The organism is Achromobacter sp. KK8 (assembly GCF_054188005.1).
Genome location: NZ_CM135178.1, coordinates 5,726,330 through 5,782,569, shown reverse-complemented (window position 1 = coordinate 5,782,569; position 56,240 = coordinate 5,726,330). Strand labels below are relative to the sequence as shown.

Below are 56,240 nucleotides of genomic sequence, written 5' to 3'. Positions count from 1 at the left end.
GCCGTCCACGGGCGCCGGCATCGCCACGCTGGCGCCGATCGCCGAGGTGCCGGCGGGCGACGTCGACCTGATCGCGCCGCTGGGCACCATCGACGCGGGCGAGGCCGGCATCCGCGTGTCGGGCAACGTCAACGTGGCGGCGCTGCATGTGGTCAATGCCGCCAACATCCAGGTGCAGGGCGACAGCAAGGGCATCCCGGTGACGGCGGTGGTCAACACCGGCGCGCTGTCGTCGGCCAGCGCGGCGTCCTCGGCCGCGTCCGGCGCGGCGCAGGAATCGGTGCAGCGCGCCCGCCAGCAGGCGCGCCAGAACCAGCCGTCCATCATCAGCGTGCAGGTCCTGGGCAACGGCAACGAACCGCTGACCGGCGTCGGCGCGGCGCCGCAACCGCGCGCGGCCGCGCCGTCCTATCGTCCCGACGGCGTGGTGCAGGTGCAGGGCGTGGACAACGGCGGTTGATGCCGGGGTTGCAACCGGTCGGAAAAAATCCGGCCGGTTGTCATGCCCGCGTCATGAAAGCACGGCGCAAAACGCGTGGCAGGGCCCGGTGAAAACCGGGCCCTGATTCTTTTCTGCGCACTTTTCCGCGGGCCGGCGCTGTTTCATGAAATTTTTCTTACAACGCGCAGTCCGCGCCGTCCGGGAACGTCTAGTAACAAGCAGAAGCTGTAGACGCGGGTATGCGGGCAGAAAGCCGTAACAGGATTGTCGCAAGCGCGCTGCACGGTAGCGGCCGGTGCCAGACCGGCTATCACACAAGGAACTGAGTGCATCGCTATGCATGATTTCGAGAGCAGGGGCGGCGCGCTGCGCGCCATGATGCGCGGCGCGCCGGGAGCGGTGGCGCTGGCGTTGGCCGTGAACGTGGCCTGGGCGCAGCCGGCGCCGGCCGCGCAGGAGGCGCGCCGCGTCAACATCAACGAGTACATCGTGCGCGGCAATACCGTGCTGGAAGCCCGCGACATCGAGAAGGCCGTCTATCCCTACCTGGGGCCCGACCGCACGCTGGCCGACATCGAGGCCGCGCGCGAAGCCTTGCAGGCCGTCTACCAGGAACGGGGCTACCAATCCGTGTACGTCGATCTGCCCGAGCAGCAGGTGGCCGACGGCATCGTGTTCCTGCAGGTGGCCGAAACCAAGGTCGGCCGCGTGCGCGTGGTGGGGGCCAAGCACTATTCGCCGCTGGCCATCCGCGACGAGGTGCCGGCGCTGCGGGAAGGCGAGGTGCCCAACTTCAACCAGGCGCAGGCCGAGCTGACAGACCTGAACAAGGGCGCCAGCCGCCAGGTGGTGCCGCTGGTCAAGGAAGGCCGCATCCCCGGCACCATGGATGTGGACCTCAAGGTCGAGGACAAGAATCCGTGGCACGCCAGCGTGGGCCTGAACAATGACTACAGCGCCGACACCTCGCGCCTGCGCAGCACCGCGTCGCTGGGCTATGACAACCTGTGGCAGCTGGGCCATTCGGTCAGCCTGACCTTCTTCACGGCGCCGCAGGAAACCGACAACGCCAAGGTCTGGTCCGGCTCGTACTCGATGCCGCTGGACAAGCAATGGAGCCTGCAGTTCACCGGCTACAAGAGCGACAGCAACGTTGCCACCATCGGCGGCACCAACGTGCTGGGCAAGGGCTATTCGTTCGGCATGAGCGCCATCTACACCCTGGCGCCGCAGGGCGATTGGTACAACTCGCTGTCGGTCGGCCTGGACTACAAGAAGTTCGACGAGACCACGCGCTTCGGCGGCAACGAAGACCTGATCCCGCTGAAGTACGTGCCGTTCACTTTCTCGTACAACGGCTACCGCTATTCCGAAGCGTCGCAGAGCAGCATCGGCCTGTCGCTCGTGGGCGCCAGCCGCTCGTTCTTCGGCCTGGGCAGCGACTGGAAGGAATTCGACGACAAGCGCTACCGCGCCAGCCCCAGCTTCGCGCTGCTGCGCGGCGACGGCACCCATACCCAGAACCTGTTCGGCGACTGGCAGCTGGGCCTGCGCGCCGGCTTCCAGCTGGCTTCGGGCGCGCTGGTGTCGAACGAGCAGTTCTCCGCCGGCGGCAGCACCAGCGTGCGCGGCTACCTGGCGGCCGAGCGCACCGGCGACGACGGCTTCCTGGGTTCGGTCGAGTGGCGCACGCCGTCGCTGGCGCGCTGGCTCGGCAGCAATGTCAACGAATGGCGCTTCTACGCCTTTGCCGATGCCGCCACGCTGCGCCTGCGCGATCCGCTGCCCGAGCAGGATTCGAGCTACTCGCTGGCCAGCGTGGGCCTGGGCACTCGCCTGCAGGTGCTGGACTGGCTGTCCGGCTCGCTGGACTGGGGTTATCCGCTCAAGGACGGCCCCAACACCAAGAAACACGATCCCCGATTGAACTTCAGCGTCCGCGCCAGCTTCTGAGCGCGCGCGAAACCGTATTTATCCCGGAGTCCTGACCATGCAACGCTTATTGATGCTCCTACTGACCGTGCTGGCCGGCGTGCTGCCGTCCGCCGCCAACGCCTGGTGGCAACCCGACTGGCAGTACCGCAAGCAGATCACCGTCGACAGCACGCCGCAGGGCGCGCCCTTGGGCGGGCCCGCTGGCCGCACGCCGCTGCTGGTGCGCCTGCACACCGGCAATTTCACCTTCGACGGCATCAACGAGAAGGGCGCCGACATCCGTTTCGTGGCCGGCGACGACCAGACCGTGCTGAACCACCAGCTGGAAGCCTTCGATCCGCTGCTGGGCATGGCGCTGGTGTGGGTCGACCTGCCGGACCTGGCCGATGGCCAGCGCCAGGACATCTGGATGTACTACGGCAACCAGAAGGCGCCGGCATCGGCCAACGGCCAGCTGACGTTCGATCCGAACTACACGCTGGTCTACCACTTCGACAATGCCGCCGGCGCCCCGCCGCGCGACACCACCGGCAACAGCAACAATGCCCAGACGCCCATGGCCGCCGCGGTCGACGGCGTGATCGGCCGCGCCGCGCAATTCGCCGGCGGCGCGCCGCTGATGCTGCCCGCCAGCCCCTCGCTGGCCGTGCCCGCCGCGGGCGCCTTCAGCTTCAGCGCCTGGGTGCGCGCCGACCAGCCGGCCGGTGAGCAGCTGGTGTATGCGCGCCGCGACGCCGGCAACGCGCTGCTGATCGGCATCAACCAGGGCGTGCCCTTCGTCGAAGTGAACGGCCAGCGCAGCCAGCCCGGCCAGTCGCTCACGCCGACCGCCTGGCAGCACCTGGCCGTGACGGCCGACGGCAGCCGCGTCACGCTGTACGTGAACGGCCGCGCCACGTCCTCGCTGGCCGCCAGCCTGCCGCCGCTGAACACGCCCGCCGCCTTGGGCGGCGACGTGCCGGCCCCGGCCGTGGCCGCCGCGCCGGCCGCGCCCGCCAGTGGCGAAGCCGGCGCCGCGCCGGCCGAAGCGGCCGCCGCCCCGGCGCCGCATGTGTACGCGCCGTTCGTCGGCGCCATCGACGAAGTGCGCCTGTCGCGCGTGGCCCGTCCGGCCGCGCTGCTGCTGGCCGACGCGACCTCGCAGGGCGCCGAGTCGCGCCTGGTGGCCTACGGCAACGACGAAGAACAGTCGGGCTTCGGTTTCGGCGGCCTGGGCTTCCTGCTCAAGGCCGTGCCGGTCGACGCCTGGGTCATCATCGCCATCCTGGTGCTGATGATGGTGCAGTCGTGGGTCATCATGATCAAGAAGAGCCGCAACGTGGCGCGCGTGGCCAGCGCCAACGAGACCTTCCGCGAGTCCTTCGCCAAGGTCGGCCAGCGCCTGGAACTGCTGGCCGACGACGCCGCCCTGGCCAAGCGCCTGGAGCACGCCTCGCTGTGGCGCCTGTACCGCGTGGCGGTCAATGAAATCCGCACCCGCCGCGAACAGGGCGCCGACACGAGTTCGATCTCGGCCGCCACCATCGAAGCGATCCGCGCCTCGATGGACGCCGTGCGCACCAAGGAAAACCAGGTGCTGGGCGCCAAGCTCGGCTCGCTCTCGAACGCCATTGCCGGCGGCCCGTACATCGGCCTGCTGGGCACGGTGCTGGGGATCATGGTGGTGTTCCTGGGCACCGCCATGGCCGGCGACGTCAACATCAACGCCATCGCCCCGGGCATGGCCGCCGCGCTGCTGGCCACCGCCATGGGCCTGTTCGTCGCCATCCCGGCGCTGTTTGGCTACAACCGCCTGGTCTCGCGCAACAAGGAAGTCAGCGCCGACATGCGCGTGTTCGTTGACGAGTTCGTGACGCGACTGGCCGAAGTGCATGGCGAAAGCCAGGCCCAGGAAGCCGCCCACCAAGGCGGCGCGCGCGCCGCGGCCGCCGCCCGCCCGACCGCGCGCGAGCCGCAGCCGGCCGCCGCCGAAGCATAAGGAGACGACCCCCATGGCTTCCGTATCCGCATCCCAGGACGACGATGACGACGCGCCCGTCGACGGCATCAACATCACGCCGCTGGTCGACGTGCTCATGGTCGTGCTGGTCATGTTCATCCTGACCGCCACGGCGCAGATCGCCGGCATCAAGGTCAACCTGCCCAAGGCCAGTTCGTCCATCGCCCTGTCGCAGCCCAAGACGAAGGCGATTTCCGTCAACGACGCGGGCCAGGTGTTCCTGGACGCCTATCCGGTGACCCTGCCCGAGCTGGAAGACCGGCTGCGCACGGAAAAAGCGTTGAACCCGGACTTTCCGGTGATCGTGCGCGGCGACTCCGCCGTGCAGTACCAGAAAGTGGTGGAAGTGCTGGACCTGCTGCGCCGGCTGGAACTGGCCCAGGTCGGGCTGGTCACCGGCAAGCCGCGATAGGAGCCGAGGCGACCGTCATGCCGCAACACGCATCCGAATCCCCGCGCACGCCGCACCCCGCGCGCCGCTGGCTCAAGCTGGCCGCGGTCGCGGTGGCGCTGATCGCGGCGGCCTACGCGCTATGGCGCTGGGCCAACGACATGGCCGGGGTGCGCCGCGAGGCGCCCAAGGCCACCGCGATCATCCCGCTGCCGCCGCCGCCTCCGCCGCCGCCCGAGCCGGAAAAGCCGCCCGAGCCCGAGCCGCCCAAGGAAGAGCCGGTGGCGCCGCCCGAGCCCGAGCCGCAGCCCACGCCCGAACCGCCCAAGCCGCAGGACGAGGCGCCGCCGCGCCCGGCCGACGACCTGGCCAACCCGATGCAGATCGATGGCGATGCCCAGGCCGGCACCGACGCGTTCAACATCGGCGCCGGCCAGGGCAAGGGCATGGCCGGCGGCGGAGGAGGGCGCGGTGGCAACGGCACCTACAACCAGTACGTCGCCTACGCGCTGCAGAAGATCCTGAGCCAGGACGACCGCACCCGCAATCTGAGTTTCCGCACGTACGTGGACATCTGGTTCGACGCCGACGGAAAGATCACGCGCGTGTCGCTGGGTCGCGCCGGCGCCGACGCCGAGATCGATGCCCGCGTGGTGGAGACGTTGCGCGCCGTGCCCCGTATCGACGAGCGGCCGCCCGCCTCCATGGGCATGCCGATGCGAATCCTGGTGACGGGTCGCCGTCCCTCTCCCTGAAGTGCTGAATTGAACCGATCCTGGAGTGCCAAGAGAATGAAGTTCCAATTGAACCGGTTGGCGGCATCGCTGGCCCTGGCCGCGGCGGGCGCCGCCGCCGCGTTGCCGGTCACGGCCAACGCCGCGCCCGCCCCGTCCGAAAACGCCACCATCAACCTGATCCGCCTGCTGGTGCAGCAGGGCGTGCTCAAGCCGGAGCAGGCCGACGCCCTGGTGGCCCAGGCCGAAGCCGAAGCCAAGGCCGCCCGCGCCGCGCCGCAGGATCGCGGCGCCGCCGTGGCCCAGGCGGGCGACGTGCGCGTGCCGTACATCCCGCAGACCGTGCGCGACCAGATCCGCGACGAGGTCAAGGCCGAAGTGATGGTGCAGGCCAAGGAAGAAAACTGGGCCCAGCCGAATACCTTCCCCGACTGGGTGTCGCGCATCACCATCGACGGCGACGTGCGCGTGCGCGACGAGTCGCGCCTGTACTCGGGCGGCAACAGCAACGAAATCGTCGATTTCGCCAAGCTCAACGCCAAGGGGCCGTACGACCTGAACCGCAACACCAACGGCAACTATCCGCCGATGCTGAACACGCGCGAGGACCGCCGCAACCAGCTGCGCGTGCGCGCCCGCCTGGGCGTGCGCGCCGACATCTCGGAAGCCTGGACGGCCGGCATCCGCCTGGCCACCGGCAGCGACGACAGCCCGGTCTCGACCACCCAGACGCTGGGCGGCGGCATGGGCAAGAAGGACATCTGGCTGGACCAGGCCTACCTGACCTACCGTCCCGCCAAGTGGGCCACGGTGACGGGTGGCCGCATCGCCAATCCGTTCGAGTCCACCGACATGCTGTTCTCGAACGACCTGAACTTCGACGGCGTCGCCGCGATCTTCAAGCACCCGCTGGAAGGCCGCGACGTGACCCTGTTCGGCACCCTGGGCGCGTTTTCGACCGAGTACGGCTCGAACGGCTGGAACTCGTCGTCGTTCTCGGAAGGCAAGAGCGAAGACAAGTGGCTGCTGGCCGCCCAGGCCGGCGCCGACTGGAAGATCGACAGCCGCAACAGCCTGCGCGGCGCGCTGGCCTACTACCACTTCGACAACATCGCCGGCAAGCGCTCCAGCCCCTGCTCGCCGTGGGCCGGCCAGGAAAACTGCGACACCGACTGGTCGCGCCCGGCCTTCATGCAGAAGGGCAACACCCTGTTCCTGCTGCGCGACATCACCTCCAACCCGCAGGATCCGGCCAACACGCCGCAGCCGCAGTACGTCGGCCTGGCGTCCAAGTTCGACCTGCTCGACGTGAACCTGCGCTGGGACACGCGCGTGTTCAACGGCCTGGGCCTGCGCGTGAACGCCAACTACATCCGCAACCTGGCCTACAGCAAGAACAAGATGATGAACCGCTCGCAAGGCAACATCGTCAACAACTTCGGCGAAAACGGCGATGTCGAGAGCGGTCCCAACGCCTGGATGCTGCAGGCCACGCTGGGCCGGTCGTACGACCTGAAGGAGAAGGGCGACTGGCTGGCCTTCGTCGGCTACAAGTACATCCAGCCGGATGCGCTGCCCGACGCCTTCAACGATTCGTCGTTCCACCAGGGCGGCACCAACGCCCGCGGCTACTACATCGGCGGCGGCTACGCCTTCGACAAGAACGTGTACGGCGTCCTGCGCTGGATGAGCACGCGCGAGATCTACGGCGCGCCGCTGTCCATCGACACCATGCAGTTCGAGATCAACGCCAGGTTCTGAGGCCATGGACATGCATACCTTGTGGGATGAATCGCGCCAGCCGCGGGCGCGGGAACGCGGCCGGCGGCTGGCCGCCGCCGCGGCCCTGTGCGCCGCGGGCCTGAGCGTGGCGCTGCCGGCGCAGGCCGAGAGCATGGAAGAGCGCCTGCGCGCCCAGTTGCGCAGCACCACCCAGCAACTGCAGCAGCTGCAAAGCGAGCAGGCCCAGGTCAACGCCGCCAAGGCCGCGGCCGAAGCGCAGCGCGACGCCGCCCAGAAAGAACTGGCCGCCTTGCGCAGCCAGCTGGCGAGCGCCAAGGGCCAGGCCGAGAAGCTGGCCGGGCAGCAGGAGGCCGTGATGGAAAGCGCCCAGGCGCAGGTGGCCGCCAGCCACGCCCAGCTGGGCAAGTTCAAGGGCGCCTACGACGAGCTGTTGACGCTGTCGCGCGCCAAGGAGGCGGAACGGCAGACGCTGGCCCGCACCCTAGCGCAGCGCGACACCGAGGCCAAGGCCTGCATCGCCAAGAACCGCGAGATGTACGAGGCCGGCAAGGAAATCCTGAACGCCTACGAACGCATTGGCACCGGCGGCATCCTGGCCATGAAACAGCCGTTCGCCGGCAGCGCGCGCGTCAAGTTCGAGGAGCAGGCGCAGGCGTATGGCGACAAGCTGTACGACGCGCAGGTCGGCGCGACAGCGCCGGCGGCGCCGGCGGCCCAACCCTGAGCGTCCAGGCGCTGTCTTATCTCTTTCATGCAGGGAGACTGTAATGAACGGCTTTGCTTGCGAACCGATCTCTCTGAATTGATCTCTCTGAATTGATCTCTTTTACCTAGGAATGACTGTAATGACCGACTCCAGCCTGATTCTCGACGTGAACGCCGAACGCCTGCAGGAACTGCTGCAATCCGCGGGCTATCGCGTCACCGTGTCCGAGCAGAACGGCATGGTGCAACTGCTGAGCGCCAGCCAGGGCGTGGGCTTTGCCGCGCGCATGGGCAACCCCGCCGTCGAACCCGGCAGCTACCTGGACTACACGCTGAGCTGCGCGCTGCGCGTGCAGGGCGAACTGCCGCCCGGACTGGCCGAGCGCTGGAACGTCGAAAAGCGCTTCGCCCGCCTGACGGTGCAGGGCGTGTTCCTGGTGCTGGAACTGGACGTGATCCTGGCCGGCGGCGTGTCCGAGAACTACCTGCGCGCCACCGCCGAACTGTGGGATCGCCTGCTGCAGGAATTCCTGTTGTTCCTGCGCGCCAACGCCAGCGCCGAAGCCGGCGCCGATACCGACGCCGTTGAACCGCGGCAGGACGCCGCCACCGAGGCGCTGAACTGATCCTTCCGCCAGGCCCGGCGCCTGGCGTTCGGGACGGCAACGTCCCCAACCCCCCAGGCCGCCGTGGCGGCGAATGGCGCATCCAAGCAAGCGAGGTTCCGACCATGAACATTCTTTCCAATCAGCCCGCGCGGCTGCGCGTGACCGCCGCGGTGCTGCTGATCGCGGTGCTGGCCGGCGCGGTGGCGCTGATGCGCGGCAGCCCGGCGCAGAGCAGCGAATCCAGTCCCGTGCCCGCCAAGGCGGCGGCCGCGCCGGAAAAGGGCGCGGCTCCGGCCGCCGCCGCCACCGCCCAGCCGGCCCCGGCCAAGGCGCCGGCCGTGGCCACCCTGGGCGCGGTGCAGGTGGACCGCGACGAACTGGTGCGCCAGCTGGAGGCGCTGCCGCCCGAGGCCCGCGCCCAGCTCAAGGGCAACCGCGCCGGGCTGGACCAGTGGCTGCGCGCCCGCCTGGCCGAGAAGGCGCTGGTCGAGCAGGCCCGCGCCCAGGGTTGGCAGGAGCGCCCCGAGCTCAAGCGCGCCTTCCAGGCGGCGCAGGAGCGCATCGTGCTGCAGACCTACCTGGATTCGGTCAGCCGCGCGCCCGACGACTACCCGGCCGAAGCCGACCTGCGGGCCGCCTACGAGCGCGCCAAGCCGCAGCTGGCGCAGCCGGCGTTGTACCGCGTCAGCCAGATCTTCCTGCCGGCCGCGCCGGGCGACGGCGACGCGGTGGCGGCCGCGCGCAAGCAGGCGCTGGACCTGGTCAAGCGCGCCCAGGCGCCCAAGGCCGATTTCGCCGCGCTGGCCAAGAGCCATTCGCAGGACGCCTCGACCCGCGCGCAGGGCGGCGACATCGGCTACGTGCCGCTGGCGCAGCTGACGCCGGAAATGCGGCCCGTGATCGAGCAGCTCAAGGCGGGCGAGGTCGCGGCGCCGGTGCAGTCGGCGGCGGGCTTCCATATTCTGAAACTGGTGGATCTGCGCGCGGCCAGTGTGGCGCCGTACGAGCAGGTCAAGGATGAGTTGCGTGCCGCGTTGCGGACCCAACGCCAGGAACTGGCGGCGAGGGCTTACCTGGAGGGGTTGCTGAATGCAGGAACCGTCAGCATTGATGGCGCGGCCCTCAATGCCGCCTTCGACCAAACCGCGGCTGCCACGGCGGCCCAGCCCGCCGTCGCCGCCCGCGCTCCCTGAGCCGGGCGGCATCGCGGCGGCGCTGGAGGCGCGGCTCAGCCAGGCCCTGGGCCAGTCCGGGCCGCCCGCCAGCCTGCAGTGCGCGGCCGCGCTGTTGCAGTCGTTGCGCGTTGCGTTCGCCGGCGAGCTGCTGCACTGGCTGGCGCTGGTGCCGCGGGTCGAACCCGGCCGGCCGCGCGATCCGCTGCGCGACCACAGCCTGGACCTGGCCGACCTGCGCGTGCTGTACCGGGCGTTGCGGGTGGCGTGGCTGGCCGAGCTGGTGTTCGGCGGCGTGGAAGATGCGCGGCGCTGGCTCTGCAGCCCCAAGCGCCGGCTGCATGGCCGGGTGCCATTGCTGCTGTGCCAGCACGGCCGCTACGCCGTGCTGATCGAACAGTGGCTGATCAACATCGATGAAGGAAACGGCCCATGACCGCGCTCTGGCGCTTGAGCAACAGCCAGGACCTGATGCCGCGCGCCCGCCCCGCGGGCCGCTGGCACGCCGCCGGCGCGGCGGTGGTGGTGCTGGACGCCACCCCCGCCGCCGCCGTGTTCGCGCGCCTGGCGCAGGCCGAGGTGGCGCATCCGCGCGCCCTGCCGCGCAACTACTTCCTGCTGGAAGTGCGGGTGCCGGCGGCCGCCGTGGCCGAACCGCGCCCGCCGGCCGGCTGGCAGACCGACCTGCAGGCCTCGCGCGCCTTCGGCAACGCCTGGCTGGCGCGCGGCGATACCTTGCTGCTGAAGGTGCCGTCGGCGGCCGGCAGTTGCCAGTACCTGCTGAACGCCGATCATCCACAGCTGGCGCAGTGCCAGATCGTCTCGTCGCTGGGCTACCCGTTCGCCCCGCACCTGGCCGGCATCGACGGCGCGGTGCTGGACGGGGCCGGCTGGCTGGCCGCCGCGCCGGACTGACGGGAAGGGCGGCGGCCCTGGCGGCGGTGGCGGGGCCTGCCGCCGGCAAGAGGGGGGCGGCTGGGCATAGAATAGGGCGCATCCCGTCTCTGTCCGCAGGAGCCTTCCGTATGACCGCCATTCCCGCTGCCCCGACGCCCGGCGCAGCGCTGCCCGCCGTGACCGCGCGGGTCGACGTCGTTTCCATCCAATCCCAGGTCGTCTATGGCTGCGTCGGCAACAACGCCGCCATGCCGATATTCCGCCAGGCCGGGCTGCGGGCCGTCGCGCTGCCCACGGTCATCCTGAGCAATACCCCGCACTATCCCACGCTGCACGGCGGCGCGGTGCCGCTGGACTGGTTCCAGGGCCTGCTGCGCGGGCTGGACGAGCGCGGCGTGACCGCGGTGGCGCGCGTCGTGGTCTGCGGCTACCTGGGCCAGCCCGGCCAGGCCGACCTGCTGGCGGACTGGCTGCGCGGGCTGCGGGCCACGCGGCCCGAGCTGCGGGTGCATATCGATCCGGTCATGGGCGACCGCAACGATGGCCTGTACGTGGACGCCGGGCTGGTGGCGCAGTATCGCCGCAAGCTGGTGCCGCACGCCCATGGCATGACCCCCAACCATTTCGAGCTGGAGCAGATGGTGGGACGGCCGCTGGCCTCGATCGACGAGGTGGCGGCGGCCGCGCGCGAACTGATCGCCGAAGGGCCGGAGTGGATCGTGGTGACCAGCGCCGCGCCGCAGACGGCCGCGCCCGGCACGCTGCGGCTGGCGGTGGTCACGCGCGACGACTGCGTGGTGCTGAGCCATCCCGAGATCGCCATCCCGCCGTCGGTGCACGGCACCGGCGACGTGTTCATGGCGGCCATCACCACCCGGCTGCTGGCCGGCGATGCGCTGGAAGACGCGGCGCGGGACGCGGCGGCGGCGGTGACCGGCGCCCTGGCCCGTACCCGCGACCTGGGCTGGGAAGAACTGGCGGTGGAAGGCTGACGCGGGCGGGCCGTTGCGCCCGCCCGGCCGCCTCAATACGTCTTGTAAGGCAGGAACTTGCCGCTCATCACGATCTGCACGCGGTCGCCCTTGGGGTCGGCCTCGCGCGTCAGGTCCATCTTGAAGTCGATGGCGCTCATGATGCCGTCGCCGAACTCCTCGTTGATGAGCGCCTTGAACGTGGTGCCGTAGACGTTGATCAGTTCATAGAAGCGGTAGATCAGCGGGTCGGTGGGCACCGTGGTGGGCAGCGAGCCCTTGTAGGGCACCACCTGTAGCTGCACCACCGCGTCGGCGGGCAGGTCCAGCAGGCGGGCGGCGGCCTGGGCCTGTTGTTCGGTCAGGGTCATCTGGCCCAGCAGCGCGGCGGTGGTCCATTCCTTGCTCTGGCCGACGGCCTCGGCGATGGCGGCCCAGGACAGCTTCTTTTCGAGGCGGCGGGTGACGATCAGTTCGGTGACTTCGGCGCGGGACATCATGGGGGTTCACTCCTTGTGGGAAGCCTTGTCGACCAGGAAGTCGACGAGATGGTTGCGGATTTCGTAGTAGCGCGGCTCGTGGTGCAGGCTGGCGCGAGTGCGGCCGCGCGGCAGGTCCACCTCGACCGACTCGGCGATGCGGGCATGGGGGCCCGCGCTCATCAGCAGGATGCGGTCCGACAGCAGGATGGCCTCGTCCACGTCGTGCGTGATCATGAAGACGGTCTGGCGCGTCTGCTGCACGATGGCGCGCAGTTCGTCCTGGATGGTGCCGCGCGTCAGTGCGTCGAGCGCGCCGAAGGGTTCGTCCAGCAGCAGCATGCGCGGCTGGATGGCGAAGGCGCGGGCGATGCCCACGCGCTGCTTCATGCCGCCCGACAGCTCGCACGGCTTCTTGTCGGCGGCGCGGGCCAGGCCGACCATGTCCAGGTAGCGCAGACTGTGCTCGCGCACCTGGGCGCGGGAATAGGCCGGCCAGCGCGAACGCACGCCGAATTCGACGTTCTGCAGCGCGCTCAGCCAGGGCAGCAGGGCGTGCGCCTGGAACACCACGCCGCGCGCCAGCGACGGGCCGGCGATCTCGCGGCCGTCCATGATGACGACGCCTTCGCTGGCCTCGTCGATGCCGGCCAGGATGTTCAGGATGGTGGTCTTGCCGCAGCCCGAATGGCCGATCACGCAGACGAACTGGCCTTGTTCGATGCCGAAGTCGATGTTCTCGAATACCGGCGCCGCCGGCCGGCCGTCGCGGCCCGGGTAGCGCTTGGCCAGCGCCTGCACTTGCAGAAAGGGTGGGCTCATGGCGTTCACTCCCGGTAGCTGACCAGCCGCGCGGCGCGCGCCAGCACGGTGTCCAGCAGCATGCCGATCAACCCGATGAAGAGGATGGCGCAGATGATGTTGGCGATGGACAGGTTGTTCCATTCGTTCCAGACGAAGTAGCCGATGCCGGTGCCGCCGATCAGCATTTCGGCCGCCACGATCACCAGCCAGGCGATGCCGACCGAGATGCGCATGCCGGTCATGATGGTGGGCGCGGCCGCCGGCAGGATCACCAGCAGGGCGGTGCGCAGCCGCGACACTTCCAGCGTGCGCGCTACGTTCAGCCAGTCTTGCCGCACGGCGCCCACGCCGAACGCCGTGTTCACCAGCATCGGCCAGAGCGAGCAGATGAAGATCACGAAGATGGCGGAGGTGTCGGCGTCCTTGATGGTGTACAGCGCCAACGGCATCCAGGCCAGCGGCGAGATCGGCTTGAGCACCTGGATGAATGGGTCGAAGGCGCGGTAGACGGTCCTGGACATGCCGATCAGGAATCCCAGCGGAATCGCCACCAGCGCCGCCAGCAGGAAGCCGGTCAGCACCCGCGCCACCGAATACGCCAGCTGGATGCCGATGCCCTTGTCGTTGGGGCCGCGGTCGTAGAACGGATCGCGCAGGTGCTGCCACAATCGGACGCCGACCTCGGCCGGGCCGGGGAAGGGCGTCTGCGAACCGCTGGCGGCGGCGTTGCCAACCAGCGCCGCATAGGCCGGATCGACGGTCGCCGCGCCGGCGGCGGGGCGGGTGGCGACGTGCCACAACAGCAGGAACAGCAGAAACAGGATGACGGACAGGAAGGTCGCCCGCCAGGGTTGCACGGCCCGCATCAGCTCCTCCGGATCTTGAAGCCGGCCAGGTAGGCCTCGGGCTGGGCCGGATCGAAGGGCTTGCCCATCACGCTGAAGGTCTTGGCTGCGTCGGCGGGCGGGGTCAGGCCGGCCTCGCGCATCAGGCGCAGCGCGTCGGTCGCCAGGAACACCTCGTTGGCGACTTTCTGATAGTCGACATCGCCTTTTATCTGGCCCCAACGCTTCATCTGCGTCAGGATCCACACCGCGAACGAGCCCCACGGCATGGGATCGAAGTCGATGCGCTGCGGGTCCTTGAGCACGTTGCCCAGGCCGTCGGCGTAGGTGCCGGTCAGCACCTGTTCCACCACCGTGACCGGCTGGTTCAGGTAGTTGGGCGCGGCGATGGCTGCGGCAATCTCCTTGCGGTGGGCCGGGTCGCGGGCGTAGGCGGTGGCCTCGATGATGGCCTTGAGCAGGGCCTGGTAGGTATTGGGCTGGGCGGTCACGAATTCGCGGCTGGCCGAGAACGCGCAGCACGGATGGCCGTCCCAGATGGCCTTGGACAGGGTGTGGATGAAGCCCACGCCGTCATAGACCGCGCGCTGGTTGACCGGGTCCGGCGCCAGGAAGCCGTCGATGTTGTCGGCGCGCAGGTTGGCCACCATTTCGGGCGGCGGCACGGAACGGATCTGCACGTCGGTGTCCGGATCCAGGCCATGTTCGGCCAGGTAGTAGCGCAACAGGTAGTTGTGCATGGAATAGTCGAACGGCACCGCGAACTTGAAGCCCTTCCAGTCCTTCGGATCGCGCCGGTCCTTGTGCTTCATGGACAGGGTGATGGCCTGGCCGTTGATGTTCTCCACGGCGGGCATGGTCCATGGCACGGCGCGGCTGGCGCCCACGCCCAGCGAGATGGCCAGCGGCATGGGCGACAGCATGTGCGCGGCGTCGTACTCGCCGGACATGGCCTTGTCGCGGATCAGCGCCCAGCCGGCGGTCTTGACCACTTCCACGTCCAGCCCCTGCTTGCCATAGAACCCCATCGGGTGCGCCATGATGATGGGCGTGGCGCAGGTGATGGGGATGAAGCCCACCTTCAGCTTCTGCTTCTCCAGCGGGCCGGCGGATTGGGCAAAGGCCTCCTTGGCGGCCGCCAGCGGGAACAGCGCGGCGACGGCGGCCATGGCCGTGCCCCCGCCGACCGCGCGCAGGAAGCGGCGGCGCAGCGCGTCCTGCGGGAACAGGGCGCGCATGACGGCGCCTTCAACGGCGCGGTCAAAGGCGGCGTCGCCGGACGCCGCGCCTGCGCGGGCCTCCTGGCCGCCCGCCGCCGCGCGCGCGTGCTCGGCCTGAGAGGCATGGCGGCCGCAGGCGCAGGCCAGGCGGCTGGCGGGATCGAACGGATTGCTGAACAGGGACATGGAGGCCTCCAGGGTTCGGAATGCCTCCATCTTGGGGCGCGCCGCCGGCGCCCGGTATCGCCGGTTCGACGATATCCGTGTAGGGGGCGCACTACACGGTGCGCGGCCGCGCCGGGCCGGTGCGCGTGGCGCTCAGCGCGCACCCAGGTGGTGCGCGCGGGCATAGTCCACCAGCTCGACCAGCGTGCGCACGCCCAGCTTCTCGAAGATGCGGGCGCGGTAGGTGGAAATGGTGTTCACCGACAGCGCCAGTTGCTCGCCGATGGCCGACACCGATTTGCCAGCCGCCAGCAACTGCAGCACCTGGAATTCGCGGTTGGACAGCAGCTCGTGCGGCGGCCGGGTGCTGTCCTGGCGCACGGTGTGCGCCAGCAGTTCGGCAACGGTCGGCGTCACGTACATCCGGCCGGCGGCGGCATTGATGAGCGCCGCCAGCAGCTCGTCCGGATCGCAGCCTTTGTTCAGATAGGCATGGGCGCCCGCGCGCAGGGCCCGCACCGCGAACTGCGATTCCGGATAGACCGACAGCATCACCACGCCCAGCGCCGGATGGTCGGCGCGCACCGTCTTGAGCACGTCCAGGCCGTCGCGCTCGCCCAGCGCCACGTCCAGCACCATCGCGTCGAAGGGCTCCTGGCGCAGCGCGCGCAGGGCGGCGGGGGCGTCGGCGGCCTCCCGCACCAGGCCCACGCGCGGGTCTTCCTGCAGGATGCGGGCCAGGCCGCGGCGGATGATGAGGTGGTCGTCGACGATCAGCAGGTTCAGAGGCATGGCGTCGTCTCCTCAGGCCGCTTGCGGGTTCAGGCGCAGGCGGGCGCACAGGCCGGCGCCGGGCGCGCTGTCCAGCTCCAGGTCGCCGCCGATGGCGCGGGCCCGTTCGCGCATGCCCAGGATGCCGAAGGTCTGGCGCGTCTCGGGCAACCGCATGCCCACGCCGTCGTCTTCTACTTCCAGCAGCAGGCCATCCTCGCCCCAGACCGCGCTGACGCTGACGCTGCGGGCCCGCGCGTGGCGCTGCACATTGGTCAGCAGTTCCTGCACGATGCGGTAGACGGCGATTTCCGCCGCCGGCTCCAGGCGGCGGCTTTCGGTGTCGGGCGGGCACAGGTATCGGCAGCGCAGCCCGCTGCGCGCCTGCAGGTCCTGCAGCAGCGTTTCCAGCGCCGCCCACAGGCCCAGGTGGTCCAGCACCACCGGTCGCAGGTCGTTGAGGATGCGGCGGGTGGCGTCCATGGCCGTCTGCGTCACCTCCAGCATGCGGTCCAGGTGGGCCTGCAGGGGCGGCTCGCCCGCCAGTTGCCGGCGCAGCCAGTTCAGGTCCAGCTGCAGCGCGGTGAACGAGGCGCCCAGGTCGTCGTGGATATTGCGGGCGATGTGGGCGCGTTCCTGCTCGCGCAGCGTGCTCAGGTGCGAGGCCAGCCGCCGCAGCGATTCATGGGCGGCGCTGAGTTCGGCGGTGCGCACCTGCACCCGCGCTTCCAGCTGCGCCCGGGTGGCTTGCAGCTCGCGCTCGATGCGCTTGCGCGCGCTGATGTCCGAAAACGTCACCACCGCGCCCACCACTTCCTGGTCGTTGCGGATCGGGTACGAGGCATACTGCGCGTCGAAGCAGGAGCCGTCGCGGCGCCACAGCACCTCGTCGTCGACCCGTTCGCCGCGGCCGTCGCGAAAGGCCTTGAAGATGCGGCAGTCGTGCACCGGCATCAGGCTGCGGTCGGCGTGGGAATGATGGATCAGGTAATGCATGTTGCGGCCCACCACCTCGTCGGGGGTGTAGCCCAGCATGGCGGCGCCGGCGCCGTTGATGAAGATGCAGCGGCCGCGCAGGTCGATGCCGTAGATACCCTCGCCGGCCGATTCCAGCAACATTTCCAGCTGGCGGCGCCAGGCCGCGTGGTGCGACAGATGTTTCAGATCCGCGAACATAGCCTTTCGACGGGCCTGGCCGGCCCGATTCCCCTGGTTCGGGCGATTTCCGCCCTGTTTTTCCTTTCCGGGCAGTGTACGGCAGGCCGGCGCGGTTATCGTATTTATCAAACACACCGTTCCACCAGGCCGAACAAGCCGCCTGCGGCAGGCAGGTAAAATCACTGGTTGTCCACCACGCTGGGAGCCAGAGTGCAGCCGGTCATTTCAGTTCAAGGCCTATCCAAGCGATACGCCTCGGGATTCCAGGCGCTCAAGAGCGTCGACCTGGAAATCCAACGCGGCGAGATCTTCGCCTTGCTCGGCCCCAACGGCGCCGGCAAGACCACGCTCATCAGCATCATCTGCGGCATCGTCAACCCGACCGAGGGCCGGGTGCTGGCCGACGGCCACGACATCCTCACCGACTACCGCGCCGCCCGCAGCGCCATCGGCCTGGTGCCGCAGGAGATCTCCACCGACGCCTTCGAAAGCGTGTGGAACACGGTCACCTTCAGCCGCGGCCTGTTCGGCAAGCCGGCCAATCCCGAGTACATCGAGAAGGTGCTGCGCGACCTGTCGCTGTGGGACAAGAAAGACAGCCGCATCATGGCCCTGTCCGGCGGCATGAAGCGGCGCGTGATGATCGCCAAGGCGCTGTCGCACGAACCCAAGATCTTGTTCCTGGACGAGCCCACCGCCGGCGTCGACGTCGAATTGCGGCGCGGCATGTGGGACATGGTGCGGCGCCTGCGCGAAAACGGCGTCACCATCATCCTCACCACCCATTACATCGAGGAAGCCCAGGAAATGGCCGACCGCGTGGGCGTGATCCGCAAGGGCGAGATCATCCTGGTCGAGGAAAAGAACGCGCTCATGACCAAGCTGGGCAAGCGCCGCCTGACGCTGACGCTGAAGGCGCCGCTGCCGGGCATCCCGACCGCGCTGGAGCCGTTCCACCTGGAAATGTCGGCCGACGGCCGCCAGCTGGTCTACACCTACGACAACCAGGGCGGCGGCGAGATCTCCGGCCTGCTGCGGCGCCTGACCGAGCTGGACATCGAATTCACCGACCTCAACTCCTCGGAAAGCTCGCTCGAAGAGATTTTCGTCAGCCTGGTGCACGGACAATCATGAATTTCTACGCAATCCGCGCCATCTACCGCTTCGAAATGGCCCGCGCCTGGCGCACGCTGATGCAGAGCGTGCTGTCGCCGGTGATTTCCACCTCGCTGTACTTCGTGGTGTTCGGCTCGGCCATCGGGTCGCACATGGTGCAGATCGACGGCGTCAGCTACGGCGCCTTCATCGTGCCGGGCCTGATCATGCTGTCGCTGCTGACCCAGAGCGTGGCCAACGCTTCGTTCGGCATCTACATGCCGCGCTTCTCGGGCACCATCTACGAAATCCATTCGGCGCCCATCTCGTACCTGGAGATCGTCGCCGGCTACGTCGGGGCGGCCGCCAGCAAGTCCATCATCCTGGGGCTGATCATGCTGGCCACGGCGCGCCTGTTCGTGCCGTTCGAGATCGCGCATCCGTTCTGGATGCTGGGGTTCCTGCTGCTCACCGCCGTCACCTTCAGCCTGTTCGGCTTCATCATCGGCGTGTGGGCCGACGGCTTCGAGAAGCTGCAGATCATTCCGCTGATGATCATCACGCCGCTGACCTTCCTGGGCGGCACCTTCTATTCCATCAAGATGCTGCCGCCGTTCTGGCAGGGCGTGACGCTGTTCAACCCGGTGGTGTACCTGGTCAGCGGCTTTCGCTGGGCCTTCTATGGCGTGGCCGACGTCAACGTCACGGTCAGCGTCGCCATGACGCTGGTGTTCCTGGCCGTCTGCCTGGTGGTGGTGCGCTGGATCTTCAAGACCGGCTATCGCCTGAAGACCTGAGCCTGTCCGTCGGCCGCCCGCCGGAGCAGGGGGGGCGGCCCGCGCCAGGCGCCCGCGTGTGCGCCTGGCGCCAGCGCCGGACCGGGCTACGCCGCCGCCACGGGCGCCTGGCGCGCCAGGCCGCCATGCGCATCGAGCAGCCGCTCGCGCCATGCCGCCACGGGGTCGTCGGCCGCCAGCAGTTCCAGCGCGCTGGTGCAGCGCGCCCACATGAAGAACCCGAACACCGCGTAATCCGCATAGGCCGGCTGCTGGCCGGCCAGGTACGGCTGGCGCGCCAGCATCTGGCGCAGCGGCAGCAGCGAGGCGCGCAGCGCCGCCAGTTGTTCCTCGCGCAGGGCGGGCAGGTCTTCCAGGGGGCCGAAGCGCTTTTCGCGCGTGTGGCGGAAATAATCCTGGTCCTTGGCGTCGATCAGGGCGTGGATTTCCGGCAGCAGCAGGCGCGCCAGCGTCGGCACCAGGGTGGTGTCGGCCCAGGTGTTGGCGAACAGGCTCAGCGCGCGGCCGGTGTCGCCGCCGAACAGCGACGGGCGGTCGGGAAAGGTGTCTTCCAGGTAGCAGGCGATCTGCCACGAATCGCTGATCACGTGGTCGCCGTGCACCAGCACCGGCACCAGCTTCTGGCCCGAGAACTCGATCACATCCTTGTCGGTGAAGCGCCACGGCACGGTGTTGGCGGACAGGCCCTTGTGGGCCAGCGCCATGTGCGTTTTCCAGCAATGGGGGCTGAAGCGCAGCGTCGGATCGGCGCCGGCCAGGTCATACAGGGTGAGATCGATGGTCAAGATGCCGCACTCCTTGGAAGTATCCCGGTAGGATACCGCCAAGGCGCGGCCAGCAGGGCAGGCGGGGAAAGACGGACGGACCTACTGCACCGTCGCGCCAGCCTTGCCCATCTTCATCAGGCGCTCCTTGAGCTGGGGATTTTGCTGCACGGCCTGGCCGATGCCATTGAATTCCTCCACGGACAGGCCATCGGCCTGCACCAGCTTGACCATCTTGGCGTCGGCTTCCTGGATCACTTTCTGTTTGTCCGCGTCGGTCTTGGCGGCGTCGACCTTGGGACGGTATTCGTCCACCACGCCCGACACCTTCTGCGACGCCGAGGCGAAGCGCTGCAGTTGCTGGTCGGTGGGTTGCACCGCTGCCGGCGCCATGGGCGTCTGGCTGGCGGGGGCGTTCTGCGCCAGGACGGGGGCACCGGACAGCGCGGCCGTCAACATGATGGCCGACAGGATTGCGGTTTTGGAATACGGCATGAAACCTCCTTGTTCCGGATGAATGTCCGACCATGATGGCAAGGCACCCCGGGAGGCTTCAAGTTTCGCAATGTGTTTTCCTGTGTCGGCAGGCCACGAGGGGCCGGCCGCGCGCAGCAGGGCGGCGCCCGGAGGCGCCGCGGAAACGTTTACGCGCAGTTCTGTGACGTCTTAAAACGAGGGCGTGACCCTTTTTTAGACCATTTCCAGCGCGATCGCGGTGGCCTCGCCGCCGCCGATGCACAACGTGGCGACGCCGCGCTTGCCCTGCGTGGCCTTCAATGCGCCCAGCAGCGACACCATGATGCGCGCGCCCGAGGCGCCGATGGGATGGCCGACCGCGCAGGCGCCGCCGTGGATGTTGACCTTGTCGCGCGGGATGTCGTGCTCCTTCATGGCCGCCATGGTCACCGCGGCGAAGGCCTCGTTGATCTCGAACAGGTCCACGTCGGCGGTCTTCCAGCCGGTCTTGTCGTAGAGCTTCTTGATCGCGCCCACGGGCGCGGTGGTGAACCACTCGGGTTCCTGCGCGAAGCTGGCGTGGCCGACGATGCGGGCGATCGGCTTGCAGCCGAGCTTGCTGGCGGTGGATTCGCGCATCAGCACCAGCGCGGCGGCGCCGTCGGCGTTGCCCGACGAGGACGCGGCGGTGATGGTGCCGTTGGCGGCGAAGGCGGGCTTGAGGGTCGGGATCTTCTCGACGTTGAGCTTCTGCGGACGCTCGTCCAGCTCGATCACCGTGTCGCCCTTCTTGGACTTGATGGTGACGGGCACGGTTTCCCATTTCAGCACGCCGTCGCGCGCGGCCTTCTGCGCCCGCGAGACCGATTCCACCGCGAAGGTGTCCTGTTCTTCGCGGGTGAAGCCGTATTTGGCGGCGCAGTCCTCGCCGAACGTGCCCATGGCGCGGCCCACCTGGTAGGCGTCTTCCAGGCCGTCGAGCATCATGTGGTCGTACATGGTGGCGTGGCCGGCGCGATAGCCGCCGCGCGCCTTGGTCAGCAGGTAGGGCGCGTTGGTCATGGATTCCATGCCGCCGGCCACCACCACGCCATAGGTGTCGGCGATGATGCCGTCGTGCGCCAGCATCGCGGCCTGCATGCCCGAACCGCACACCTTGGACACCGTGATGGCGCCCACCGACGACGGGATGCCCGCCTTGATCGAGGCCTGCCGCGCCGGCGCCTGGCCCTGGCCGGCCTGCAGCACATTGCCCATCAGCACCGCGTCGACCTGGTCGGGCTTGAGTCCGGCGCGCTCGAGCGCGGCGCCGATGGCGACGGCGCCCAGCTCGTTGGCGGAGAGGGTGGAAAATTCGCCCTGGAAGGCGGCCAGCGGGGTGCGCGCGGCACTCACGATAACGATGGGATCAGACATTTGAACGCTCCTTGTCGATGGGAACAACGTAAGGGGGGAGATGCTTCAATGGCCAATTTCCAAGGCAGTATAGACGTGGCCTTGTGCACTGCGATAGCCGCATTCAAACAGGCGACCCGGCCCGAATTCCGGCGTCGCGGCGCGCAGCAGGCGCAGTTCCAGGCACTGCCGCGCCGGATCGATCCGGGTGACGGAAACGTCGGCGAAATCGAACGCCACCCGCGTGAGCGGCTGCATGCATTTGTAGAACGCCTCCTTGGCCGAGAACAGCAGCGTGGCGAACTCGGCGCGGGTCAGCGCGCCGGCATCGAACGCGCGTTCCTCGGGCCGCATGCAGAGCGATTCGATCGCCTCCACGGAGGAGGGGTCGGCAATCGCTTCGATGTCGATGCCGACCGCGCGCACGTCGCTGTGACGCGCCACCGCCACGCCCACCAGCCGCCGGCTGTGGCTGATGGAGCCGACGTAGCCCGCGGGCCAGATGGGTGAGCGGTCCGCGGCCACGCCGACATCGGTGGCGGGCGCGCGCAGCGCCGCCAGCAGCGCCGCCGCCAGCCGCCGGCCGGCCTGGAACTCCGCCTGGCGGCGCTGTGTCGGCGGCAGGCCGCCGGCGGCGCTGGCGCCGGGCGTGATCCATTCCAGCCGCTGCGCCAGGCGGGCGCTCAGCGGCAGCGAGGGCAGGGCCTCGGTCGAGTCGCCGGTCATGGCCGGCCGCCGCGGACAAGCGGCGCGAAAAAAGAGGTGGCGCGCAGGTGCATGAAAAGGAATGAAACGGGGTGGAAAAACCCGCCTGAAACCGCTGGAAAAAGCCCATTCCAGGTGCCGGAAGCTTCTTATACACTGGCGCCTCGAAGCCCGCACGGACAAGATGCGGGCCGCCAGAAAAGCGCGGTGGATTCCGCCGCGCAACGGCAAGACCGGCACGCTATCCGGGGAGACAATATGAGTGACTTTCACCTGACATTGCTCGCCTTCAAGGAATCTCCCGCGCCGCAGGTCATCTGCAGCGCGCGCAAGATCTCGGAATGCAATCACTCCTTCGCAAATCTGTTCGGCTACACGCGCAGGGAACTGGTGGGCAAATCGATACTCCAGCTTTACCCCTCGCTTTCCGATTTTCACCAGATCGGCCAGCGCTGCCTCAAACACCTGGAAAGCAATTGCTACTACGAAGACGAGCGCTTCATGCAGCACCGCAGCCGCGAGGTGTTCTGGGCGCGCGCGCGCGGCATCACCCTGACCCCGGAAGACCCTTTCGACCTGATGATCTGGAGCTTCGAGCGCATCGCCGAAAACTGCCTGCGCACGGCCAACCTGACGCGGCGCGAACGCGAAATATCCGCTTACGTCGCCAACGGCCTGAGCTGTAAGGAGATCGCCATGCGGCTGGACATCTCCTATCGCACGGTGGAGGTGCATCGCGCCCGCATCATGCGCAAGCTGGACGCGAAGAACACCGCCGAACTGGTGTCCAAGATCATCCTGGTCGACAACATGGCCTGAGCGGGGCCGCGCGTCCCGCTTCATTTTCCGAGCATCATCTCAGGCAGGATCGTGACGATGACCGGGAAGAAGAACAGGATCAGCGTGGTCACCACCTCCATGATGACGAACCACCAGGCGCCGTGGAAGATCCGCGTCAACGGCGTCTGGCGGTCTATGCCCGCGATGACGAACACATTCAGCCCGACCGGCGGCGTGATCAGGCCGATCTCGCACATCTTCACGGCCAGGATGCCGAACCAGATCGGGTCAAAGCCCAGCGACACCACCGTGGGGAACATGATCGGCAGCGTGATCACCAGCATCGAGAAGGCATCCAGGAACATGCCCAGCGGGAAGTAGGCCAGCAGCATCAGCCCCACCACCAGCAGTGGCGGGATGTCCGAGGACACGATCACCTCGGCGATCTGCTGCGGGATCTGCACCAGGCTCAGGAACAGGCTGAACAGGCCCGCGCCCAGCATGGTGAACAGGATCATCACGGTGGTGGTGACGGCGTTGCGCAGGCTTTCGACCAGCTTGCCGCCCAGCTCGCCGCGCGCCTGCCGGGCGCACAGCAGCATCACGAACGCGGCGAACGCGCCGACCGCGGCGGCCTCGGTCGCCGTGACGAAACCCAGGTAGATGCCGCCCAGCACGATCAGGAACAGCACCAGCACCTGCCAGCCGTTGCGGATCGACAGCACGCGTTCGCGCCACGGGCTCTTGGGCAGCACCGTCGCGGCCATCTGCGGCGAAGCGCTGATGACGCGGATGCCCAGGATGAACACCAGCGTCGACAGCAGTCCGGGCAGCACCCCGGCCACCAGCATCTTGCCGGCCGAGACCTCGGTCAGGGCGGCATAGAAGATCAGCAGCACGCTGGGCGGGATCAGCACGCCCAGCACGCCGCCGGCCGCCACCGCGCCCGCCGACAGGCGCGCGTCGTAGCCGGCGCGCTTCATCTCGGGGATGGCGACCGCGCCCACGGTGGCCGCCGTGGCCACGCTGGAGCCCGACGTGGCGGCGAAGCCGGCGCAGGTCAGCACGCTGGCGATGGCCAGCCCGCCGGGCATGTGGCCGACCCACTTGCGCGCCATGTCGAACAGCCTGCGGCCCACGCCCGCGTGATGGGCGAAGGCGCCCATCAGGATGAAGAGCGGGATCACGGTCAGCAGGTACGAGGCCGACTGCGCATACGAATACGACTTTAGACGGTTCAGCACGAAAGCGCTGTCCTCGACCAGGACCAGGCCGGTGATGCCGGCCAGCGCCAGCGCGGCGAAGACCGGCGCGCCCAGCAGCAGGAATACGAAGATCAGGCCGGTGGCGACCAGGGTGATGGTGACGTCATCCATGGAGGGAATTCCCGCGAGAGGGTCAATGCGAGGCCAGCGCCGGGGTGGCGCGGGCGGCGGGTTCGGCGCGGCACAGGCTGCAGCCGGCCTGGGCCAGCATCTGCAGCGCGCCGAACCACAGGCCCAGGGCGACGATGGCCTTGGTCCACCAGATCGGCACCTCCACGTAGCCCCAGCGGAACTCGCGGATCTCGATCGATTCCAGCGCCTCGCCGGTGGCGGGATAGGCCAGCATCGCCAGCACCGCGGCGGCGGCCAGCCACGCCAGCGCGTCCATCCATTGCGCCACGCGCGGCGGCACCTTCTTGTGCAGCAGCGTGACGCGGATATGGGCGTCGTCCATCTGGGTCCAGCCCAGGCCGAAGAAGACGATCACGACCAGGCTCAGTTCGGACATCTCGAACAGGCCGGGAATGGAATGGCCGTAGATGGCCCGCACGATGGCGTCGAGCGTGATGCCGAACATCAGGAACAGCAGGAACAGCGTGGCGATGGCGCCGAACACGTTGGAGACGGCGCGCAGCGCCACGCCCAGTCGGGAGGAATAGTCCATGGGTCTCTGCCTGTGGCGGCCCGGCGCGCGCCGGGCCGCGGGGAAGGAAACGGCGTCAGGCCTCGGCGGCCAGTTCGTCGAAGCGTTTCAAGCTGCCCTGCGTGTCGTACTTGGCGATGGCCTGGTTGACCAGGGCCTGCATCGCCAGGCCGTCCAGGCCGGCGGGCTTGGCCACCCGCTCGACCCAGCCCTCGGTCTGCGCCGGCTGCACCAGGGTGCGCGCCCGGTCCTTCTCGGCCTGCGGCAGCGACGAGAACTTGGCGCCCTCGGCCTTGGCGGTCTTGACGTACTGGCGCGCGGCCGCCTCGTAGATGCGCGCGTATTCGCCGCCGTAGATTTCGCTGACGATCTGGTCGCTGACCTGCTTGACCGGATCGGGGAAGTTGTTCCACACGCGGGCGTTGATGATGGTCGCGGCCGGGCCGTGCGGGCCGTCGCCGATATCGGTGAAGTAGGGCGCGATCTCGTGCAGCTTGTAGGCCACGGCGGTGATGAAGTCAAAGCCGTACACGCCGTCCAGCACGCCGCGCTCCAGCGCGGTGTAGACCTCGGGCGCGGCCATCGGCACGGCGGTGCCGCCCAGGCGCTCGATGACCTCGTTGGCGGCGCCGTAGCCGCGGATGCGCTTGCCGCGGATGTCCGCGATCGAGTTGATCGGCTGGCGCGTCACCAGCGGCGCGTAGTACCAGTTGGTCCAGTACAGCACCTTGCTGTTGTAGCGCCGCTCCCATTCGTCGCGCAGCGGCTGGTACTCGGCGTAGACGTCGCGGCACAGCCATTGCAGCGCGTCCGAGCGGTGCATGCGGTAGTACCAGTCCAGCCCGCGCGTGACCGGCAGCTGGGCCTGGTAGTAGCCCGGCGAGATCAGCGACATTTCCGAGGTGCCGTCGCGCACGGCGGACAGGTGCTCGCCGACCTTGTTGAGCGACTGCGCCCAGTAGCGCCGCACCTTGACCGCGCCGTTGCTGCGGGTCTCCAGCTGTTTCAGGTACCACTCGTCCAGCCGCGAGGGGCCCGACGTCTCGCTGATGTAGCTGTCGAACTTCAGGGTGACCGGCTTGGCCGCGGCGGCCGCGCGGCCGGTCCAGATGGCCGGGGCCGATGCGCCGGCCAGCAGGCTGGCGGCCTTGATGAAATCGCGTCTTCTCATGCTCTCCTCCTTGGGGGATTCCGGCTTCTGATGCGCCGGTTCATCGGCCTGGGCTGGCATCTCCCTGGCCGCCTGGTTCCGCGCCGCGCAAGGCTTCGCGCAATGCGGTCTTGAGAATCTTGCCGTAGCTGTTCTTGGGCAGTTCTTCATGGAATACGTAGCGCTTGGGCTTCTTGAACGAGGCGATCTCGCCGCGGCACCAGGCGTCCAGTTCCTCGGGCGCCAGGGTCGCGCCGGGGCGCGACACCACGAAGGCCACCACCTCTTCGCCCCATTGCGCGCTGGGCGCGCCGACCACCGCCACCTCGCGCACGCCGGGATGCCGCGCCAGCGTTTCCTCGACTTCGCGCGGGTAGATGTTGGAGCCGCCGGAGATGATCACGTCCTTGCTGCGGTCGGTCAGCGTCAGGAAACCCGAATGGTCGAGCCGGCCGATGTCGCCCGTGCGCAGCCAGCCGTCCACCAGCGTTTCGGCGGTGGCGGGATCGTTGCGCCAGTAGCCCTGCATCACGGCGTTGCCGCGCACCAGCACCTCGCCCTCGGTGCAGGACGGCACGGCCCGCAGCGCGGCGTCGACCACGCGCAGCTCCATGCAGCTCTGCGCGGTGCCGACCGAAGCCAGCCGCGCGGCGCGCTCGGGGTGGGCGGCATCGGCGATCACCTCGCGCGACAGCGCGGTGATGGTCATCGGGCTTTCGCCCTGGCCGTAGATCTGCACGAAGCGCTGGCCCAGCACCGCCAGGGCTTCTTCCAGGTCGGCCAGGTACATCGGCGCGCCGCCGTAGATGATGGTCTTGATGCCGCGGCCGTCGCGGCCGCCGGCGCGCGCCTGCTCGACCAGGCGCTTGATCATGGTGGGCGCGGCGAAGAACGACAGCGGGCCGGTCTGTTCGGCCAGCGCCAGGATCTCGGCCGGCTCGAAGCCGCGCGATTCGGGCACGACGTGGCGCGCGGCCTTGCGCACGTACAGCACGTGGTACAGCCCGGCGCCGTGCGACATGGGCGCGGCGTACAGCATGCCGTCGCCGGGCTCCACGGTTTCCACGTCCACCGCATAGCACAGGCCCATGGCCACCAGATTGCGGTGGCTCAGCATCACGCCCTTGGGCCGGCCGGTGGTGCCGGAGGTATAGAACAGCCAGGCCAGCGCATCCGCGGCCAGCGGCGCCGGCGGCGCCCAGGGGCCGGTCCCGGCACAGGCCCGGGCGTAGTCGGCGCCGTCGATCTCCAGGTGGCGGCAGCCATCCGGCAGGCAGCCCGCCGGCAGATCGTCGAGCCGGTCGGTGAAGATCACGCTGGCGTCGGCGTTGGCGGCGATCCAGCCGACCTCCTTGGGATGCAGCTTGGGGTTGATCGGCACCGCCACCGCGCCCAGCCACCAGGCCGCGTACAGCAGCTCCAGGTATTCGACGCGGTTGCGCGCGAACAGCGCGACGCGATCGCCCGGGGCCAGGCCATGGTCGCGTTGCAGCCAATCGGCCAACGCCGCGGCGCGGCGGGCGAAGTCACGGTAGTTCGCATGCAGGCGCAGGCCCGTATGCAGGGCCGGCCGGCCTCCGTGCTCCAGCGCGGCCGCCTGCAACCAGTTCGCGATATTCATGCCATTACGCCCGCACCGCCTCGAGCACCGACGCGTAGTTCGCCACGGCCATGCCGCCCATGTTGAAAACCAGCCCGAGCTCGGCGCCGGGGCGCTGCATGTCGCCGGCGCGGCCGGTCAGCTGGCGGTAGGCCAGCGCGTGCATCGACACGCCGGTGGCGCCGACCGGGTGGCCCTTGGCCTTGAGTCCGCCCGACAGGTTGACCGGCAGGTCGCCGTCGCGGCGCACCGTGCCCTCGGTGAGCACGCGATGTCCTTCGCCGGGCGCGGCCAGGCCCATGGCCTCGTAGATCAGCAGTTCGGCGATGGTGAAGCAGTCGTGCACCTCGGCGAAATCCAGGTCCTGCAGCTGGATGCCGGCATCCGAGTAGGCGCGTTGCATGGCGCGGTGCGGACCCTCGAACGCCAGCAGGTCGCGGCCCTCCAGCGGCAGCATGTCGTTGACCTGGGTGGCGGCGCGAAAGCGCACCTGGCGCGCATAGCGCGGCGCGCGCCGCTCGCAGGTCAGGATGACGGCGGCGGCGCCGTCGCTGATGGGCGAACAGTCGGTCATGCGCAGCGGCGCCGCGATCATGGGATTGCGTTCCGAGATCGTGTTGCAGAAGTCGGCGTCCAGCTCGCGCCGCAGCTGCGCCAGCGGATTGCGCAGCGCATTGGCGTGGTTCTTGGCGGCGATGGCGGCCATGACCGGCAGCGGGTCCTCGTAGCGCTCGGCGTATTTCTCGGCCAGGCGCGCGAACTGCTGCGGAAAGCTCATGGCGCTTTCGCGCGGATCGTTCTTGTAGCCGGCGCAGGCCAGCGCCTCGGTCACCTCGGGCGTGCTGCGCGAGGTCATCTTCTCGACGCCGATCACCAGCACGGTGCCGGCCGCGCCCGACTGGATCGCGCGCAGGCCGGCGTGGATCGCGGCCGAGCCCGAGGCACAGGCGTTCTCGCAGCGCGTGGCGGGCTTGAAGCGCAAGGCCGGATGCGCCTGGTGCACCAGCGAGGCGGGGAAGGCATCGGGCACCAGCCCCGCGTTGAAATGCCCCAGGTAGATCGCGTCGATCTCGGCGGGATCGACGCCGGCGTCCTCGATCGCCTCGTTGGCCGCCATCACGATGAGTTGCTCAAGATTCAGAGCGTCCAATTTGCCGAACGGCGTATGGCCGCTGCCCACGATCGAAACGCCCGAATGATCGAACATGTCCCTCTCCCCATGCACGGTGATGTGCGGCGGTGGTGTGCTTGTGCGATCAAGTGTAGGACTGCGCCAATACGTATCTCTATACGTGCATCCACGTACGCGAATACGTAGTGGGGGGATGCGTATGTCGACCCGTACGTACCGGACGGGCCGCGCATCGATGCGCGAAATCGCGCCGTCGTGCAGCGGCGATATGACGTTCGAAATACGACGTAGAGGCGCGGATTCAGGCGCTTGCGAGCATGTTCACATGTGTTCCAAATGGCGTTTGACCGCGCCAGGCGCGAACGGCCGGGACATGTTTTTTTGCTCGAAGAAATGGGGGTGTACGTACGTGTTTGGAGGCAGTGACGCGTCTGGAATTTTCAAATCATCTGTATAAGAATTCGTCGACGCGAGCATGCGGGCGGCAGGCAACGCATTAGAAAAAAACGTGCTTCCGCCAGGGTCAGAATGTCTTTCATAGGAAGAACAGATCATGACGAGTTTCGTATCGCTTTTGGTTGGAGACGGCAGTGTCCTGGTTCGTTGCGGCGAACTGCTGATGGCAAAGGGACACCGCGTACAGGCAGTGATTTCCACCGATTTGACCGTGCGCGCGTGGGCCGCCAAGGCCGGCATCCCGCAGTACGCGCTGGACGACGCGGTCAAGCCGGAATCCCGGCTGTCGGCCGACATCCTCTTCAGTATCGGCAACTACTCGGTGATCCCCGATGCGCTGCTCGGGCGCGTGCGGCGCATGAGCATCAACTATCACTATGGCCCGTTGCCGGAATACTCGGGCCTGCACGTGCCGGCCTGGGCGGTGTACGACCGCGCCACCGACTACGCCATCACCTGGCATCGCATCGGCGAGATCATCGACGGCGGCGGCATTCTCAAGCGCGTCGCGGTGCCGATCGAATCGACCGACACGGCCCTGTCGCTGGGCCTGAAGTGCGACGAGACCGCCATCCAGAGCTTCGGCGCGCTGGTCGACGACCTGGCCGCCGGCCGCGAGCGCGAGACGCCGCAGGACCTGTCGCGGCGCCGCTATTTCTCGCGCCATTCGCAATTCTCGGCCGAAGGCCTGATCGACTGGAACCAGGACGCCGAGCAGATCGCCGCCATGGTGCGCGCCACCGACCACGGCCCCTTCAGCAGCCCGCTGGTGTGGCCCAAGGCCTTGATCGATGGCCGGGTGCTGGCCGTGCGCAAGGTCAGCGTCGAGGCGCGCGCCGCGGGCGCGGCGCCGGGCGATGTGGTGGCGGTGGATGCCTTCGGCGCCAGCATCGCCACCGGCAATCGCGCGCTGCGCCTGGAAGCGCTGTGCACGCTCGAGGGCGAGGACGTCGCCATCGCCGACCTGGCCAGCGCCGGCAGCCTGCGGGCGGGCGCGCGCCTGGCCTCGGCCAGCGAGCAGGTCCGCGCCCAGGTCACGGCCGCCGGCACCGCCGCGTCGGGTTCCGCCGCCTTCTGGCGCGGCCAGTGGGCCGCCTGGCAACCGTACCGCCTGCCGTATGCGCGGCCGACCGCCCCCGAGACCAACACGGCGCCTATCGTGGGCAAGCTGCCCGCCGCGCCGCAGGGCGCCGGGCGCGAGCAGGCCTTCATCGAGCAGGCCGCGGGCGGCCTGTGCACCTTCCTGGCGCGCGCCTCGGGCGCGGCCGACGTCCACCTGGCGGTGGCGCTGCCGCGCACCGATGTGGACCCGGAGTGCCGCGATGTGTTCTGCGCCTGGGCGCCGGTGCTGGCGCACATGGACCCGGCGGCGTCGGTGTCGCGCAACCTGGACGCCGTGGCCGGGGCCTTGGGCCAGGCGCGCGAGCATGGCCTGATCCGGCGCGACCTGATCGGCCGCGACGCGGCGCTGGCCGCCCGCCATGCGCGCGGTGAACTGACGCCGGACGTGCTCGTGTCCAGCCAGGTGCCCGCGGCCTACGCGGTGGACGAGGACCGTCCGGCGCTGGAGTTCGTGCTGCTGGCCGGCAGTGAAGCCTTCGAACTGCATTTCAATCCGCGCAAGATTACGCGCCGCGCCGCGGCGCAGCTGGCCGCGCAGGTGGCGGACTGGTGCCGCCGCCTGCCGGCGTCGACCGACCGCAAGCTGGGCGAGGTCGAGGCCCTGTCGGCCAGCGAACGGCAATCGCTGGTGGAGCAGTTCAACGCCACCGGCGATGCCGCCACGCTCGGCGCGGTGGTGCACGAACTGTTCGAGCACGCCGCCGCCCAGCACGAGGGCAGGGTGGCGTTGCGCTGCGCCGACCAGTCCATGTCGTATGGCGAACTGAACGCCGCCGCCAATCGCGTGGCCGGCGTGCTGCGCGGCAAGGGCATTGGCCGCGGCCAGCTGGTGGGCGTATGCCTGGACCGTTCCATCGACATGGTCGTGGCGCTGCTGGCCGTGCTCAAGACCGGCGCCGCCTACGTGCCGGTCGACATGGCGTTCCCGGCCGAGCGCATCCGCCAGATGCTGGAAGCGGCCCAGCCGGCGCTGCTGATCGCGCCGCCGGCGGCGCGCGACGCCAGCATGAGCGCCTGGGCCGAGCGCTGCCTGGATCTGGGCGCGGCCCTGGCCCAGGCCGGGGACGACAGCGCCAATGCGCCGTCCTCGGCGCAGGCCGACGACCTGGCCTACGTCATCTTCACCTCGGGGTCCACCGGCAAGCCCAAGGGCGTGGAAGTCACTCACGGGGCGCTGGGCAACTTCCTGCTGTCGATGCGCGCCGCGCCCGGCTGCGACGCCGGCGACAGCCTGCTCGCGGTGACCACAATTTCCTTCGACATCGCGGCGCTGGAGCTGTTCCTGCCGCTGATCAGCGGCGCCAGCGTGGTGATCGCGCGCCAGCAGGAAAGCCTGGACGGCCAGACGCTGCTGGACCTGATGCGCCGCCACGCCGTCACCATGATGCAGGCCACGCCCACCACCTGGCAGCTGTTGCTGCAATCGGGCTGGCCGCGCGCCGTGGCGCTCAAGCGCCTGCTGTGCGGCGGCGAAGCGCTGCCGCGCGCGCTGGCCGACGAGCTGCTGGCGCGCGCCGAGTCGGTGTGGAACATGTATGGCCCGACCGAGACCACCGTGTGGTCCAGCGTCTGGCAGGTGCGCCCGGGCGAGGACATCGTCATCGGCCAGCCCATCGCCAACACCCAGCTGTACGTGCTGGACGCCAACCTGGCGCCGGTGCCGGCCGGCTTTGCCGGCGAGCTGTGCATCGGCGGCGCCGGCGTGGCGCGCGGCTATCACAAGGACCCGGCGCAGACGGCGGCGCAATTCGGCGCCAACCCGTTCGCGCCCGGCGCCCTGTACCGCACCGGCGACCTGGCCTGCTTCAAGGAGCCGGGCAAGCTGGTGGTGCTGGGCCGCAACGACGGCCAGATCAAGCTGCGGGGCTTCCGCATCGAACTGGGCGAGGTCGAGGCCGCCGTGGCCAGCCACGAAGACATCGGCCGCGCCGTGGTGGTGGGCCGCAACGACCAGCTGGTCGCCTACTGCCTGCGCAACAGCGCGCCGGCCAGCGCGGCGCAGGACCGCCGCGCCGAGACCACCGCCGTGACCGAATGGCGCGATGTCTGGGACCGGGCCTACGAGCCCGGCGCGGCCGATCCCACCTTCAACACCGCCGGCTGGCACAACAGCTACGACGGCCTGCCGTTCGCCGCCGACGAAATGCGCGACTGGCAGCAACGCACCGTCGACCGCATCCTGGCCACCGGCCCCGAACGCGTCTTCGAGATCGGTTCGGGCACCGGCCTGGTGCTGTTCGGCGTCGCGCCCAAGGTCGCCCAGTACCGCGCCATCGACGCCTCCAGCCAGGCGGTCGAACAGATCAACCGCCACCTGGGCGGCCTGCCGCAGGCCTCGTGCGAACACCGCCTGGCCAACGATTTGCCGGAGGTGGAGCCGGGCAGCTTCGACACCGTGGTCATCAACTCGGTGGCGCAGTACTTCCCCAGCGCCGGCTATCTGCTGTCGGTGCTGGACTGGGCCACCGAGGCCGTGACCGAGGGCCGCATCTTCGTCGGCGACGTGCGCGACCTGGCGCTGCTCGAGGCATTCCATGCCGACGTGGCCAACTTCCAGGGCCTGTGCAGCCTGTCTCCCGACGAGCTGCGGCGGCGCGCGCAGCGCGGCCTGCGCTCGGAACGCGAGCTGGTGCTGGCGCCCGAGTTCTTCGCCAACCTGCCGGCGCTGTACCCGCAGATCTCGCGCGTTGAAATCCTGCTGCGCGACGGCGCCTACGTCAACGAGATGTCGCGCTTTCGCTTCGACGTGATCCTGCACGTCGGCGCGCCGGCTTCCGGCCGCGCCAGGCCGCGTGCCACGACGGCGCTCGATTGGGGCCGCGACGGACTCGATCTGCCGGAGCTGGCACGGCGCCTGGGCAAGGGCGGCAAGCCGCTGGCCATCGCCAATATTCCCAACGGCCGCCTGGCCGACGTGCACCAACGCGTGGGCCACGTGCTAGAGGCGCAGGCCACTACCGGCCCGGGCCAGTGGGTCGACCCGCGCGACCTGGCGCAGGCGGCCGAGGCGGCCGGCTATCGCATGGCCATGCTGCCGAGCCGCGCGCGCGACATCTGGGCGTTCGACGCGGTGTTCTGGCAGGCCGGCGAACAGCCCGACCTGGGCTGGCAGGCGCCCCAGGCGCTCGACCGCGATGCGCTGGCGCAATGGGCCAACCAGCCCGCGGCCGGCGCGCCGCCGCGCCCCGCGCTGCAACGCGTGCTGCGGCCCTGGCTGGAAGCGCGCCTGCCGGGCTACATGATTCCGGACTTCTTCGTCGAACTGGACGAGTTCCCGCTGACGCCGAACGGCAAGATCGACCGCAAGGCGCTGCCCGAACCCACCGAGGTGATGCTGGAGCCGGCGGTGCAGCCCACCAATGAGCTGGAACAGCAGTTGCAGGCGGTCTGGGCCGAAGTGCTGGGCCATGACCGCATCGGCATCCACGACAGCTTCTTCAAGATTGGCGGCAATTCGCTGCGGGTGGTGCGGGTGCAGGCCGAGCTGCAGAAGCTGCTGGGCCGCAACGTGTCGACCTCGACGCTGTACGAGCATTTCACCATCAAGGACCTGGCCGCGCATCTGGCCGGCAACAAGAAGGCCGCGCTCAACACGCCCAAGCGCCGCAATGCCCTGGCCGACGAACCCATCGCCATCGTCTCGATGGCCTGCCGCCTGCCGGGCAACGTCAACAGCCCCGAAGACCTGTGGAACCTGCTCGAGCGCGGCGGCGACGGCATCGTCGAAGTGCCCAGGGAACGTTGGGACGCGGCGGCCATCTATGACGCCGACCCGGACGCGCGCGGCAAGTCGTACTGCATGCGCGGCGGCTTCGTGACGCCGATCGACCTGTTCGACGCGCCATTCTTCGGCATCTCGCCGCGCGAGGCGCGGGCGCTCGACCCCGCCCAACGCATGATGCTCGAAGTCACCTCCGAGGCGATCGAGCTGGCCGGCTATTCGATGGACCAGTTGCGCGGCAGCCAGACCGGCGTGTTCGTCGGCATCGGCAAGGGCTACCACGAGTACGGCCTGGCGCTGGCCGGCGGCCTGGCCGACCTGGACGGCTACGTCGGCACCGGCTCGGCCGGCAGCACCATGTCCGGCCGGGTCTCGTACGTGCTGGGCCTGGAAGGGCCGAGCATGACGGTGGACACCGCCTGCTCGTCGTCGCTGGTCACCACCCACCTGGCCTGCAATGCCTTGCGCCAGGGCGAATGCGACCTGGCGGTGGCGGCCGGCGTGACGCTGATGCTGTCGCCGGACCTGCACGTGGAATTCAGCCGCCTGCGCGGCATGTCGCCGGACGGCCGCTGCAAGTCGTTTTCGTCCAGCACCGACGGCACCGGCTGGAGCGAAGGCGCCGCCGTGGTGGTGCTCAAGCGCCTGTCGGACGCGCAGCGCGACGGCGATCCGATCCTGGCCGTCCTGCGCGGCACCGCGGTCAACCACGCCGGCCATAGCGCCAGCCTGACCACGCCCAGCGGCCCGGCGCAGCAGCGCGTGATCCGCCAGGCGCTGGCCATGTCCGGATTGCAGCCTTCCGACATCGATTACCTGGAAGCGCATGGCACCGGCACCAAGCTCGGCGACCCGATCGAGGGCAATGGCCTGGCGGCGGTGTTCGGCGGCAGCCATACGCCCGAGCGGCCGTTGTGGGTCGGTTCGGTCAAGTCCAACCTGGGTCACACGCAGGCGGCGGCCGGCCTGGCGGGCGTCATGAAGGCGGTGCTGGCCATGCATCATGACAAGCTGCCCATCACGCTGCACGTGGTCGAGCCGACCCCGGCGGTGGACTGGGCCGCGGCGCAGATGGCGCTGGTGCAGCAGGAGCAGCCGTGGCCGGCGGGCGAACGGCCGCGCCGCGCCGGCGTCAGCTCGTTCGGCATCGGCGGCACCAATGCCCATGTCATCGTGGAAGAGCCGCCCAAGGCCGCCGCGCCGGCCCGCGCCGCCAAGCCTGCGGCCACGCCCGAGTCGCTGCCGTTCGTGCTGTCGGCCTTCACCGTGCCCGCGCTGCGGGCGCAGGCCGACAAGCTGCACCTGCACATGGGCATGAACATCCAGGACCGCTTCCTGGACGTGGCCTATTCGCTGGCCACCACCCGCACGCACTTCCGCAAGCGCCTGGTGGTGTTCGCCAAGGGCAAGTCCGACCTGCTGGACGCGCTGGCCTCGTACGGCCGCACCGGCGAGGTGCCGGCGGGCGCGGTCAGCATGGTCGATGACCGCGACCGCGAATGCCGCCTGGCCCTGCTGTTCACCGGCCAGGGCAGCCAGCTGCCGCGCATGGGTCACGGCCTGTACCAGTCCAACCCGGTCTTCCGCCAGGCGCTGGACGAGATCGCGCAGCGTTTCACCACGCTGGAAAAGCCGCTGCTGGAGGTGATGTTCGCCGAGGCCGGCAGCGACGAGGCCGCCTTGCTCAACCGCACCGACTTCACCCAGCCGGCCCTGTTCGCGCTGGAAGTGGCGTTGTGGCGGGTGTGGCAAAGCTGGGGCGTGCAGCCCGAGCTGCTGCTGGGCCACAGCATCGGCGAGATCGCCGCGGCCCATGCGGCCGGGGTGTTCGACCTGGACGACGCCTGCCGCCTGGTGGCTGCGCGCGGCCGCCTGATGCAGGCGCTGCCCGCCGGTGGCGGCATGGCCTCGCTGGAGGCCAGCGCCGACGAGGTCGAGACGGCGCTGGCCGCGCTCGGCCTGGCCGCCCGTGTCTCGCTGGCCGGCCTGAACGCGCCGCAGCAGACGGTGGTGTCCGGCGACATCGACAGCATCGAAAAGGTGGTGGCGCACTTCAAGCAGCAACAGCGCAAGGCCAAGCGGCTGGAGGTCTCGCACGCGTTCCACTCGCATCTGCTGGAGCCGATGCTGGGCGCCTTCCGCCAGGTGGCGCAGTCGCTCGACTACGCCACGCCGAAGCTGGCCCTGGTCAGCAGCCTGACCGGCGAGCTGGCCAGACGCGGCGAGATGACCCAGCCGGAATACTGGGTGCAGCAGGCGCGCCAGGCGGTGCGCTTCAACGCCGGCATGCGCACGCTCTACCAGCAGGGCATCAACGCCTTCCTGGAACTGGGTCCGCAGCCGGTGCTGTCCGGCATGGGCGCGGCCTGCCTGGCCGATGACGGCCCGGTGACCTGGGTGGCCTCGCTCAACCCGGCCAAGGACGAGACCCAGACCATGCAGAAAGGCCTGGCCGAGCTGCACGTGCTGGGCGCGCCGGTGGACTGGCGCGGCTTCTTCGCCCCGTATGGCGGCGAACGGGTCAAGCTGCCCACCTACGCCTTCCAGCGCGAGCGCTACTGGCTCGAACCCATGCCCACGCGCACGGTCGGCGCCGGCCTGAACGACGCCAATCACCAGTTGCTGGGCGGCGGCGTGCAGATCGCCGGCACCGACATGACGATGTTCACGACCGTGGTGGCGGCCGACGAGCCGGCCTGGGTGCAGGAGCACCAGGTGATGGACGCGGTGCTGATGCCGGGCACGGCGTTCTTCGAGGCCATGCGCGCCGCGGGCCGGCAGGTCAAGGGCCAGTGGGACCTGGCCGACGTGATCATCCTGGCGCCGATGGTGCTGGCGCCCGGCGTATCGCTGCGCATGCAGATCACCGTGGGCGCGGAATCGGGCGGCGCCCGCACCGTGCACGTCTACAGCGCGCCGGAGTCGGACGAGGACGGCGAATGGCAGCTGCATGCCGAAGGCAAGCTGGTGCCGGCCCAGGCCGCGCGCCAGGATTCGGTCGAGCTGCCGCCGCCGGATGGCGATCCGATCGACGTGACCGCGCTCTACCAGGACCTGCATGAACTGGGCTACGGCTACGGCCCGACGTTCCAGGGCATCAATGCCGCCTGGCACGTCGACGGCGACGTCTGGGCGCGGGTGGCGCTGCCGGAAGCGGCCGCGTCGTCGGCCATCCGCTATGGGCTGCATCCCGCGCTGCTGGACTCGTCGATGCATTCGCTGCTGCTGACCCAGCGCCTGAAAGCGCAGGTGGGCGATGACGTGTTCGTGCCGTTCGAGGCCGAGCGCCTGTCGGTCTGGAAAGACGGCCTGGCCGAAGTGTGGGTCAAGGTGGCGGAGTTCGAGCTGGGCGAGGGCGAGTTCTGGGCCTCGCTGGACCTGTACGACACCAGTGGCGAGCACGTGGGCCGGCTGCAGCGCCTGCATGCGCGGCGCATCGACCGCGCGGCGCTGCGGCGCCTGGCGGCGGCCGGGGTCGACCGCTTCCTGTTCCGCACCGAATGGCAGCCGGTCGAGGCGCCCGAGGCCGTGTTCGGCGGCACCTGGGGCCTGCTGGGCGGCGCCGACGCGCCCTGGGCCGATGAGGTCCGTTCGCGCCTCATGCAGGCCGGCGCGCAGGTCGTCGATATCGCCCGATTGAGCGAGGCCGAGGCCTGCGATGGCGTGATCCAGCTGTGGGGCGGCGATGGCCAGGTGGCCGAGTCGTCGCACCGCCAGGCCGCCAGCGCGCTGGTGCAGGTGCAGGAACTGGCGCTGGCCGGCTTCGCCAAGCCCGTCATCTGGCTGACGCGCGGCGCCGTCGGCACCAGCAGCGACGATCCGGTGTCCGACCTGGGCGCCAGCCCGTTGTGGGGCCTGCTGCGCACCGCGCGCAACGAGCATCCGGAACTGGCCCTGCGCATCGTCGACCTGGGCGAGACCGCGGCCGACCTGGACACGCTGGCGTCCGCGCTGGCGCTGGCGGACGAGCCCGAGTGCGCGCTACGCGGCGCCAAGGTGCTGGCGCCGCGCCTGAAGAAGGCGCCCGCCAACGCCGGCCTGGTGTTGCCGGCCGAGGGCAACTGGCGCCTGGAGATCGCCACCAAGGGCCGCCTGGATCAGCCGCTGTCGGTCAAGACGCTGGTGGACGAGCCGCTCGCGGCGGGCGAGATCCGCGCCGCGGTCAAGGCTACCGGCGTGAACTTCCTGGACGTGCTGAACGCCCTGGGCATGGTCGAGATTCCGGCGCTGGGCCTGGAGTTCGCCGGCGTGGTCACGGAAGTCGGCAGCGCCGTCAAACACCTCAAGCCGGGCGACCCGGTGCTGGGGCTGGCGCGCGGCGCCTTCGGTTCCTCCATCGTGGTGGACGCGCGCCAGGTCGTGGCCAAGCCCGACAATCTCAGCTTCGAGGAAGCGGCCACCATCCCCATGACCTTCCTGACGGCGTGGTACGGCCTGCACGTGCTGGGCAACATGCAGCCGGGCGAGCGCGTGCTGGTGCATGCCGCGGCCGGCGGCGTCGGCATGGCGGCGGTGCAACTGGCGCTGCTGCATGGCGCCGAGGTCTACGGCACCGCCAGCGAACCGAAGTGGCCGGCGCTGCGCAAGCTGGGCCTGGCCGATGATCACATCGGCACCTCGCGCAGCCTGGACTTCGCGCAGACCTTCGCCGAAACGGCGCCGGGCCGCGGCTTCGACATCGTGCTCAACTCGCTGGCGCGCGAGTTCATCGATGCCAGCTTCGCCATGCTCAAGCCGGGCGGCCGCTTCCTGGAGATGGGCAAGATCGACCTGCGCGACCAGGCCTGGGTCGAGGCCAATCATCCGGGCGTGACCTACCGCGTCTACAACCTGCCCGAGGCCGGCGTCGAGCGCATCCAGGAAATGCTGGGCGCGATCGCCGCGCTGTTCGCCGAAGGCAAGCTCAAGCCGCTGCCGCTGCGCACCTTCCCGCTGGACAGCGCGTCCGACGCGCTGCGCTTCATCGCGCAGGCCCGCCACGTGGGCAAGGTGGTGCTGGTGCCGACGCAGCGCCGCGGCATGGTCGATCCGGACGGCGCGGTGCTGGTCACCGGCGGCCTGGGCGGGCTGGGCCGCTACGTGTCCAAGTGGCTGGTGCAGAACCACCAGGTGCGTGAGCTGGTGCTGACCTCGCGCAGCGGCATGGGTTCGCCGGATGCCGAGGCTTTCGTCGCCGAATTGGCCGAACTGGGCGCCCGCGCCACCGTGGTGGCGTGCGACGCGGCCGACGCCGACGGCCTGCAACGGGTCATGGGCGAGTTCGGCGAAGACCGGCCGCTGCGCGGCGTGGTGCACGCGGCCGGGGTGCTGGATGACGGCATGCTCGCCGGCCAGACGCCGGAACGCTTCGACACCGTGTTCGCGCCCAAGGTCGACGGCGCCTGGCACCTGCATCGCCTGACGCAGGACCTGCCGCTGGACTTCTTCGTGCTGTTCTCGTCGATCTCCGGCGTGACCGGCGCGCCAGGCCAGGGCAACTACGCCGCCGCCAATACCTTCCTGGACGCGCTGGCGCACCATCGCCGCGCCAAGGGCCTGGCGGCGACTTCGGTGGCCTGGGGCGCCTGGGACGGGCAGGGCATGGCCGCGCGCCTGAGCGACGCCGACAAGACGCGCTTCAGCCGCCAGGGCATGGAGGCGCTGGGCCCCACCGAGGCGCTGGACCTGTTCGAGGCCGCCGTGATGAGCGACGCGCCGATGGCCGTGGCCGCCGCGCTCGACCTGGGCCGCCTGCAGCGCACGCTGGAGGACAACAACGGCGGCAGCGCGCCGGCCCTGTACCGCGAGCTGTTCAGCCGCGCGGCGGGCGGGCGCGGCGCGGGCGGTGGCGCGGGCGGCGGCGCCGGCCTGCGCAAGCTGCTGGTGGAGACCGCGGTCGAACAGCGCGAGGCCGCGGTGCTGGAGGCGGTGCGCGCCGAGGTGGCCAAGGCGCTGGAGTTCGCCTCGCCGGAGGACGTGGACGTCAGCCTGCCGCTGCAGGATATCGGCATCGACTCGCTCACCGCCGTGCTGCTGCGCAACCAGCTCTCGGACATGACCGGCCTGGCGCTGCCCGCCAAGATCGCCTTCGACCATCCCAACCTGCGGGCGCTGAGCCAGTTCCTGCTGGAGAAGCTGACCGAGGCGGGGCTGGACAGCCAGGAGGCCCCGGCCGAGGCCGGCGCGGCGGCGAAGGAGGCGGCCGGCGGCCGTCGCCTGGACGACCGCGTGGCGCGTCGCGGCTACCTGGAGCCGGAACTGCAGTTCGACAACGTGCTGGCGATGGAGGCGGAGCCCGAAGCCGTGTTCGTCACCGGCTCCACCGGCTTTGTCGGCGCCTTCCTGTTGCACGAGCTGCTGCGCGCCAACATCATCGCCTACTGCCTGGTGCGGGCCGACGACGCCGAGAAGGCCATGGCGCGGCAGGTGGAGATCCTGCAGAAATACGATCTCTGGAAGCCGGAGTACGCGGCGCTGCTGAACCCGGTGGTCGGCGACCTGACCCAGCCGCTGTTCGGCCTGTCCGAGCACGAGTTCGACCAGTTGGCGAACCAGGTGGATGCCATCTGCCATTCGGGCGCGCTGGTCGACTGGATGCTGCCGCTGGACAACTACCTGGCGCCCAACGTGGTGGGCACGCACGAGGTGCTGCGACTGGCCTCGCGCGGCCGCGGCAAGGCGGTGCACTTCGTCTCGACCGCCGCCACGCTGCCGCGCTACCTGGGCTACGAGGTGTCCAAGGACGAACGCGAGTACGGCTACCTCAGCTCCAAGTACATGGCCGAGCAGATGGTGGCGGCGGCGCGCTGGCGCGGGGCCAAGGCCTCGATCTACCGCCTGCCGTTCGTCGGCGCCAGCGCCAGCAGCGGCCATTTCCGGCTCGATCGCGGCGATTTCCTGCACAACCTGATCTCGGGCTGCATCGCCATGGGCAGTTTCCCGCTGCTGGGTTCGGACATCGGCGGCGTGCTGCCGGTGGACTACCTGGCGGGGGTCATCGCCCAGGTCATGATCCGCGACCAGGACCGCATCGGCCAGGACTACGACTTCGCCAACCCGCAGGCGCCTGGCTTCAACAGCCTGGTGCAGCACATCCGCGGCGCCGGCGCGCAGGTCGGCAGCCTGCCGTTCGAGCAGTGGCGGGAGGAAGCCCTGGCGTATGCGCAGGCCAACCCCAGGAGCGCCATCGCGCGCATCGCGGCGGTGCTGGACGGCCTGGGCGTGCAGAGCGACCTGGAGCAGATGTTCGACTGCTTCCCGGTGGGCCGGCAGGTGTTCGGCGGCGAGGTCTATCCCTGCCCGCCGGTCGATGCCCGGCACGTCCGGCCGTATGTGGAACGCATCCTGGCCGCCGCGCCGGCCGCCGCGCAAGCGCAGGAGTTGTCGCCGGTATCCCAGCCGGCTTGAGCAAGTTCGACCCGCCGCCGGGGCAGCGCCATGCAGGCGCTGCCCGCCGGGCGGCGTCCTCAGACCGATTTCCACGACCCGTGGAGGATTTGAATGACTACCCTCGAATTGCAAGAGCAACCACAAGCCGCCGTCCCCGAAGCCCAGGGCACCGGCATCTGGCAGAAGACCGGCACGTTCCTGAACGAGGCGGCCGGCGTGCACGCCCGCCACCTGGTGCGCGTGCTGGACCGCTACAGCGCCGACCCGGCCGCCGTGGCCTCGCGCCTGCCGCCGAACCGCGCGCTGAACGCCTGCTGCTTCTATCCCGAGCACCAGCCCACCCAGGTCATCCAGATGAACGTGGACGCCGACCTGGCCGGCAAGCTGCGCCGCGAACTGCGCCTGCAGGCCAAGGTGGCGGGCAGTTTCTCGGACACTTCGGTGGGCACCTATTTCCCGCTGTCCACCATGTTCGAGAACAGCGCGCTCTTCATCCCCTCGGCCAAGCGTTTCTACGACGACAACCAGGACAAGGTGATGGAGCACTTCCCGCAGGCGGCCACCACCGTGGTCAATGCCTTCGTGGTGCCGGCCGGCAAGAAGCCCTACGGCACCCACTCGGCCAGCGGCATCGCGCTGCAGATCCCGTCGCTGGTCAAGAAGGGTCTGGGCTTTCCCAAGCACTACAAGAGCTTCCACACCGCCCTGACGCCCACCCCGATCACGCGCCAGCCCTTCGTCATCTTCGAGGACGCCGAGGTCGAGGCCCCGAACCTGAACTTCGTCTACATGAAGATGCTGGAGATGGACCTGGACGCCGAGGAGCGCGCCGCCGTCGACAAGGCGCTGTACCTGTACACCGAAGGGCTGCTGTCGGAAATCGACCTGCCCACGGTGCGCGACTTCCTGATGGCCAAGTACTGGGAAAAGAAATACGCCGACAAGCCCTCGTCCGGCTGGTTCTGCGACTCCAAGGTGGGCCAGGCGCTGTTCTTCGACAACTACCGCGCCCACGCCGACAGCACCTTGCCGCAGGCCACCGAGGACCGCGTCACCATCGACTTTCGCTGCTTCTCCAAGGTGGAGTATCCGACGGGCATGACCAGCGGCCTGGACTTCATCGTCGACCCCAAGGAACGCGCCTACCAGACCAAGCGCAAGCGCGCCGGCATCGAGTTCCTGCTGACCGCGCTGGGCTACCACGACATCGACGAATTCCTGAAGATGATCTTCGGCACGCCCTACGGCCACATCAACCCCTTCGAACTGCTGACCGACCTGCAGTTCGGCGTCTACAACAAGACCAAACATCATCTGCTCGACCAGAACCTGGACGCGCACTACGAGCGGGTCGAGCGCCTGTACGAGCGGATCGAGCGCGACGGCGAATACGTGTTGCCGGAGCGCGCGCGCCAGTGCCTGGCGGCGATGGCGGGGAGTTGATGATGGCGGAAACCTCGCAAGATCCGGCCTTCGCCGCCATCCTGGAAAAGTACTTCGCCATCACCCGGGTGCCGTATGACGCCTTCACCCGCGCGTTCCTGGGACGCTGCCAGTCGTTCTCGGTGAAGGTCGACGGCGGCGTCTACAAGTACTACCGGCGCGGCGCCGGCCCCACCGTGGTGCTGGCGCATGGCATCCACAGCCACCTGGGCAGCATGGTGCCGATCGCCGAGCAGTTGCTGGACCTGGGCTACGAGGTGGTGCTGTTCGACATGCCGGCGCATGGCGAAGCCGCGGGCAGCGGCACCGACCCGGTGCAGGTGCGCGACTTCATCCGCAAGGTCTGCGCCCGGGTGGGCGACATCCACGCGGTGGTGAGCCATTCGCTGGGCGGGTTGTGGGCGCTGTCGGCCATGCACCAGGGGTTCCGCGCCGATGCCTTCGTCTCGATCTCGACGCCGTCCACCACGCGTTTCCTGGTCGAGAAGTTCGTCCGGCTCAACCAGCTCGACGCCGAGGTCGAGACCCGGCTCTGCGCCGAGCTGGAGCGGCGCTACGGCGCCTCGCTGTGGACCGACTATGCGCCCCGGCACATCGCCGGCGCGCTCGACGTGCCCGGCCTGGTCATCCACGGCGCCAAGGACGACTTCGTGCCGCCGGCGCACGCGCAAGCGCTGTATGACGCGTGGCCCGGCGCCACGCTGGAGATCGTCGATGGCGCGGGCCACTTCGAGATCCTGGGCCTGGCCGCCGTGGGCAAGCGGGTCGGCGCCTATCTGCGGGAGGTGCCGGTGGCCGCGGCGGCATGAGCGGCCCGCCCCGGCGCCGGCGGGGCCGGGGCGTCTTTTTCCATAAAACGCTTTTGACAGGACTTGGGATCTCAGATGAAACACGCGACGCAAGTAGAAACCCTGCGCAAGATGTTCAAGCTGCGCGAAGTGGACCGCGACGAGGACATGCTGGGCCGGGTGGTGCAAGTGCCGGCCAGCGTCTATATGGACAACGCCGTGCTGGAGCGCGAACTGGAAACGGCCTTCCGCGACTATCCCCTGGTGGTGGGCGCCTCGACCCAGGTGCGCGAGCCGGGCTCGTACCTGCTCAGCCCGTGGGACCGGCTGCCGTTCGTGGTGGTGCGCGACAAGGGCGGCGCGCTGCGCGCCTTCCTCAACGTCTGCCGCCATCGCGGCGCGCGCCTGGTGTCGGGCAATGAGAAGGAACTGAAGTTCTTCACCTGTCCCTTCCATGGCTGGGTCTACGGCCTGGACGGCGAACTGAAGGGCGTGACCAAGCCCTACAACTTCCCCGACCTGGACTGCGGCAAGCACAAGCTGGTGGAGCTGGCGGTGACCGAGCGCTCGGGGCTGGTCTGGCTGCATCCGACGCCGGGCGCGACCATCGACCTGGACGCCGGCCTGGGCGCCGACATGAGCGAGGAGATCGCCGGCTTCAAGCTCGACGAACTTTCCCTGCACAGCCGCAAGGTCAGCACCCTGAACGCCAACTGGAAGCTGCTGCTCAAGACTTACCTGGAGCGCTACCACGTGCCCATCCTGCACAAGAACACCATCGGCCCGGTGTTCGAGAAAGGGGTGATCGCGCACTTCGAACATGGCCTGCACATCCGCATCGCGGCGGCCAAGACCAACCTGATGGACGCGGCCGCCGCCGACCCGCAGTCGTGGCGCATCCTGGACTATGCGTCGGTGTTCTACACGCTGTTTCCCAATACCTTCCTGATCAACCACGCCAACATCGTCTCGCTCAATTCCTTCTATCCGATCGCGCCCGACAAGACCATCTGGACCCACGACATGCTGTACCGCGAGGCCGATTACGCCGGCGAGGAAGGGCAGGCGACGCTGGCGCAGCGCTTCGGCAACATCGACGCGGTGTTCCATCGCGAGGACTTCGGCATCGTCGAAGGCGTGCAGGCCGGCCTGCACTGCGGCGCCAACCCGCAGCACACGCTGGGGCTCGAAGAGGGGCTGCTGGGCATGTTCCAGCACAACATCGACCGCGTGACCGCCTGACGGAGCCGCGCCATGACCGGCATCGATTGGGTCTTCGTCCTGGGCACGGCCGCCATCCTGCTCACGCCCGGTCCGACCAACACCCTGCTGGCGGCCGCGGGGCTGGCGCAGGGCTTTCGCCGCGCCGCGCCGCTGGTGGGGTTCGAACTGGCCGGCTACCTGGTCGGCATCACGGCGTGGGGCCTGTTCCTGGCGTCGGCGCAGGCCGCCTATCCCTGGATAGGCATCGTGGTGCGCGTGGCCAGCAGTGTCTACCTGGCCCACGTCGCGGTCAGGATCTGGTGCGCGGCGGGCGAGGATGTGACGACGCGCAAAGAGCCCATCGGGCCCTACGCGCTGTTCATCGCCACGCTGCTCAACCCCAAGGGCCTGGTGTTCGCGTCGACGCTGTTCCCGCCGCATGCGTTCGAGCACATGCCGGGCTACCTGGCCGCGATGGCGCAGTTCATCTGCCTGCTGGCGCCGATCGCGTTCCTGTGGATCAAGTTCGGCGCCGTGCTCGCCGGGCAGCGCATCGGCTTCATCAACCCGGAACGATTGCAGCGCACCGCCGCGCTGGTAATCGGGGTATTCTCTGTATCGATTGTTGGGTCCGCCGTTCGCTTGTCTCTGCTACCAGGATGAAACGACGTATGACGACTGAAAACAAGCTCTCCGCCGTTGCCGCCGCCGACACGGGCGCCGCGCGCAAGCCTCGCAAGAAACCCTTCCTCGCCAGCGCCATCGGCGCCGTGTTCGGCTTTGCCGGCACCGTGGCGCCGGGCGCCACCGCCAAGGTGGTGCAGAAGTTGCTGTTCACGCCCACAAGGCTCAAACCCTCCGAACCCGGACGCAGCGTGCTGGCGCAGGCGCGCGCCGAGCCGCACGAGATCGACGGCCAGACCGTCTACTACTACGTCTGGGGCGACAGCGGCCCGCGCGTGCTGCTGGTGCATGGCTGGGGCGGCGACGCCGCGCAGATGACGGCCTACGTCGAACCGCTGCGCCAGCGCGGCTACCAGGTCGTGGCCATCGACATGCCGGCCCATGGCCGCTCCACTGGCAAGCAGGCCTCGGTGCGCCACTTCGAACCCTGCGTGGCCCACGCCGCCCAGGCCTACGGACCGTTCCATGGCGTGATCGCGCATTCGCTGGGCGCGGCCGCCGTCACCTTTGCGCTGTCGCGTGGCTTTACCGTCGAGCGCGCGGTGTTCCTGGGGCCGGTCAGCCGCTACGACAGCGTCTGGGAATATTCGCGGCGCATGATGAACCTGCCGCCCAAGGTCATGCCGCTGGTGCTCAAGCGCGCCCAGGACTGGCTCGGCATCACCTTTCCCGAGATGGAGCCGGCGCGGCTGGCGCCGTCCATGACGACGCCGCTGCTGATCGTCCACGACCGTGCGGACCGCGAGAGCCCCTACGAGGATGCCGCCGTGCTGGCGCAGGCCTGGCCGGGCGCCGAACTGGTGGCCACCGAGAAGATGGGGCACACCCGCGCGTTGCGCGATCCCGCGCTGGTGGCGCAGGTGGCGGCTTTCGTCGCGCAATAGCGTCGCCCTGGCGCTTGGCGGAGCGCCGGGGCGCGCCGGCCCGCGGCACGGTGCGTCGGGCGGGCCGCGCGGTCGTTCAGGCCAGCGCCATGCTCAGCAGCACCAGCGCCAGCAGCGCCACGTACACCCGCGCATGCAGCCGGTCCGGGATGCGCGGGATCAGCGGCGCCGCCAGGCGGATCCCCGCCAGCGACCCCAGCGCCAATGCCGCGAAGGCCAGCAGGTCCACGTAGCCGATGATCCACGGCGCCAGCGGCGCGGGCAGCGCGCGCGCCGCCGCCATGTAGGCCAGCGTGCCGACAATGGCCACCGGCAGCGTCAGCGGATTGGCCATGGCCGCGGCCTTGGCCATGGCCAGGCCGCGCCGCCGCAGCAGCGGCACCGTCATCACGCTGCCGCCCACGCCCAGGAAGGTGGCGATCACGCCGATCACCACGCCGCCGCCCACGGTCACGCCCTGGCCCAGCGGCCGAGCCGCCTGCGCCTCGTGGCGCGCCATGAAGCCCTGGCGCAGCAGGCAGTCGAGGATGGTCACGGCCAGGTAGGCGATGAAGGCATAGCGCACCACGTCGCCGCTGGCGCGGGTGGCGGCCCAGGCGCCTAGCAAGGCGCCCACGCCGATGAAGCCGGCCAGCGGCCAGACATAGGCGCGCACGATGTTGCCGGCGCGCTGGTGCTTGCGGGTGGCGGCCACCGAGTTGACGATCATCACGCAGGTCGAGGTCGCCACCGCGATGTGCATCGCCGCCTGGCCGATGGCGTCCTGCGCGCCGTGGGTGGCGGTCAGCACGCCATACAGCACCGGCACCACCACGAAGCCGCCGCCGAAGCCGAACAGCACCGTGGTCACGCCGCTCAGGGCGCCAAACAGCGCCAGGGTCACATACAACATCGCAAACGTCCTTTCCGGGCAAAACGCCACGATAGGGCGGGGCGCGGTGGCTCGCTTTCGAGGATTGGACAATAATGTTCGCATTCCGGCCAATCCCGCCATGCGCAACACTCACATCGACCTGCACGACCGCCTGGACCGCGAGGTGGTCGCCATCGGCAACGACTATCCGCCCGGCCATCTGCTGCCGGCGCACACGCATCGCCGCGCCCAGCTGCTGTACGGCGCCACCGGCGTCATGCACGTGGCCACGCGCGACGGCAACTGGGTGGTGCCGCCGCAGCGCGCCGTCTGGATTCCCGCCGGGCTGACGCACCAGGTGCGGATGCAGGACGTCAGCACCCGCAGCGCCTACATCGAGCCGGGCGCGGCGCGTGCCGCCAGCACGGCCTGCGAAGTGGTGGAAGTGTCGCCGCTGCTGCGCCAGCTGCTGCTGGCCGCGGTGGACATGCCGGCGCGCTACGACGTGGCCGGCCGCGACGGCGCGCTGGCGGCGCTGCTGCTGCACGAAGTGGCGCGCGCGCCGGTGCTGCCGCTGCACATCCCGCTGCCGCGCGACAAGCGCCTGGCGCCGCTGTGCCGCGCCTTCATCGCCGCGCCCGACGTGCGCCAGTCGCCCGAGGCCTGGGCCGAGCGCCTGCACATGAGCCCGCGCACCTTCAGCCGCCACTTCCGCCAGCAGACCGGCATGGCGTTCTCGGCCTGGCGCCAGCGCGCCTGCGTGGTGCTGGCGCTGGCGCGGCTGGCGGCGGGCACGCCGGTGACGGCCATCGCGCTGGATTTCGGCTACCAGAGCCCGGCGGCATTCTCGACCATGTTCCGGCGCGTGCTGGGCCGTCCGCCCACCGGCTACCTGCAACAGCCCGAGTGAATGACGCGGACGCTAGCGCCGCAGCTTCATCGACACGTCGGTGTGCGTGCCACGGTCCAGGTCCGCGCCCAGGGATTGGCTCCAGTCTGGTAGCTTGAGCAATTCGTTGCCGGTTTCGCCCGCTTCGATGCGCCGCGCGATGTCATCGAGCAACTGCGTGCGGTTGGCAAATCCGCGTCCCTGCAGGCCGCGCGCGAACAACCGGTAGGTCAGGTTGGGTTCGACCCCCTTCATCACCCCGAGATCGAGGATGCGGCCATGTTCGTCGCGCAGCAGCAAGTGGCCTGGGCGGGCGTAGATGCGGTAGATGCGCCAAGGCGAGGCCACTGCGGCATGGTCGCGCGGCGCGGCCGGCCGCGTGGCGGGGTCCGGCGGCGTCGCGGGCGGGAGCAGTTTCACGCAGGCGTTGGCGAATCTGGCGATGGACCTTCTGATGACGCTCACGTGCGCTCCGCGACAGGCGCGCGCGGCGGTTGGAACGATTGCGCCGGGGAGCGCGGGGGGGTGCGATGCGCGGCGGGCGCCGCGTGTTTGCTGTGGTCATGGCGCATGGGCGTCGTCCTCCTGTATGGCGATACGGCGAGGTGACGCGCGTTCAAGCACCATGTCCGCAGGATACGCGCTTTCTCGCGCGCTGACGGCGTCTCCCGCCACGAAAGTGATTCAGGACATCACGGCCGCCCTAATTGGAAACACCCGTTGACTTTCCGGGGCTGGGCACCCATAGTCGATTGAAGCTGTTCGAGCATCGTGATTTTCGTCCGGTATCGCACCCTCCCAGGGGCGCCTCATTGTTCGCTATCCTTTCCTTGACTGGCTCTTTCTCGGGCAGCGCCCGTCATGCAAGGAGTGGAAATATGGAAACCGGAATCGTGAAGTGGTTCAACGACGCCAAGGGCTTTGGCTTCATCATGCCCGAAAATGGCGGCAAGGATCTGTTCGCGCATTTTTCTGAAATCGTCGGCGACGGCCATAGGGCTCTGGTCGAGAATCAGCGCGTCAGCTACGTCACCGCGCAAGGCGCGAAAGGCCCTCACGCAACGCAGATTCGCGCAATGTGAGCGCAGGCCCCCACGGCCCGTATCTCGGATGGGAGCGAACATGTTTCATAACAACATGGTCTACAAGGGTTACCGGCTGACCGCCAATGTTTCCCGCATTTCCGTGGATGGCAGCGGCAGGCCCGCTTTCACCGCGACCGTGGCGGTGGAGCTGGCCGCCGAACAGGATCGCCGCAACGACCACCACGTCGTGGTGCCCTTGTTCGCATCAGGCGGCTCTGTCTCCAGCCCCGTCATGGCGGTGGATGCGGCCATCCACCATGGCCGCTTGCTGGTGGACAGCCACGCGCGCTCCGCCAGCGCGGCGCTGCAACGGTAGGCCCGCCTTCGTAACCAGCCGCGATCGCGCCGACCGGCGCGGCGGGGCCGCGCTGCCTACGCCGCGTACCACAGCACCGCGAAGAAATGGCACACCGTGCCCGTCAGCACGAACAAGTGCCAGACGAAATGCGCATAGCGCCAGCGGTTGTCGAACACGAAGAACACCACGCCGCCGGTGTAGGCCAGTCCGCCCGCCACCAGCCACCACAGGCCGCCCTCGGGCACCCGTTCCAGCAGCGGCTTGACGGCGATGATGACCAGCCAGCCCATGGCCAGGTACAGTCCGGTGGAGATCGCCGGCCGGTTGAGCCGCTTGCTGGCTTTCAGGCCCACGCCCAGCAGGGCCAGCCCCCACACCAGCCCGAACAGCGTCCAGCCCCACGGCCCGCGCAGCGCGCCCAGCGCGAACGGCGTATAGGTGCCGGCGATCAACAGGTAGATGGCCGAGTGGTCGAGCACGTTGAAGAGGCGCTTGGCGCGGTTTTCGGGCAGCGCGTGGTAGATGGTGGAGGCCAGGTACAGCAGGCACATGCTGGCGGCGAACACCGCCGCGCCGGCGATGAAGGCGGCGTCGCCCTGGCGCGCGGCGGCGACGATCAGGATGGGGGCGGCGGCCAGCGCGCCGGCCGCGCCCAGGCCGTGGCTGATGGTGTTGGCGATTTCTTCGCCCAGGGTCTGGCGGCGGTCGTTCGGGAACATGGTTTGCTGGCGGCGCGTGGCTTGGATTCTCAGGGTTTCCACCATAAGGGTTTTGGGCCGCCACCTCAAGCCGGACCGCCGCGCGCGGGGGGATGGCTTGATTTTCTGCAAACCGCATCGCCGCCGGCATGCCTCAGGAGCATCGATGGAAAGTTACTGTGTGATACATTTCACACGCTCGATCAGCCGCCCGCAGAGGCGGCGCTTTTGCTGCATGGCGTTATCGAGGGCAGCGCATCCGGCGGGCCCGCAAGACTCTTCAAGGGGAGGCTCTTCTATGATTCCGGCAATCGGCCTGATGGTTGGGGCGTATATCATCACGCGCATGACCGCGATGTTGACCCAGCCTGGCACCAGCAAAGTCCTCAAGGTACTTTCCCTCATCACGATCGCGGTGGCGCTGGTGTCCTGTCTGGACCTGTTGACCGGCAGCGCGGCGGTCCCGCCGGGCCGGTTCTGACGGGATTTCCAGCCCGAACCATGGCGCGCAGTCTGACCCATCTCTTTTTCAATGCCGCAAAGAAGCTGAGCAAGATCCAGCGCGCGGCCTTGCGCATGGCCGCGCCCCGGCGCGCCCGCAAGCGGTCCGCCCCGGCGCGCCAGGCCGTGGTCCGTTCCAGCGCGGCCAGCCCCGCGGCAGCCAACCTGGGCGGTGGCCGCTGGGAGGCCTCGCGGCAGTTTTCCGACGCCCATGGGCGGCGCCTCACGTTCGCCCGCTATACCCCGCCGGCCGCGCCGCGCCAGGGCATGCCGCTGGTGGTGATGCTGCATGGTTGCCGCCAGACCGCGCTGGCGTTCGCGCGCGGCTCGCGCATGAATCAATGGGCCGACGCGGGCGGCTTCATGGTGCTGTATCCGCAGCAGTCGATGACGCGCCAGGTGCAGCGCTGCTGGCGCTGGTTCCAGCCTGATGCCCTGCATGGCGGCGCCGAGGCCGACCTGATCGCCGCCTTGATCCGGGCCGAGGTGGCGCGCCATGGCCTGGATCCGCAACGTGTCTACATCGCCGGCCTGTCGGCGGGCGCCGGCATGGCGGCGCTGGTGGCGCTGCGCCATCCCGCGCTGATCGCCGCGCTGGCCATGCATTCCGGGCCGGTGGTGGGAGACGCGCACAGCGCCACGGCGGGGCTGCACACGATGCGCCGCGGCACGCTCAGGCCGCTGCTGCCGCTGGTGCAGGCCGTGGCCGACCCGGCGCTGTTCCAGTTGGGCATGCCGACCATGATCCTGCACGGGCAGATGGATCCGGCGGTGGCGCCGCGCAACGCCCGGCAGTTGTTCGAGCAGTTCCGCGCGGTCAATGGCCTGGCGCCGGACGAGCCCACCGTCGAGCGCGTGCTCGGCCTGGGGACCGAAAAGGCCTACCGCCGCGTCGACCTGCTGCGCGACCGCAAGGTGGTGCTGCGGTTGTGCGAGATCACGCGGGTCGAGCATGGATGGAGCGGCGGCGATGCCTCGGTGCGCTATCACGCGCGCAGCGGGCCGGATGCCTCGGCGCTGGCCTGGCGTTTCTTCCAGGGCCAGCGGCGCGTGCTCGTGTCTTCCTAGGACCTGTTGGCGCCATTGTTCAGGAAACGGAAACAGACATGTCGCCTCGCCCGTCGCGCGCGTGCCATGGCGCGGCGGTAACATCGCGGCACGCCCGCGATCCCCGGCGCCGTTCCGGTCGCCGGCCAGGCAAGCCTATTCGGAACTTCCCATCATGTCCCTGTCCATTTACCAGGCCTCGGTGCCTGTCTTCATTCGCGGCCTGAGCGTCCTGGCCACATTGCTGGAAAAAGGCGCGGCGCACGCGGCCGCCAATGGCATCGATCCCGCCGAGCTGGTCAATGCCCGGTTGGCGCCGGACATGTATCCCTTGTCCGGCCAGGTGCAACGCGCCAGCGACGCGTCCAAGTTCGCCGTGCAGCGCCTGTCGCAGGTCGAGTCGCCGCGCTTTCCGGACGAGGAAACCACCTTCGAGCAGCTGCGGCAGCGCGTCGCCGACACGATTGCCTACCTGCGTTCGGTGCCGGCCGACAAGCTCGACGGCGCCGAAGACCGCAGGATCACGCTCAGCTTCGGCGAGTTCAAGCCCGAATTCCAGGGCGACGCCTACTTGCTGACGTTCGCGCTGCCGAATTTCTACTTCCACGTCACTACCGCCTACGACATCCTGCGCCACGCCGGCGTGCCGATCGGCAAGCTGGACTACCTGGGTCCATACCCGGCCTGACGCCGGGCGCGCGCGCCGGCGGCGCGCCGCCGACCGCGCATTGCCATTCAACCCGGCTTGCGGGCCGGATCGCCGCAGCCTTCCATCGGGCCCATCTTGGCCATGTTCGCCTGGATCTCCTCGGGCGTCAGGTCTTCCTTGTGGGTGGCGATGGACCAGCGGTGGCCGAACGGGTCCACCACCTGGCCGTAGCGGTCGCCCCAGAACATGTCGGCCGCCGGCATGGTGACCTGCGCGCCCGCCGCCACCGCCTGCTTGATTGCCGCGTCGACGTCTTCCACGTACAGGTGCAGGGTCACCGGCGTGCCCTTGAGCGCCTTGGGTCCCAGGCTGCCCCACTCGGGAAAATCGTCCATCAGCATCACCACCGAATCGCCGATGCGGATGGCCGCGTGCATCACCTTGCCGCCTGGACCGGGCAGGCGCGCCAGTTCCTGCGCGTCGAAGGCCTTGCGATAGAACGCGATCGCGTCCGAGGCGCCTTCGCACACGATGTGCGGGGTCAGGGTGTGCATGCCGTCGGGAATCGCCTGCTTTGCGGGGGTCGCCATGATGTGTCTCCGAAATTCCTGGATGAAAGTTGCTCGTGGAAGGGGCGGCGCGCTCGCGCGAACCTGCCCGTCCTTGCCCTACGACGAACGGAGGCCGCCGGGATCGACACGCCGTCCGGTTTTTTTTACTGGGCGCGGGCCGATTTGCCGACCAGCGTGGTGAATCCGCCCCAGCACATGCGTTTGAAGTCGAACACGCCTTCGCACGACACGCTGTTCAGGCGCGGGTCGGCCATGACCTTGGCGTTGATGCGGTCGCGCTCGGCCTTGCTGGTGAACACGATCCACGAGAACACCACCGTCTCGCCTTCGCGCGCGCTGGCCGCGGCGCTGAACGAGCCGAAGCCTTCGCCGTCGATGTCGTCCGCCACGCATTCGCGATATTCCAGCGCGCCGTTCTCCAGCCAGATCGAGCCGGCCAGATCGGCCATCTTGCGGTAGGCCTCGAGGTTGGCCTTGGGGACGCTCAACAGGTAACCGTCTATGTACTGTTCCATCTGATGCTCCTTGATTTGGTGTTGTTGTGGGCCCGGCGCGGAACCCGCCAGTCCGCGCGGGCCATGTCGGCAGCGATGCCGGCAGATGTCACTGTATCGGGATCGGCGGCGCTTTCAGATAGGCGTTTGCGACATTCTTGAGGGTGGATTGCGACAGGCCGCAGGCGTATGCTTGGCGGCATGAAAAACATCGCGTTCCTGCTGCCCAGCGGCGCCAATATCGCTTCGCTGGAAACCGCCCGGCACGGCTTTCTGGTGGCCAACGAATACCTGGCCGCGCAGGGGCGGCCGGCACGCTTCACGGTGCGCACGCTGGCCGCCACGCGCCAGGTCAGCCTGGACGACGGCCGCATCACCGTGCAGGCCGACCTGGTGCTGGACGAGGCCCGCGATATCGACATCTGCATCGCGCCGCCATTGCTGGGCGCGGTGTCCGACGCGGTGCTGTCGAACCGCGATCTCATCGAGTGGTTGTCCCGCCACTACCGCGGCGGCGGCGAAGTGGCCAGCCTGTGCCTGGGCGCGGCCTTGCTGGCCGCCGGGGGCCTGCTGGACGGCCAGCAGGCGGTGGTGCATTGGGCCGCGCGCAATCTGTACGCCAACCTGTTTCCGTCGGTCGACTGGAGCTGCGACCGCGTGGTCCAGTCCGGCAACGGCATCTACACCAGCGGCGGCGCCTTCTCGGCGGCGCACCTGGTGCTGCACCTGATCGAGAAATACACCGATCGCGACACCGCCATCTGGTGCGCCAAGTACTTCCAGCTGGACTGGAGCCGCCAGAGCCAGCTGCCGTTCTCGGTGTTCATGGGCCAGAAGTCGCACGCCGACCAGGTGGTGCGGGCGGTGCAGGATTTCATCGAAAGCCGCTACACCGAGAAGATCACCGTCGAGGACCTGGCCGACCGCCACGCCATGGGCCGCCGCACGCTGGAGCGGCGCTTTCGCCAGGCCACCGGCAACAGCATCGTCGAATACGTGCAGCGGGTGCGGGTCGAGGCCGCCAAGAAACGCCTGGAAAGCTCGCGCAAAAGCGTGGCCGAAGTGATGTACGAGGTCGGCTACAACGACACCAAGGCCTTTCGCGACATCTTCAACAAGTACTGCGGCATGTCGCCGGTGGGCTACCGCGAACGCTATCAATGACGGCGGGCGGCGTTGCCGCAAGCCGGAGGCCGCGCGGTTCGCCGGAACGCGCGGCGCCCGGCCTGGGCCTGGCCGCTACGAGGCGGCCAGGGCCTGGCGGGTCCGCCGCGCCAGGCGTTCGAGCAGGGCGCTGCTCAGGCAACCGGCCAGCGCGAACGCCACCGCCACCCACAAGGCCCAGGTGGCGCCGCCGCGGGCATTGAAGGCAAAGCATGCCGCCACGAACGCCGCGCCCATGGTCTGGCCCAGCAGCCGCGCCAGGCCGGACAGGCCGCTGGCCACGCTGGCGCGGTGCGCCGGCACGCTGAACATGATGAAGCGCTGGTTGGGCGACAGGAACAGCCCGAACCCCGTGCCGCACAACGCCATGGGCAGCATCACCGCCCATATCGGCGCGCCAGCGGGCAGCCCGCTCACGATCAGCAGGCCGGCGGCCAGCAGCGCCAGGCCGACCGCGCCCAGCAGGCTGGCGGACATGCGGTCCGACCACTTGCCCGAGAACGGCGCCAGGCAAGCCCCCATCACCGGCCAGGGCGCGATCAGCATCCCGACTTCGGCGATGCCGCGGCCGAGCGTCTGGTTCAGCAGGAACGGCAGCGCCACCATGGCCGCGCCCTGCGCCGCGAAGGCCAGCACGCACACCAGCACGGCCATCGAGAAGGGCGCCAGGCGCAGCAGGTCCAGCGGCACGATCGCGTGCGCGCTCAGGCGTTCGCGGCGCAGCAGCAGTGCCCAGCTCAGCGCGCAGCATGCCCAGATCAGGGCGGTGCCCCAGTCCGGTTGCGCCGCGCGTTCCAGGCCCTGCACGGCCAGCCCGAACGCCAGCGCGCACAACACGGCCGCGCCGGCGTCGAGCGCCTTGCCATCGCCGGGCAAGCGTGGCAGGTGCCGGCCGGCCAGCATCAACGCCACCAGGCAGAAGGGCACGTTCACATAGAACAGCCAGTGCCAACTCAGCACCGTCAGCATCGCCGACGCCAGCACCGGCCCGCCGGCCAGCGACGCCGCCGCGATCATCGCGTTCAGGCCCATGCCGCGGCCCAGTTCCTCCTTGCGATAGATGGCGCTCACCAGCGCCATGTTGCAGCCCATCAGCGCCGCGGCAGCCAGGCCCTGGGCTGCCCGCGCCGCTTCCAGCGACCACAGCGACTGCGCCGCGCCGCACCAGACCGAGGCGGCCAGGAACAGCCACAGCGCCGGCAGGAACACCCGCCGGTGCCCGATCTTGCCCGCCAGCGCGGCAAGCGGCAGCATCGTCGCCACCATGACCAGCTGATAGACGGTGACCACGCCGATCACGTCGGCCGCGCCGACGCCCAACTGCGACGCCATCGACGGCAACGCCGTGTTGGTCATGGAGGTATCGAGCGTCGCCATCGAGATCGACAGGGACACGGCCAGCATCGCGTAGCGGCGCGCGGCGGGAGTCAGGGGGGCGGGGGAGGAAGCGGGGGAAGCTGGCATCGCGGACTGAAGGGGGAGACAGAAAACGGGAGGCGG

General features: G+C 69.2%; 49 protein-coding genes (1 of these 49 cut by a window edge). 28 read left to right on the top strand and 21 right to left on the bottom strand.

What is annotated here, in order from left to right; all coding sequences use genetic code 11:
- The 12 genes from ACVN9Z_RS26605 to pdxK form a co-directional block, all read left to right on the top strand.
- A protein-coding gene (locus ACVN9Z_RS26605; RefSeq protein ID WP_458212826.1) for a filamentous haemagglutinin family protein crosses the window boundary here: on the top strand, positions 1 to 460 show its 3' end. It extends 12,233 nt beyond the left edge of the window; the window shows 460 of its 12,693 coding nt (coding positions 12,234–12,693); its start codon lies off the left edge, out of view; its stop codon occupies positions 458 to 460.
- A gap of 318 nt (positions 461 to 778) precedes the next feature.
- Positions 779 to 2,395, top strand: coding sequence for a ShlB/FhaC/HecB family hemolysin secretion/activation protein (locus ACVN9Z_RS26600; RefSeq protein WP_458212825.1), 1,617 nt, complete (start codon positions 779 to 781; stop codon positions 2,393 to 2,395).
- 37 nt (positions 2,396 to 2,432) lie between these two features.
- Complete coding sequence (locus tag ACVN9Z_RS26595) at positions 2,433 to 4,355, top strand: DUF2341 domain-containing protein (RefSeq protein WP_458212824.1); 1,923 nt, start codon at positions 2,433 to 2,435, stop codon at positions 4,353 to 4,355.
- A gap of 13 nt (positions 4,356 to 4,368) precedes the next feature.
- The gene (locus ACVN9Z_RS26590; RefSeq protein ID WP_006384781.1) at positions 4,369 to 4,788 is read left to right on the top strand and encodes an ExbD/TolR family protein; all 420 of its coding nucleotides are present in this window, start codon (positions 4,369 to 4,371) and stop codon (positions 4,786 to 4,788) included.
- 17 nt (positions 4,789 to 4,805) lie between these two features.
- Positions 4,806 to 5,522 carry an energy transducer TonB gene (locus ACVN9Z_RS26585; protein WP_053499750.1) on the top strand — a complete coding sequence of 239 codons (717 nt, stop codon included), beginning with the start codon at positions 4,806 to 4,808 and terminating at the stop codon, positions 5,520 to 5,522.
- A gap of 36 nt (positions 5,523 to 5,558) precedes the next feature.
- Positions 5,559 to 7,262: a putative porin gene (locus ACVN9Z_RS26580; RefSeq protein WP_024069657.1), complete on the top strand. Its 1,704-nt coding sequence runs from the start codon at positions 5,559 to 5,561 to the stop codon at positions 7,260 to 7,262.
- 10 nt (positions 7,263 to 7,272) lie between these two features.
- On the top strand, positions 7,273 to 7,968 hold the full coding sequence (locus tag ACVN9Z_RS26575; protein ID WP_223308521.1) for a DNA repair protein: 696 nt from the start codon (positions 7,273 to 7,275) through the stop codon (positions 7,966 to 7,968).
- Between the two features lie 121 nt (positions 7,969 to 8,089).
- A complete protein-coding gene (locus ACVN9Z_RS26570) occupies positions 8,090 to 8,575 on the top strand; it encodes a YbjN domain-containing protein (RefSeq protein ID WP_006385385.1) in 486 nt (161 codons plus the stop codon).
- A gap of 104 nt (positions 8,576 to 8,679) precedes the next feature.
- Positions 8,680 to 9,750, top strand: a complete 1,071-nt coding sequence (locus tag ACVN9Z_RS26565) for a peptidylprolyl isomerase (RefSeq protein WP_049054497.1) — start codon at positions 8,680 to 8,682, stop codon at positions 9,748 to 9,750.
- The gene (locus tag ACVN9Z_RS26560; protein WP_026383047.1) at positions 9,683 to 10,165 is read left to right on the top strand and encodes an MbcA/ParS/Xre antitoxin family protein; all 483 of its coding nucleotides are present in this window, start codon (positions 9,683 to 9,685) and stop codon (positions 10,163 to 10,165) included. Before ACVN9Z_RS26565 ends, ACVN9Z_RS26560 begins: the two co-directional genes overlap by 68 nt.
- Entirely contained in the window at positions 10,162 to 10,644 is a 483-nt protein-coding gene (locus ACVN9Z_RS26555) for an RES family NAD+ phosphorylase (RefSeq protein ID WP_020928601.1), read from the top strand. The genes ACVN9Z_RS26560 and ACVN9Z_RS26555 overlap by 4 nt, the downstream gene beginning before the upstream one ends.
- 110 nt (positions 10,645 to 10,754) lie before the next feature.
- The gene (gene pdxK, locus ACVN9Z_RS26550) at positions 10,755 to 11,618 is read left to right on the top strand and encodes a pyridoxine/pyridoxal/pyridoxamine kinase (RefSeq protein ID WP_006386102.1); all 864 of its coding nucleotides are present in this window, start codon (positions 10,755 to 10,757) and stop codon (positions 11,616 to 11,618) included.
- 32 nt (positions 11,619 to 11,650) lie between these two features.
- On the opposite strand, the gene cynS is transcribed toward pdxK, so the two are convergent.
- The 6 genes from cynS to ACVN9Z_RS26520 form a co-directional block, all read right to left on the bottom strand.
- Positions 11,651 to 12,094 carry a cyanase gene (cynS, locus tag ACVN9Z_RS26545; RefSeq protein WP_045953619.1) on the bottom strand — a complete coding sequence of 148 codons (444 nt, stop codon included), beginning with the start codon at positions 12,092 to 12,094 and terminating at the stop codon, positions 11,651 to 11,653.
- Positions 12,095 to 12,103: 9 nt separating this feature from the next.
- Positions 12,104 to 12,898 carry an ABC transporter ATP-binding protein gene (locus ACVN9Z_RS26540; protein WP_054498801.1) on the bottom strand — a complete coding sequence of 265 codons (795 nt, stop codon included), beginning with the start codon at positions 12,896 to 12,898 and terminating at the stop codon, positions 12,104 to 12,106.
- Positions 12,899 to 12,903: 5 nt separating this feature from the next.
- On the bottom strand, positions 12,904 to 13,746 hold the full coding sequence (gene ntrB, locus ACVN9Z_RS26535) for a nitrate ABC transporter permease (RefSeq protein ID WP_024069653.1): 843 nt from the start codon (positions 13,744 to 13,746) through the stop codon (positions 12,904 to 12,906).
- A complete protein-coding gene (locus ACVN9Z_RS26530; RefSeq protein ID WP_020928596.1) occupies positions 13,746 to 15,131 on the bottom strand; it encodes a CmpA/NrtA family ABC transporter substrate-binding protein in 1,386 nt (461 codons plus the stop codon). Before ACVN9Z_RS26530 ends, ntrB begins: the two co-directional genes overlap by 1 nt.
- A gap of 132 nt (positions 15,132 to 15,263) precedes the next feature.
- The gene (locus ACVN9Z_RS26525; protein WP_020928595.1) at positions 15,264 to 15,902 is read right to left on the bottom strand and encodes a response regulator; all 639 of its coding nucleotides are present in this window, start codon (positions 15,900 to 15,902) and stop codon (positions 15,264 to 15,266) included.
- A gap of 12 nt (positions 15,903 to 15,914) precedes the next feature.
- On the bottom strand, positions 15,915 to 17,057 hold the full coding sequence (locus ACVN9Z_RS26520) for a sensor histidine kinase (protein ID WP_020928594.1): 1,143 nt from the start codon (positions 17,055 to 17,057) through the stop codon (positions 15,915 to 15,917).
- Between the two features lie 192 nt (positions 17,058 to 17,249).
- On the opposite strand from ACVN9Z_RS26520, the gene ACVN9Z_RS26515 reads away from it, so the two are divergent.
- Both ACVN9Z_RS26515 and ACVN9Z_RS26510 read left to right on the top strand, forming a co-directional pair.
- Positions 17,250 to 18,173, top strand: coding sequence for an ABC transporter ATP-binding protein (locus ACVN9Z_RS26515; RefSeq protein WP_024069649.1), 924 nt, complete (start codon positions 17,250 to 17,252; stop codon positions 18,171 to 18,173).
- On the top strand, positions 18,170 to 18,931 hold the full coding sequence (locus ACVN9Z_RS26510) for an ABC transporter permease (RefSeq protein WP_006386110.1): 762 nt from the start codon (positions 18,170 to 18,172) through the stop codon (positions 18,929 to 18,931). Before ACVN9Z_RS26515 ends, ACVN9Z_RS26510 begins: the two co-directional genes overlap by 4 nt.
- A gap of 86 nt (positions 18,932 to 19,017) precedes the next feature.
- Here ACVN9Z_RS26510 and ACVN9Z_RS26505 read toward each other — a convergent pair whose 3' ends face one another.
- The 4 genes from ACVN9Z_RS26505 to ACVN9Z_RS26490 all read right to left on the bottom strand — a co-directional run bounded on the left by ACVN9Z_RS26505 (position 19,018) and on the right by ACVN9Z_RS26490 (position 22,272).
- Entirely contained in the window at positions 19,018 to 19,716 is a 699-nt protein-coding gene (locus ACVN9Z_RS26505; RefSeq protein ID WP_006386111.1) for a glutathione S-transferase family protein, read from the bottom strand.
- 81 nt (positions 19,717 to 19,797) lie between these two features.
- On the bottom strand, positions 19,798 to 20,190 hold the full coding sequence (locus tag ACVN9Z_RS26500) for a DUF4168 domain-containing protein (protein ID WP_006386112.1): 393 nt from the start codon (positions 20,188 to 20,190) through the stop codon (positions 19,798 to 19,800).
- 195 nt (positions 20,191 to 20,385) lie between these two features.
- Positions 20,386 to 21,567 carry an acetyl-CoA C-acyltransferase gene (locus tag ACVN9Z_RS26495; protein WP_020928590.1) on the bottom strand — a complete coding sequence of 394 codons (1,182 nt, stop codon included), beginning with the start codon at positions 21,565 to 21,567 and terminating at the stop codon, positions 20,386 to 20,388.
- 45 nt (positions 21,568 to 21,612) lie between these two features.
- Positions 21,613 to 22,272 carry a 4'-phosphopantetheinyl transferase family protein gene (locus tag ACVN9Z_RS26490; RefSeq protein WP_053074732.1) on the bottom strand — a complete coding sequence of 220 codons (660 nt, stop codon included), beginning with the start codon at positions 22,270 to 22,272 and terminating at the stop codon, positions 21,613 to 21,615.
- A 237-nt stretch (positions 22,273 to 22,509) separates the two neighbouring features.
- Here ACVN9Z_RS26490 and ACVN9Z_RS26485 point away from each other — a divergent pair, with 237 nt between their 5' ends.
- A complete protein-coding gene (locus ACVN9Z_RS26485) occupies positions 22,510 to 23,070 on the top strand; it encodes a LuxR family transcriptional regulator (protein ID WP_006386116.1) in 561 nt (186 codons plus the stop codon).
- 20 nt (positions 23,071 to 23,090) lie between these two features.
- On the opposite strand, the gene ACVN9Z_RS26480 is transcribed toward ACVN9Z_RS26485, so the two are convergent.
- Genes ACVN9Z_RS26480 through ACVN9Z_RS26460 form a run of 5 tightly spaced genes read right to left on the bottom strand, consistent with a single transcriptional unit; the run spans position 23,091 to position 28,896 of the window.
- Entirely contained in the window at positions 23,091 to 24,407 is a 1,317-nt protein-coding gene (locus ACVN9Z_RS26480; RefSeq protein ID WP_006386117.1) for a TRAP transporter large permease, read from the bottom strand.
- A gap of 22 nt (positions 24,408 to 24,429) precedes the next feature.
- Positions 24,430 to 24,960: a TRAP transporter small permease subunit gene (locus ACVN9Z_RS26475; protein WP_006386118.1), complete on the bottom strand. Its 531-nt coding sequence runs from the start codon at positions 24,958 to 24,960 to the stop codon at positions 24,430 to 24,432.
- Positions 24,961 to 25,015: 55 nt separating this feature from the next.
- Positions 25,016 to 26,110 carry a TRAP transporter substrate-binding protein gene (locus ACVN9Z_RS26470; RefSeq protein ID WP_054497726.1) on the bottom strand — a complete coding sequence of 365 codons (1,095 nt, stop codon included), beginning with the start codon at positions 26,108 to 26,110 and terminating at the stop codon, positions 25,016 to 25,018.
- 40 nt (positions 26,111 to 26,150) lie between these two features.
- Positions 26,151 to 27,710, bottom strand: a complete 1,560-nt coding sequence (locus ACVN9Z_RS26465) for a class I adenylate-forming enzyme family protein (RefSeq protein ID WP_006386120.1) — start codon at positions 27,708 to 27,710, stop codon at positions 26,151 to 26,153.
- Positions 27,711 to 27,714: 4 nt separating this feature from the next.
- On the bottom strand, positions 27,715 to 28,896 hold the full coding sequence (locus ACVN9Z_RS26460) for an acetyl-CoA acetyltransferase (RefSeq protein WP_006386121.1): 1,182 nt from the start codon (positions 28,894 to 28,896) through the stop codon (positions 27,715 to 27,717).
- A gap of 571 nt (positions 28,897 to 29,467) precedes the next feature.
- Between ACVN9Z_RS26460 and ACVN9Z_RS26455 the strand changes: the two genes are divergently transcribed.
- The 6 genes from ACVN9Z_RS26455 (at position 29,468) to ACVN9Z_RS26430 (ending at position 46,490) form a co-directional block, all read left to right on the top strand.
- Entirely contained in the window at positions 29,468 to 41,506 is a 12,039-nt protein-coding gene (locus ACVN9Z_RS26455) for an amino acid adenylation domain-containing protein (RefSeq protein WP_458212823.1), read from the top strand.
- 93 nt (positions 41,507 to 41,599) lie between these two features.
- Positions 41,600 to 42,931 (top strand): hypothetical protein, encoded by a 1,332-nt coding sequence (locus ACVN9Z_RS26450; RefSeq protein WP_458212822.1) that lies wholly within the window; start codon positions 41,600 to 41,602, stop codon positions 42,929 to 42,931.
- The gene (locus ACVN9Z_RS26445; RefSeq protein WP_458212821.1) at positions 42,931 to 43,740 is read left to right on the top strand and encodes an alpha/beta fold hydrolase; all 810 of its coding nucleotides are present in this window, start codon (positions 42,931 to 42,933) and stop codon (positions 43,738 to 43,740) included. Before ACVN9Z_RS26450 ends, ACVN9Z_RS26445 begins: the two co-directional genes overlap by 1 nt.
- Positions 43,741 to 43,815: 75 nt before the next feature.
- Positions 43,816 to 44,961, top strand: coding sequence for an aromatic ring-hydroxylating oxygenase subunit alpha (locus ACVN9Z_RS26440; protein ID WP_020928583.1), 1,146 nt, complete (start codon positions 43,816 to 43,818; stop codon positions 44,959 to 44,961).
- A 12-nt stretch (positions 44,962 to 44,973) separates the two neighbouring features.
- Complete coding sequence (locus ACVN9Z_RS26435) at positions 44,974 to 45,585, top strand: LysE family translocator (protein ID WP_049055509.1); 612 nt, start codon at positions 44,974 to 44,976, stop codon at positions 45,583 to 45,585.
- A gap of 8 nt (positions 45,586 to 45,593) precedes the next feature.
- Entirely contained in the window at positions 45,594 to 46,490 is an 897-nt protein-coding gene (locus tag ACVN9Z_RS26430; protein ID WP_458212820.1) for an alpha/beta hydrolase, read from the top strand.
- A gap of 76 nt (positions 46,491 to 46,566) precedes the next feature.
- Here the strand turns inward: ACVN9Z_RS26430 and ACVN9Z_RS26425 are convergent, their stop codons facing one another.
- Positions 46,567 to 47,382, bottom strand: coding sequence for a sulfite exporter TauE/SafE family protein (locus tag ACVN9Z_RS26425; protein ID WP_024069643.1), 816 nt, complete (start codon positions 47,380 to 47,382; stop codon positions 46,567 to 46,569).
- Positions 47,383 to 47,482: 100 nt separating this feature from the next.
- Here ACVN9Z_RS26425 and ACVN9Z_RS26420 point away from each other — a divergent pair, with 100 nt between their 5' ends.
- The gene (locus ACVN9Z_RS26420) at positions 47,483 to 48,253 is read left to right on the top strand and encodes an AraC family transcriptional regulator (RefSeq protein ID WP_054437180.1); all 771 of its coding nucleotides are present in this window, start codon (positions 47,483 to 47,485) and stop codon (positions 48,251 to 48,253) included.
- Positions 48,254 to 48,265: 12 nt separating this feature from the next.
- Here the strand turns inward: ACVN9Z_RS26420 and ACVN9Z_RS26415 are convergent, their stop codons facing one another.
- Positions 48,266 to 48,697, bottom strand: a complete 432-nt coding sequence (locus ACVN9Z_RS26415; RefSeq protein ID WP_054436962.1) for a hypothetical protein — start codon at positions 48,695 to 48,697, stop codon at positions 48,266 to 48,268.
- A 413-nt stretch (positions 48,698 to 49,110) separates the two neighbouring features.
- On the opposite strand from ACVN9Z_RS26415, the gene ACVN9Z_RS26410 reads away from it, so the two are divergent.
- Positions 49,111 to 49,314: a cold-shock protein gene (locus tag ACVN9Z_RS26410; RefSeq protein WP_238879825.1), complete on the top strand. Its 204-nt coding sequence runs from the start codon at positions 49,111 to 49,113 to the stop codon at positions 49,312 to 49,314.
- A gap of 40 nt (positions 49,315 to 49,354) precedes the next feature.
- On the top strand, positions 49,355 to 49,633 hold the full coding sequence (locus ACVN9Z_RS26405; RefSeq protein WP_024069640.1) for a hypothetical protein: 279 nt from the start codon (positions 49,355 to 49,357) through the stop codon (positions 49,631 to 49,633).
- A gap of 56 nt (positions 49,634 to 49,689) precedes the next feature.
- Here the strand turns inward: ACVN9Z_RS26405 and trhA are convergent, their stop codons facing one another.
- On the bottom strand, positions 49,690 to 50,334 hold the full coding sequence (gene trhA, locus ACVN9Z_RS26400; RefSeq protein WP_045953616.1) for a PAQR family membrane homeostasis protein TrhA: 645 nt from the start codon (positions 50,332 to 50,334) through the stop codon (positions 49,690 to 49,692).
- Between the two features lie 277 nt (positions 50,335 to 50,611).
- Between trhA and ACVN9Z_RS26395 the strand changes: the two genes are divergently transcribed.
- The 3 genes from ACVN9Z_RS26395 to ACVN9Z_RS26385 all read left to right on the top strand — a co-directional run bounded on the left by ACVN9Z_RS26395 (position 50,612) and on the right by ACVN9Z_RS26385 (position 52,549).
- Complete coding sequence (locus ACVN9Z_RS26395; RefSeq protein WP_241047907.1) at positions 50,612 to 50,794, top strand: hypothetical protein; 183 nt, start codon at positions 50,612 to 50,614, stop codon at positions 50,792 to 50,794.
- A gap of 20 nt (positions 50,795 to 50,814) precedes the next feature.
- Positions 50,815 to 51,882 (top strand): extracellular catalytic domain type 1 short-chain-length polyhydroxyalkanoate depolymerase, encoded by a 1,068-nt coding sequence (locus tag ACVN9Z_RS26390; protein WP_458212819.1) that lies wholly within the window; start codon positions 50,815 to 50,817, stop codon positions 51,880 to 51,882.
- 154 nt (positions 51,883 to 52,036) lie between these two features.
- Complete coding sequence (locus ACVN9Z_RS26385) at positions 52,037 to 52,549, top strand: DUF1993 domain-containing protein (RefSeq protein ID WP_054447714.1); 513 nt, start codon at positions 52,037 to 52,039, stop codon at positions 52,547 to 52,549.
- Between the two features lie 47 nt (positions 52,550 to 52,596).
- On the opposite strand, the gene ACVN9Z_RS26380 is transcribed toward ACVN9Z_RS26385, so the two are convergent.
- A complete protein-coding gene (locus ACVN9Z_RS26380) occupies positions 52,597 to 53,100 on the bottom strand; it encodes a VOC family protein (protein ID WP_006385398.1) in 504 nt (167 codons plus the stop codon).
- Positions 53,101 to 53,225: 125 nt separating this feature from the next.
- Entirely contained in the window at positions 53,226 to 53,597 is a 372-nt protein-coding gene (locus ACVN9Z_RS26375; protein WP_006385397.1) for a DUF1428 domain-containing protein, read from the bottom strand.
- Between the two features lie 168 nt (positions 53,598 to 53,765).
- Between ACVN9Z_RS26375 and ACVN9Z_RS26370 the strand changes: the two genes are divergently transcribed.
- Positions 53,766 to 54,740, top strand: coding sequence for a GlxA family transcriptional regulator (locus ACVN9Z_RS26370; protein ID WP_006385396.1), 975 nt, complete (start codon positions 53,766 to 53,768; stop codon positions 54,738 to 54,740).
- A 75-nt stretch (positions 54,741 to 54,815) separates the two neighbouring features.
- On the opposite strand, the gene ACVN9Z_RS26365 is transcribed toward ACVN9Z_RS26370, so the two are convergent.
- A complete protein-coding gene (locus ACVN9Z_RS26365) occupies positions 54,816 to 56,204 on the bottom strand; it encodes an MFS transporter (protein ID WP_223203206.1) in 1,389 nt (462 codons plus the stop codon).
- Positions 56,205 to 56,240: the final 36 nt, after the last annotated feature.

Excerpts from the sequence above, each read along its gene's own strand:
- ACVN9Z_RS26405 (WP_024069640.1), top strand. The coding sequence starts at position 49,355 with ATGTTTCATAACAACATGGTCTACAAGGGTTACCGGCTGACCGCCAAT.
- ACVN9Z_RS26585 (WP_053499750.1), top strand. The coding sequence starts at position 4,806 with ATGCCGCAACACGCATCCGAATCCCCGCGCACGCCGCACCCCGCGCGC.
- ACVN9Z_RS26370 (WP_006385396.1), top strand. The coding sequence starts at position 53,766 with ATGCTTGGCGGCATGAAAAACATCGCGTTCCTGCTGCCCAGCGGCGCC.
- ACVN9Z_RS26435 (WP_049055509.1), top strand. The coding sequence starts at position 44,974 with ATGACCGGCATCGATTGGGTCTTCGTCCTGGGCACGGCCGCCATCCTG.
- ACVN9Z_RS26440 (WP_020928583.1), top strand. The coding sequence starts at position 43,816 with ATGAAACACGCGACGCAAGTAGAAACCCTGCGCAAGATGTTCAAGCTG.
- ACVN9Z_RS26380 (WP_006385398.1), bottom strand. The coding sequence starts at position 53,100 with ATGGCGACCCCCGCAAAGCAGGCGATTCCCGACGGCATGCACACCCTG.
- ACVN9Z_RS26575 (WP_223308521.1), top strand. The coding sequence starts at position 7,273 with ATGCATACCTTGTGGGATGAATCGCGCCAGCCGCGGGCGCGGGAACGC.
- ACVN9Z_RS26365 (WP_223203206.1), bottom strand. The coding sequence starts at position 56,204 with ATGCCAGCTTCCCCCGCTTCCTCCCCCGCCCCCCTGACTCCCGCCGCG.
- ACVN9Z_RS26495 (WP_020928590.1), bottom strand. The coding sequence starts at position 21,567 with ATGTCTGATCCCATCGTTATCGTGAGTGCCGCGCGCACCCCGCTGGCC.
- ACVN9Z_RS26500 (WP_006386112.1), bottom strand. The coding sequence starts at position 20,190 with ATGCCGTATTCCAAAACCGCAATCCTGTCGGCCATCATGTTGACGGCC.
- ACVN9Z_RS26425 (WP_024069643.1), bottom strand. The coding sequence starts at position 47,382 with ATGTTGTATGTGACCCTGGCGCTGTTTGGCGCCCTGAGCGGCGTGACC.
- ACVN9Z_RS26445 (WP_458212821.1), top strand. The coding sequence starts at position 42,931 with ATGATGGCGGAAACCTCGCAAGATCCGGCCTTCGCCGCCATCCTGGAA.
- ACVN9Z_RS26595 (WP_458212824.1), top strand. The coding sequence starts at position 2,433 with ATGCAACGCTTATTGATGCTCCTACTGACCGTGCTGGCCGGCGTGCTG.
- ACVN9Z_RS26520 (WP_020928594.1), bottom strand. The coding sequence starts at position 17,057 with ATGTTCGCGGATCTGAAACATCTGTCGCACCACGCGGCCTGGCGCCGC.
- ACVN9Z_RS26485 (WP_006386116.1), top strand. The coding sequence starts at position 22,510 with ATGAGTGACTTTCACCTGACATTGCTCGCCTTCAAGGAATCTCCCGCG.
- ACVN9Z_RS26460 (WP_006386121.1), bottom strand. The coding sequence starts at position 28,896 with ATGTTCGATCATTCGGGCGTTTCGATCGTGGGCAGCGGCCATACGCCG.
- cynS (WP_045953619.1), bottom strand. The coding sequence starts at position 12,094 with ATGTCCCGCGCCGAAGTCACCGAACTGATCGTCACCCGCCGCCTCGAA.
- ACVN9Z_RS26430 (WP_458212820.1), top strand. The coding sequence starts at position 45,594 with ATGACGACTGAAAACAAGCTCTCCGCCGTTGCCGCCGCCGACACGGGC.
- ACVN9Z_RS26590 (WP_006384781.1), top strand. The coding sequence starts at position 4,369 with ATGGCTTCCGTATCCGCATCCCAGGACGACGATGACGACGCGCCCGTC.
- ACVN9Z_RS26570 (WP_006385385.1), top strand. The coding sequence starts at position 8,090 with ATGACCGACTCCAGCCTGATTCTCGACGTGAACGCCGAACGCCTGCAG.
- ACVN9Z_RS26490 (WP_053074732.1), bottom strand. The coding sequence starts at position 22,272 with ATGACCGGCGACTCGACCGAGGCCCTGCCCTCGCTGCCGCTGAGCGCC.
- ACVN9Z_RS26475 (WP_006386118.1), bottom strand. The coding sequence starts at position 24,960 with ATGGACTATTCCTCCCGACTGGGCGTGGCGCTGCGCGCCGTCTCCAAC.
- ACVN9Z_RS26470 (WP_054497726.1), bottom strand. The coding sequence starts at position 26,110 with ATGAGAAGACGCGATTTCATCAAGGCCGCCAGCCTGCTGGCCGGCGCA.
- ACVN9Z_RS26410 (WP_238879825.1), top strand. The coding sequence starts at position 49,111 with ATGGAAACCGGAATCGTGAAGTGGTTCAACGACGCCAAGGGCTTTGGC.
- ACVN9Z_RS26565 (WP_049054497.1), top strand. The coding sequence starts at position 8,680 with ATGAACATTCTTTCCAATCAGCCCGCGCGGCTGCGCGTGACCGCCGCG.
- ACVN9Z_RS26385 (WP_054447714.1), top strand. The coding sequence starts at position 52,037 with ATGTCCCTGTCCATTTACCAGGCCTCGGTGCCTGTCTTCATTCGCGGC.
- ACVN9Z_RS26420 (WP_054437180.1), top strand. The coding sequence starts at position 47,483 with ATGCGCAACACTCACATCGACCTGCACGACCGCCTGGACCGCGAGGTG.
- ACVN9Z_RS26390 (WP_458212819.1), top strand. The coding sequence starts at position 50,815 with ATGGCGCGCAGTCTGACCCATCTCTTTTTCAATGCCGCAAAGAAGCTG.
- ACVN9Z_RS26465 (WP_006386120.1), bottom strand. The coding sequence starts at position 27,710 with ATGAATATCGCGAACTGGTTGCAGGCGGCCGCGCTGGAGCACGGAGGC.
- ACVN9Z_RS26555 (WP_020928601.1), top strand. The coding sequence starts at position 10,162 with ATGACCGCGCTCTGGCGCTTGAGCAACAGCCAGGACCTGATGCCGCGC.
- ACVN9Z_RS26580 (WP_024069657.1), top strand. The coding sequence starts at position 5,559 with ATGAAGTTCCAATTGAACCGGTTGGCGGCATCGCTGGCCCTGGCCGCG.
- pdxK (WP_006386102.1), top strand. The coding sequence starts at position 10,755 with ATGACCGCCATTCCCGCTGCCCCGACGCCCGGCGCAGCGCTGCCCGCC.
- ACVN9Z_RS26375 (WP_006385397.1), bottom strand. The coding sequence starts at position 53,597 with ATGGAACAGTACATAGACGGTTACCTGTTGAGCGTCCCCAAGGCCAAC.
- ACVN9Z_RS26450 (WP_458212822.1), top strand. The coding sequence starts at position 41,600 with ATGACTACCCTCGAATTGCAAGAGCAACCACAAGCCGCCGTCCCCGAA.
- ACVN9Z_RS26530 (WP_020928596.1), bottom strand. The coding sequence starts at position 15,131 with ATGTCCCTGTTCAGCAATCCGTTCGATCCCGCCAGCCGCCTGGCCTGC.
- trhA (WP_045953616.1), bottom strand. The coding sequence starts at position 50,334 with ATGTTCCCGAACGACCGCCGCCAGACCCTGGGCGAAGAAATCGCCAAC.
- ACVN9Z_RS26560 (WP_026383047.1), top strand. The coding sequence starts at position 9,683 with ATGCCGCCTTCGACCAAACCGCGGCTGCCACGGCGGCCCAGCCCGCCG.
- ACVN9Z_RS26600 (WP_458212825.1), top strand. The coding sequence starts at position 779 with ATGCATGATTTCGAGAGCAGGGGCGGCGCGCTGCGCGCCATGATGCGC.
- ACVN9Z_RS26540 (WP_054498801.1), bottom strand. The coding sequence starts at position 12,898 with ATGAGCCCACCCTTTCTGCAAGTGCAGGCGCTGGCCAAGCGCTACCCG.
- ACVN9Z_RS26395 (WP_241047907.1), top strand. The coding sequence starts at position 50,612 with ATGATTCCGGCAATCGGCCTGATGGTTGGGGCGTATATCATCACGCGC.
- ACVN9Z_RS26510 (WP_006386110.1), top strand. The coding sequence starts at position 18,170 with ATGAATTTCTACGCAATCCGCGCCATCTACCGCTTCGAAATGGCCCGC.
- ACVN9Z_RS26525 (WP_020928595.1), bottom strand. The coding sequence starts at position 15,902 with ATGCCTCTGAACCTGCTGATCGTCGACGACCACCTCATCATCCGCCGC.
- ACVN9Z_RS26480 (WP_006386117.1), bottom strand. The coding sequence starts at position 24,407 with ATGGATGACGTCACCATCACCCTGGTCGCCACCGGCCTGATCTTCGTA.
- ntrB (WP_024069653.1), bottom strand. The coding sequence starts at position 13,746 with ATGCGGGCCGTGCAACCCTGGCGGGCGACCTTCCTGTCCGTCATCCTG.